The organism is Faecalibacterium sp. 3, assembly GCF_048323735.1.
Taxonomy (GTDB): domain Bacteria; phylum Bacillota; class Clostridia; order Oscillospirales; family Ruminococcaceae; genus Faecalibacterium; species Faecalibacterium wellingii.
This window is the reverse complement of record NZ_JBLWFN010000001.1, coordinates 1,673,932-1,730,824: the sequence shown is the minus strand read 5'-3', so window position 1 is coordinate 1,730,824 and position 56,893 is coordinate 1,673,932. Positions and strand designations below refer to the sequence as shown.

The window sequence follows — 56,893 nt, the reverse complement described above, 5'->3', positions numbered from 1 at the left end:
TCGCGGTCAGATTGTTCTGATGTGCCACCCATGCCATCTGTTCGGTTTCCTTGTTCGGAGCCGGATACTTCTCGTTCAGGCTCTCGATCAGTTCTTCCATCCGGTTCTCCGCCTGCTCGTCGATCTGCGCCAGATGCTGATTCAGCCTGCCGCTCATCAGCATACTCTGATACCAGTTCTTCTTGTTTTCCCTCAGATAAGTCCTGCGCAGCATCCCGTACTTCCCAATGCTCATCGGCTCGTCCTGTACGGTCAGGTTCGGAAACAGGTAGTCCCCCTTGCGGTGATAAGTCAGTTCCATACGGTTTTCCTCCTTCAGTGATGTTCGTTTCAGTTTCACGCTTTAATGTGCTAAAGTCCGTACTGGTATTATACAATCTGTCGGCAGTTTTTGCAAGATGTTCTGTGACTTCTTTTCGGTAAATTTTCTGCATTTCCCGTCCGATGTCACGGAGAACCGCTTCACATTGTTCCGAAACGGCATTGCCCAGGAAGGTCAAGACCGGAAGTTGGTTGAAATCCACAATACGGATAAAATCCTCATCGTCCAGCACTTCCAGCGGTTCCTGTTCGCAGCGTCGGGAAAGGGTATAGAAAATACTGTTGGTCATTAACTCCCGGAAACGGACACGGAGGTTATCTTCATCCAGTCCTTCCAGAAAAGTGTCTGCCACCTCATATTCCAGACCATCCATCGCTTCTTCCAGATTTTCAGCGGTCAACTGCTGTGCCAGTTCCATCAGCGCAGCATTCATGCTGTCCGTCTGCGTCAGAGCATAAGTATCTGCCAGATGGTCGAGGATCATCTGCTGGTGTTCCGAATCATCAATGCGCCAGAGGATCGGCGTTCTGCCGCCCTGCACCAGATGCGTGTCCGCAATGTCAAACACATAGCGCAGCTTTGCCCGTGGGCTGGCATCGTCCAAAAGTGCAATGCCTTTTGCGCCACGGTTTACCCAGCGGTTCATTTTCTTGTTCCAGACTTCCAGCTCTGCACAGGCGGTCGCATCAGGGCGCTGGGCATGGATCAGCAGAGTATCTTTGAACGAATAGCGGTACAGCCGTGCCGCCACATCCAGATAGTTCATCCAGTCTTTCGGAGAATTGCTTACCCACCGTGCGTTCTGCTGGGCAAGTTCCCGAATATCGTTAAATTTCGCCAATCGTTCCCTCCTTACTTCTTAGCTGGTGTTTTCGGAAATTCAAGACTGTACTGCGCCCTGCCATTTTCTATTGCCATAACAAGGTCTGCGGCAAAGGTCTTGTCCTTTTTGGCAGAGTAGAAGTCTTTTGCACAGGTACGTCCTTTCTTCAAAAGGTCAGTTGCCATCTTCTTTGTGAGCGTCTTTTTCATGCCGGAAAGGTATTTACTTTCTTTCCAGAGGGCAAATTTACAGTCCCGGTCAGAGCAATAGAAATTCAGCTTGCCTTCACAGACGGGCTTTCCACATACCGGACAGTTCCCGATAGATACCTTATTATAAATAGGTGATTCCTGTACGGTCGGAATTTGCCGGAGGTCTGCCAGCATTCGTTCCAGCAATCCACCGATGCCCTGCATGAAGTCGGCGGGCTTTGTTTCGCCCCGTTCCATCCGCAGCAGTTCATTTTCCCACTCAGCGGTCATGCTTGCCGATTTCAGGTAATCCGGGATATTTGCGATTGCCGTAACCCCCTCTGCACTGGGAAGAATCTGCTTGCCTTTGCGTTCCACATAGCCGGAAGATACCAGCTTTTCCAGAATCGCTGCACGGGTCGCAGGTGTTCCCAGTCCTTTCTTTTCCGTGTCTTTTTCAAACTCCTTGTTGCCTGCGCTTTCCATTGCAGAAAGCAGGGTGTCTTCGGTAAATGCTTTCGGCGGAGATGTAAAGCCCTGCTTTTTCTCCGCGCTCACCACAGGAATCACCTCGCCCTGTTCCAGTTTCTTGGGGAATGCCATATCCTTGCTTTTTTCCTGTTCTGCAAACGGAACAGGCATTGCGGTATGTCCCGCCTGCAAGACATTTTTGTATTTTGCAGTGAATTTCCTGTCCTGACAGCATACTGTTACCAGAACATCTTCATAGATGTATGGCGGCTGTACTGCCTGTTGCATCTTCCAGACGATGAGAGCAAAGACCTTTTCCTTATCCCCGGACAGGCTGTTTGACCCACGCTTGCAGCTTTCCAGTGTCGGCAGAATCGCATGGTGGTCAGTGACCTTTTTGTTATTGACCACCTGCTTTACTCCATCTGCTTCGCCGCCATAGTGTTTGAGCAAATCTGCCATGGTCTGCTGCATATCTTCCGTGATGTACTGGCTGTCCGTTCGCGGGTATGTCACCAGCTTTTCTTCGTACAATTCCTGTACGATCTTCAAAGTCTGACTGGCGGTAAAACCATAATAGCGGTTAGCTTCTCGCTGCAAGGTCGTTAAGTCATACAGCTTCGGCGCAGACTGTTCTTTCCGTTTGCGCTCAATGCTGCCAACTACGGCACACTGTCCATCACAAGCTGCCTGCATGGTATCCGCATCCTGCTCCTGTGCCATCCGTTCCGATTCTGCCACGATGCCATTTCCTGTGATTTCTACTTTGTAATACGGCTCTTTCACAAAGTTCTGGATTTTGTCCTGCCGTTCCGTCAGCATTGCCAGTGTCGGAGTCTGCACCCGTCCAATGGTCTGCCGCCTGCCGTATTTTTTGGTAAAAGCCCGTGTGCCGTTCATACCAATCAGCCAGTCTGCCTTTGCCCTGCACTCCGAAGCGGCAAACAGGTTGTCATACTCTGCGCCATCCTTTAAGGAATCAAAGCCCTGCTGGATAGCGGAATCTTCCATGCTGCTAATCCACAGCCGTTTGACCGGGAGTTTGCTGTCTGCCAGACCGTACACACGGCGAAAGATTGCTTCGCCCTCACGCCCTGCGTCGCAGGCATTTACCACATAATCAAAATCTTTGCTTCGGAGGAGCTTTCGCAGGATATTGAAATGCGCTTTCTTATCTTCCGAAACCAACAATTTCCATTCTTCCGGGAGAATCGGAAGATCATCAAACCGCCAGCTTTTATAGCGTTCATCGTAATACTCCGGGGCTGCATACTCTGCCAGATGCCCCAGACACCAGCTCACCACGCAATCCCCACCCTCCAGATACCCGTCCTCATGTTTGTATGCACCGATCACTTTCGAGATGGAACGTGCCACACTCGGCTTTTCTGCTATCACAAGATATTTCATGTATCCTCCTGCTTGTTTGAAAAAAGCAGGGACAGTCCGAATCAGACCATCCCTGCACCACTAGATTATACGGTTTTTCTATTATTCTTCGGTTTCTGCGTCTTGCCCTGCTTCCTCATCCTCATTCTTTGTCGGCAGAGCTTCATATTCCAGATTTTCTTTCGATACTTCCGGCTCACTCTGCTTCGGCTTATAAATGTAGAAATAGAAGAATGCGCCTGCACCGCCCACACCCAGGACAAATACGATTGCCAGAATCTTAGTCAGCTTTCCATCGTCCTGCTCCGGCTCTTCGATCTCAACCTCCGGTTCCGGCTCAGGTTTGGTTTCCGGCAGCACAACTGCCGGCTTCTCTTCCTCCTTGCCGTTGCGTTCCTCATCGGTCAAGAACTCCTGCAAATCGTACTCGTCGATCATGGAAAGCATATACACATTCTCATTGTTCCTTGCCCGGTCGATCACTAGAAAGAAAGTATTGCCGCCCTTGGTCTTGACCGTAAAGAACTCCTTACTTGAATCGTCTGTGATGTTATCCTCCACCTCGCCATTGCCCGCAATGGTGAACGGAAACTTTTCCTCTTCAGTAGGCTCTTCTTCCTCAATGACCTGCACAGGTTCCTCTTTGACTTCCGGCTCCACATAGGCAAATGCCGGAGTGGAAAAGCCCACTGCCATCAGCAGGGTCAGCACTGCACTGGGAATCACAATACCCAGCTTTTTAAGCATCTTTCGCAATCACATCCTCCATTTCTGCTTCTTCCGAAGTCTTATTCTCGTTATTCACGGTTGTCTGGAACGTCACATTCCCCGCCTGGATATTTTCCAGCAGCGCCAACAGGTCACGCCCGCCCAGCTTTGTGCTGCGGATAGCCCGAACGATCTCATTGTCCTCTTCCTTTTTCTGTGCAGCCCGGACATTTCTCAGGTACTCTTCCAGTTCCGCGATCTTGCTTTCGGTTTTCTCTGCATCATTCAAAAACTTCTTCAGCTTTTTGCTCATCTAGCTTCTCTCCTTTCCTCTACTTGATTCTGCCAAAACCAAGGAAGTGGTTCTGCCAGTAGGTCGAATTGATGCTGGTATAAGAAATCGGGTCGCCGCAGTGAATCATCATGCCGTTGCCAACATAGATGCCAACGTGCGACGCGCCGACGGTATTATAGGTTTTTTCAAAGAAGATCAAGTCACCCGGCTGTGCATTTGCAGGAGAAACGTAGCTGCACTTGCCGCGCAGTCCGTTTGCTGTCGTGCGTCCGACATTCCAGCCATTGCCGCAGTTATTGATGACCCAGCAGACAAAGCCAGAGCAGTCAAAACTGGTGCTGGGCGAACTTCCGCCCCACACATACGGCATACCCAGATACTTTTCGGCTTCTGCAATCATCCTTGCAAACTTTTCATCCGACAGGGCTTCTTCTGGAATATCATATCGGAAACCACCGCCGGAACTGCCGCCTGTTCCACCCGAACCGCCAGAGCCAATGCTTCCTGTTGTGCCGCCGCTGTATGTAGGTGAGCCTGCGCCAAACAGTTCCGGGCGATTGCCATAGGTCAGATTGTAGGCATCATACCGCCCAGTCTGCTTCCGATCCATGTTCTTTCTGGCAATGGTATCAAAGCCCTTGTTCTTCAGCAGGACGTTGAGGATTTTGTACTCATACTCCACTTCTTCCTGATAGGTATAGGTTTCCATGCTGACGTTTCCAAAAGCGTCAATCGTTGGCCGAATCCCTACTCTGGTTTCCATGCGTGTGCGAATCTCTATCGTTTCCCAGACTTTCAGGAGATACTGCTGCTCAAACAGCGACTTGATGACGGTTTTCACCTGTCCTCTGGTGAACTGCTCATATACGGCAGTCAGATGAGATATCAGCTGATACGGGTCATGCCCGATCTCATCCAACTGGTAACGGTATTCGTCATAGCCGGGATGCGTGGACTCCATCTGCCGTATCTGCTCATCCAGCTTTCGCTCCAGTTCCAGATAATCTTCTTCTGCACCTTTCATGTCAGCATCCTTACTAGGATACGTCGTTCCGATAAAGGTGCTGCCCGTTCCCTGGATCGCTGCGGAACAGCTTGAAAATGCGCCCATAATCAGCATGAGCACCAGTGCTGCGATGCCAAGTCCCGCCCACAGGGTCTTGTTCTGCACAACGATTTCCTGCACCGCCGCTTTTGCTTTTTCGGCAAGCGTGTTCGCCGCCGTTGCCGCCTGCTTGCTGGCAGCGTTTCCAGCTTTCCGACCTCGCTTGGCTGCTGCATAGGCATCCTTATACTGCTTTTTCTGATAGAATTTTGAACCGACTGTCTTTGTTGCTTCACCTCCTGCGGCAGTCGGTGGTGGCAGGTGCGGTTTCTTTTTCAGTGACGTTTCTGCCACTTCTTCGGCCATGCCGCCCTCACTCTCCGAAAATTTCAGACGGCTGGATTTCTTTTCCGCAGTGACCTTTTTCTCAGCTCTTGCGGATTTCTCTCTGGTCTTTTTCCTGCCTTTGGAGAATCGGTACAATCCTTCCAGCGTTTCTTCGCTCTTGTGCGCCGACTCCACGCCGGAGTTTTCCTTTTCGACCTGATGCACCTTGTTATGGGCAAAACCAGTGGCGGTATCCACTCCTTTCTTCGCCACCTTCTTAATGCCCAGCCCTGCGCCCCGGACAATGCCGCCCTGCTGCTCATCATCAAACGATAAGCGGCCCTTTTTCTTCGGCGCAGGCTCTGCATCTTCGTCCACTGGCGAAGCATCTTTTTCTTTCGCTTTGCCATCCTCCTGATGGGCTTTATAATATTCTGTACTCTGCTTGGCGGTGCTGCGCCGGGGCTTTTCCTCCTCTCCATCCTCGGCATCCATGCACACATCTTCTTTCACAACAGGGGTTTCTTCTGCACTTTCCGCAGCGTCTTTTTCCGAATCTTCCTTCTTCGGTGGTTCTTCTTCAACTGCGGACTTGGTTTCCCCGGTGCGGAGATTCTCTTCCACCAGACCGTCTTTGGTCATTTTCTGGACGATTTTATCTCTGCCCCGGAATCGCTTGTCTGCCATCGGATTCACCTCCCGTCCGGCAGGAAACTCATGCAATCAGGACTGCATGAGTCTCCCATTTATCGAGAATCCGCTCCAGCTCCCTGGCAAAAGCGATCAGCCGGGAATTGACCTCCGTGCGGTCGATGTAGCCCCGCTCTTCCATGTGGAATCCGTGGGTCAGTTCATCTGCCAGTGCGCCGACTGCGTAAAAGTCCTCCAGCACCGTATGCACCACCGATTCCTCATCGTGGAAGTTCAGCATTTTCACTTCCTGATAAGGCGGGCTAGAATCGCCATCGTATTTTGCTGCCTCAGCACGGTCATGCAGCTTCAGGATCATCTGGCTCAGTTTTTTCTCTTTCATCATGCGTCTTTCCTCTCCCTGTATTTTGCAATTTCATTCGGTTTCGTGGTCATAAGACCATAGAGTTTCAGCGAAGTATCAAACTTGTCCTTGAACGGGATAATGGTGTTGCCGTAGAACAGTAGTCCCTCGCCCTCGTTGCTGTTCGTCACATAGGAAAGCTGGAACGGCGAAATGTTGAGCTGCTTTGCAAGAATCTGCCTATCGCCGGATGCCTGATTCAGCATATAGATGAAATCGCTATTTTCAAAGATGTTCTCGATCTCCCGGCTTGCCAGCAGGTCTTTAATGTTCTGCGTAATACCCGTGGGGATGCCGCCCCATTTTCGGAAACGCTTCCAGATTTCAACACTGTATGCAGCAGTCTGCTCTTCCTTTAAGAGCAAGTGGAACTCATCAATGTAGTATCGTGTGTTTTTCTTTGCATTGCGGTTGATGGTGACACGATTCCACACCTGATCCTGCACGATGAGCATACCCAGCTTTTTGAGCTGCTTTCCCAATTCTTTGATGTCAAAGCAGATAAGGCGGTTATCCAGCTCCACATTCGTCTGGTGGTTGAACACCCGCAGAGAACCATTGACGTAGATTTCCAGTGCCGTGGCGATGCGCTGTGCCTGCCGTTCTTTCTGCTCCCGCAGGCAGTCGTACAGATCGCCGAGAATCGGCATATTCTCCGGCTTCGGATCATTCAGATATTTCTGATAGACCAGCGGCAGGCATCGGTCAATGACGGATTTTTCTTCCGGCTCCATGCCATCCCGTGCGCCCATGATAAGTTCACACAGGGAAAGTATGAAATCCGATTTCATGCCCAACGGGTTATCATCGTCCGCATAGTTCAGGTTAATGTCCATCGGATTGATGTAGTCCCGGCTGGTGGATGAGATATGAATGACCTGCCCGCCCAGGGCTTCGACCAGCGGATAATAATCGGCTGGGTCAGCGGTGTTACCACCGCCTTCCCGCCTAAGAACCGTACGTGACAGTTTCCCGTCATACGGCTCAAGCATTTCATCACTTTTTCAAGCGGTTCTCAGCATAAATTCTCTGACAGGCGCAATGAACGTAGCGCATATTACGAACATCTTCCACGCCAGTCTTTGCTTTTGGTGCAAGGTAGAAGATTTCTCTTTCTTCCGTTACATCCATCGGCATTCCGCAGTGGTAGCACAGCCCGTTCTGGTTTTTCCAAATCGTCTTGAATTTTCCAGTCAGCCGGTGCATTCCTTTATCGAATTTCCTTTTTTGAAAATACGCCTCATCGAGGAACGGATTTGCAGTAGCTTTTATCTTGGTATGTCGCACAATGGCTGTGCTGTCTACCCGTATCAGCTCCTTGTTTTCCGTAGAGAACACCCAGTTCCGATTACCGACACGATGCCAGTATCTCATGGAAATCCACCACTTGTTCTTCTTTGGGTGCCGTCTTTTAGCCCATCGCCACAGCAGTTCGTACAGGACATAATCCAGATGCGCGAACGCATCACTTGCGCATACGGACTGGTGGTAATTAGTCCAACCTCGAATTTGTTCATTCAACTTCATAATCAGAACATCTTGCTGCCACGCTTTTCCTCTGCGGAGAATCGTGTCAGAGATATTGGAAACGATAGCCTTGACCGCCTTTTTGGAAGGCTTGATAATCAGCTTTTCGTTATACTTTCTGAAGTTCCAGCCGAGGAAGTCGAAACCATCGTCAATGTTGGTGACAACGGTCTTTTCATCAGAAAGTTCCAATCCGCGTTCAGCGAGAAACTCTCGAATCAGCTCCTTTGCTTCAAGAGCCAGTTCAGGTGTTGCCGCTGTGACCACAAATCGTCTGCATAGCGGACGAAGTTTACTTTGTGGGCATTCTTAAATCTTGAATCGACCTTACCGAGCGCGTTCGTGTGAAAGCGTTCGACCAGCTTCTTCTCGATACCATCCAGCGTCATGTTCGCCAGAATGGGGGAGATAATACCACCTTGCGGAGTTCCTTCCTCGGTAGGAAAGAGTTCGCGCTGATAGATAAATCCCGCCTTTAAGAACTGCTTCAAAATGTTCTTGTCCATGGGGATGTTCGCCAGAAGCCAATCATGGCTGATATGGTCGAAGCAACCTTTGATGTCACCCTCCAAAACCCACTTCGGAGAAATGTGCTTGCGCGACAGTGCATTGAACAGATATTCGCAGGCATCCTGTGCGCATCTTCCTTTTCGGAAACCAAAGGATTTCCCATCTGCTGTTGTTTCCGCCACCGGTTCCAGTGCCAAAGCATAAAGAGCCTGCATTGCGCGGTCATACATCGTGGGAATCCCCAACGGACGTTTTTTCTTCTTGTCCTTCTTTTCGATATACACTCTACGGAGAGGACGCGCACGATACCCTTTATCTGTCAGCGATAGAACCGCTTTCATTTTCTTCGCCGGGGTGTTCCAGAGAACACCATCCACACCGGGAGTCTTGCGCCCATCGTTGGTAACGACACGCTTGACAGCCAGTGCTTTGGCGTAAAAGGAATGTGTCAGAAGATACTGAAGTCGTTTTACTGCGTTGTAGTCTTTTTGCTGAGTTGCCTTGACAATCCTGATTTGTAGCCTGTTGACTTCCCGCTCTGCCTTATGCCAGTCAATGTTTTTCCATTGGGCACTCAACATAGCTTCGTCCGACAGCTTCTCAGAAGTTTTACCTTCCGTCGTTGAATACTTATCGTTCACAGGAATACCTCCAATCTTGCCATGAAATACCCGGAATAAGTCAGCACCCTTTCAGGTCAGGGCAAATTTTGAACCCCTATGCTCACCGTTACAGTGAACCTTTCGCTTTTTATTCCATCTCATACCCTCTGCGCCATTTCTTCCTCTTGCGAGGTCGATACCTTTGTTCAAGGAACGCATAGGGTTTTCCACGTTCCACGTAATGCATAATTCTCGAATGCCTTAGCCGCCATCTTTGAACCGGGAGGATTTGTGTCCATTTGCTTCGGGGTAGCGAAAGGCCCCTCGGTCACCTCCAACACCTTTTGGTGTAGGTGTATCAGCCTTATTTCACCTATTCCCTGTAACGATCCTTACGATGATTCACATTACGTTCGACATAGCATTCTTTACCCTAACAGTACATCCGCTTTAGGCTGGCAGATTTCCCATATTGTCCTGTGAGCTTCCCAACGCCGGCTTTTGACCAGTGCAGGTCACAGTAGGGTTACTCCAAATGGATAGAGTAGCGTTTACACGCAATACATTACGCGACTTCGTGTCGCACCTCGCCTTCCGGGTCTGCGATGATAATATCGTCCGTTGTCGTGAAGAACACGTTTGTCATTTCACGCTTTGCGCTGAACGACTTACCACTGCCCGGTGTTCCAAGAATCAGACCGTTCGGGTTTTTGAGCTGTTTTCGGTCTGCCATAATCATGTTGTTGGACACGGCATTCAGACCGTAGTAGAGGGAATCACCCTCCATGAAAAGTTCCTGCGTGGTGAACGGCACGAAGATGGCAGTGGAAGTTGTAGTCAATGCCCGCTTGATGGGAACCAGATTATTGGCCAGCGGCAGACTGCTCATAAGCCCCTGCTCCTGCATATAGTCCAGTCGATTCAATGTGCAGTTGAACTTCTGAGCGATACCAGCCGTCTGAAACACTGCACTATCCAGCTCCTGTTTGGTTTTCGCAGCATTGAGGAACAGCACCGTAATAAGGAACATACGCTCATTGCGGCTCTGCAAATCATCCAGAATCTTCTTGGCTTCACCACCATAAGTTGCAAGGTCACTCGGAATAATTTCCATATCATAGCCGGAACGCACCGCCTTTTTCTGGTGGAGTAGGGAGCTGCCGCCTTACTATCTTGCAATAGCAGGTTTGCATCACCCTCTCCGGGAACCGTACTTACCTCTCTCGAAGTATACGGCTCTGTCATTGTTCGGTCAGAAAAACTCATTGATTGTGAATTAGATGGTGGCAATGCTCACACACTACAAGTGTCTTTCGCCGTTTTGCTAACATTGCGATTTCCCACGGTTCTTTTCCTTTAAGGTTTTTCAGTTTATTGATATGGTGGATTTCGTAACGTTCGCTTTCCGTTGTGCCACAGAGTTCACAAATTCTTGCTTTCAAACGCTTCTCAAGCGGTGTTACCGACTGACCATAAATAATTGCGGCATTGCTAATGCAGTCTGTTGAAATTTTCGCATCTTTACAGTCCATATAGTTGGCGAAATAGCGGCGCTTGGCTTTCTTTTTCGTTTCATAGGGGATACCCCATTCGCCAGTTCCGTCTTTATACATAGCAACAACTTTTGAGATTTTGCTTTTGTGTTTTGCTGCAAGCGTTTTTAGGCAGCTGTATTCCATAAGGTAAGACAGATATTTCAGTTTACAGAAGTTGCTGGCTATTCCGTAATAATTACAAATACCTCTCAACTCATCGTTGTAAACTGTGACTATCTCAAGGTCTGTCAGCCGTAGCAGGGAATTTCTGTGAACGGGAAATAGCTTTCCGTCCTTTTTCTGTATCGCTATACCCTTTGAGAAAATAAAGTTGTGGATTTTGTCATCGAATGGCACTAGCAGTTCAACATGGTTGTTGAGAGTTCTCGCTTTTGTGCCTTTCTTGTTCCGCTTTACTTTCTCACATCTTCTGACACGAACATCAAAACCTAAGAACCGGGCACATTCACTGCTGTGGGTAATAAGTGTCTTTTCTTCGCTGAGTTCCATCTTGAGTGTTTGCCCAATAAACTCAGAGAGTTTGCTCTTAATCCACTGGCAATCCTCTTTACTGCCCTTTACACCAATAATAAAATCATCTGCATAGCGGATATATTTGAGCTTTTTATCCGTCTGTGCTGTGCAAGGAGTTTTCAAAAGTTGTTTGCGGAGTGTTTTACACTCTGCAATCATGCTTTCTCTTTCTACTCCATTCTTTCTGTCGATGTGGTAGCAAAGATTTTTGATTCTATTGTGCAGTTCACGGTATTCCGGGGTGATTTTCCCTTTTTCAGGAGTGTCAAATTCGTCTTTTAGCTGCATGACGAATTTATCAAGTTCGTGCAGATAGATGTTTGCCAGCAACGGTGAAAGAATACCGCCTTGCGGTGTGCCGCTGTAGGTTTTGTGGTAAACCCAATCTTCCAAATATCCTGCTTTTAGAAATTTGTAGACCAGTTTTACGATGCGTGCATCTTTGACCTTGCTGCCGATAAATCCAACCAGTGCATCGTGATTTATATTGTCAAAGCACCCTTTAATATCCCCCTCAACAAACCAACGCACACCACCAAATTGGTACTTCAATTTGTCTAATGCGGTGTGACAGCTTCTTTTCGGGCGGAATCCATGCGAGCAGTCCAGAAAGAGCGGTTCATAAATTGCTTCCAATATCATACGGAGTGCTTCTTGAACCAATTTGTCCGTAAAGGTCGGAATACCTAATGGACGCTTCTTCTTCGGATTGCTTTTCTTTGCAATATAAGTTCGTCGTACTGGCGTGGGCTGATAGGTTTCATCTGCCAAGGACTGAATGATTTTTTCAATCTTAGCTTCGCTGAAACCGTCTGCTGTGTCTTGATTGATACCTTTTGTCGATGCACCCTTGTTCGTGTACAGACGCTGGTATGCCTGATAGTAAATATCTGGGCGCAGCAGATAGCGATACAATCTAGTAAATACTTCTTCCTTATGGGTTAATGAGTCTTTGCTGATTCTTTCTAAAATTTCGGTTGTTGGTTGCAATGAGGTTTTCCTCCCTAATCAACGTTCTATCTTAGTACACAATAACTACGCTCCTTCGCCATGTAAGGGTCATTATCCCTCTCGGACTACTATGAGCGTTCCGTACCCATGCAGGATTTTCAGGCTCTACAGCCATAGCCTTTTCAGGCGTTCCTGTGTAGGGTATCCCCAGTTAACATTGTGTGTAGGGAAATGCGGATTGTCGGTATGCGCTTTCGTTTCCTTGCCATAGGTTCTCCTACAGATTCCATGAACATTGAGATAACCGATGGATGGAAGAGCATCATCCATCGCGTTCATGACAGAGGTTTCAGACATTTTCCTCCGCCTGAAAATAACAGAAATTAGAAACTTGCGTATCAGTAAACCCAACTTCATCCTCGTATCCGCTTAACATGGCGGTTCAGTCGCACAATACTGTCTTTCAGTGACTTACCGCTTTCCTGCCGTGCTCTGTTCCCGTTTCAGCTTTCGCCTTTCGGTTAGGCAGGTTGTTTCCCGCGTTATCCTACGGGGTAGTCCCTTACGCTACACTACACAATGCCCTATCTGGGCGCACTTCCTCAATCTTCATGCGGTCAAGGTCTGTGATCTTGCCCTTGATGAGTTTGATTGCCTTGAGCTGGTCTACCGACTGCACATGGATGCTGACCACCAGATTCTTGTCCATGTCCAGAAACTCTGCCAGAACCTTATCCGTCAGTTCCGGGGCAAGGATGTTCAGATAGGATACTGCGCCGATAGTATCTCCCATCTGGAAGTCCTTGCCGCTCTTGAACAGAAAACTGGTCGGAGCAATGAAGTCCTTGGTAGTCATGCCGCTTTGCAGGATGCGGTCATAGCTGAACTCAAACTTCCGTTCTTCCTCCTGATGGAACATCTCGTACATGATCTGTAATCGTTCCACACCATTCAGAGGATATGCTTTTACGCCCAGCACCTTGAAATTGTTGAGAATATCGGTTTCGATACGCTCCAGCCGGGGCTTTGCTTCTTTCACGCTTTTGGCTTCAATGCTGAACGTGATGTACTTCGTCCGAACCAGACCGTTGTTGCCCTTGGCAAGCTGCTGTTTCAACATCTGCGCATATTCCATGCGTACATCATCGAACTGGTCATGCTGCGGCTCAATCTGAATGACCTTGTTGTATTCGCTCATATCACTTTTGTGGTTAATGAACGAAAGCTGAAAGCGGATGCTGGAATCAAAGTAGTTGAGGAAGTCACACCAGCTTTCAAAAATGGTGTTCTTATCTTCGTTTTGCGCGAGCTGATAGTTGATGTCATAGAAGCGGACGGTTTTGGAATACAGATGTTCCTCCACCCGGCAGATGCCGTCCCGTCCCATTTCCAGATACGGAATCGACCGCTGCACGGTCAAGTGATGCTCTTTCTTCTTTTTTGCTTCTGCCTTTGCAGACGGCTTGAAGAATTTCTGGAAGATGCCGCCGAACAGCGGCTTCTTATCCTTTTCTTTTCCCAATAATGCCTCCCTTCTTCACTTTTGGTGTTACAGGTTTCTCCGGCTCATATTCGTACAGATTTTCGATCTCGTAGCGGCGAACCGCCGGACGTTTGAAACGGACATTGATGAAGTTCGTCAGAATGGTTTCAAGGTGCATCCCGTTTTTCTCGAACAGCGCAAAGAAAAATTCCGGGAGCATCAGCAGCACCATGCCCGCCGCCGCGTTGCTTGTGCCAAGTGTTCCCCGTGTGAGAAAGTAGAACGGAACACCAATGGATGCCGCAAAGCCCATACAGATGAGCTGCCGCTTTGTCAGGTTGAGAAAGACCTTGTTTTTGACTTTGGACAGGTCTTTCGGGATCGTTACATAAGCCATTCTTCACCATGACAGCCAGACACGCCGCCGGGATACGGCTTTTATCTGCTGTCTTTCCTTTCCTCGGATTTTCCCGGTTTTAGTGACTGCCGAAGATCTGTTTGGACAGACTTCCCGTTTTCATCAGGCTGAAGCACAGAATCACGGTATACGCTGCAACGCCGATCAGTGCGGAGTGCATATTGCTGGAAATCCGCACCGAAGAGATCAATGCTGCGTAAATCGCCACACAGACCATCATCAGAAATGCCTGAAATGCAAGGGCGAACAGTCCTCTGAAATAGTTGGTTCCTACATGACCCCATTCACGGTTGCTCATCGTTGCGAACGGGATCGGGGCAAGCGATGTATAGAGATAAATCTCTATCATGCGCCCATAGACAATGACAGTTATCACCACCGACATAATTTTCATGCAGAAGCTGACAAGGAAGGTTTCAAGAGCCATCACTACCAGTTCACCGATCTCCATGGTTGCCATCGCCGCCTGCATCTGCATGGACAGCGAACTAACATCAATGGCAGTCTCGCCGTTGATGATACCGGAAGCCGAATTAACTACCGATTGTCCAACGTCAAAGACTGCCATTGTAATTGTGAACGTATTGCTGACCAGATAGATTGCGACCCATGCCTTGACAAAATACTTGAAGAACATCCATGTATCTACATCATGCAGGTTGTTTCGCTCGGTCAGCATCGAGATCAGCTCATAGCAGAGTACCAGAGTGATGATGATTCCGGCAATCGGAACTACCACCGACTCTGATAAGTTCTGAATCATACTGAAAACGCTGCTGTTCCAGTTTTGTGGAGTGCGTCCAACCTGAGCCGCGATCTCACTTGTCTTTTCATTGACATCCGTGAACATCGTACTCATGTTGGACTCCACCATTCCTGTCAGAAGTTCCCGCATCCATTTTTCGATGGCTGCAAAGATATTATCGAACAATGGCGGGAGTACCTCCTATCGCGGGTGCTTAGCCGAACAGACCAGAGAGCAGAGGGATCAGCTGCGTACCGATGAGAATGACGCCGCCACCGCTCATGAGCTGCTTCATGCCCTGGGACTTTGCACCCGGATTGTCGTTGCCATATCCTTCCATCAGATTGACAACACCCCAAACGCCAAGACCTGCGCCAATAGCCACAACGAGAGTCTGCAGAACGGTAATAGACTGATTAAAGAATTCCATATATTATTTTCGCCAGACCGCAGATTTGATGAATATTTGCGATTCCAAAAGGAAAGCGGGCTGGCACATCTTCGGTGCTGCCCGCTTCCTGCGATTCTGGCTTCTCCTTTCATTTTCAATAAAGTCAGCCTTTTGGAATCACATGATAGATGGTGGTTATTTCGTGTCGGTCATACGGATCACCTGTTCAGGGTCTGCCCGAACGGGTGGGAGGGTGTATCGCTTGCTGTTGATAAAAGCCTCCTTCCTTATTCTTGTGCCTGTTCGGTCACATCCACTTCATAAAGGTCAAATTCTTCCGTGGTGAGCAGCAGCAGTTCGTGTTTCAGGTAGCGTTCTACGTCGAACTCGTTTTTCTTGTCGAAATCCGAAAGTTCCTTGTACCGCTTATGTTTGGTAATATCAAACTTATCGCTCAGGAATGGTCTGACACCTCTTAACTGTAAGATGCACTTGCTGCCGTCCATGACTGCAAGCTCATCCCGGCTCATCAGTTCTTTTCCGGTCTTTTGGTAGTTTGTGCCAAAAGAGGGGCTGTTGCCGCGGGTATCCGATGTGTTGTAAAGGTCGATGGTTTCCTTGCCCAGGGTTTCAGAAATCTCCTTGAGGGTGGAGCTTTCCTTGCCGCCAAGGAACAGCATCGTGTCGCAGTTGCCAATGATGGTTTCTGCGGCATCCTTGTAAATGGTCTTTAGCTGGCTTTGCGATTGGAGAATAATCGAAGCAGAAATCTCACGGCTGCGGATGGTAGCGATCAGTTTATCGAACTTTGGAATCTGGCCGATGTTTGCAAACTCGTCCAGGAGCAGCCGCACATGGTACGGAAGTCTGCCACCGTGTTCATCGTCCGCCTTATCACAAAGCAAATTGAATAGCTGTGTGTACAGGATCGACACCACAAAATTGAAGGTATCATCTGTATCGGAGATAATAACGAACATTGCCGTGCGCTGATCTCCCAGCATATCCAGCTCCATCTCGTCGTATACCATCAGGTCACGCAGTTCCTTAATGTCAAATGGAGCCAGTCTCGCACCGCAGGAAATCAGAATGGACTTCGCCGTTTTACCTGCCGCCAGCTTGTACTTTTTGTACTGCCGCACGGCAAAGTGTTCTGGTTTAGCCTTTTCCAAATCCTCAAATAGTTCATCGACCGGATTCTTGAACTCTTCATCATCCTCGCGGGCTTCGCTGGCATTGATAAATTCCAGCAGCGTGGAGAAGTTCTGTTCTTCTTCCGGGGCTTCATAGTAGATATAACCGATGAGTGCGCAGTAGAGCAGGCGTTCTGCCTTGACCCAGAAATCTTCGCCGGACTTCTCGCCGTCTCCTTTCGTGTTGGCGATAATCGTATTGACCAGTTTCAGAATATCTTTCTCACTGCGGATATAGTGGAACGGGTTATAGTGCATCGACTTCTTGAAATTGATCGTGTTCAGGACTTTGATTTTGTACCCGGCATCCGAGAGCATCTTTCCGCATTCAATGATGATCGTACCTTTCGGGTCAGTACAGACATAGCTGACCTTTTCGGGCATCTGCATCAGATTGGGCTTTACGAAAAACCGTGTCTTGCCACTGCCAGAGCCGCCGATCACAATGACATTCTTGTTTCTGGCATACTTCGGATGCTTTGGTCTGCCGCTCATCATCAACCGTTCCGTCTGGGTGAGCAGCACATTATTCTCGAATACCGGGTCAATAAAAGGTTCAATGTCCTTGGCATTGCCCCACCGGGCAGAGCCGTATTCCTCTCCCTGACGATACTTCTTTGCGTTCTTCCCCTTAAAGTAGATCACGGCTTTCAGTGCTGCTGCACCGATCAGACCCACCAGCAAGTCGAACGGATGGACACTTGGCAGATAACTCTTGTAGGCCAGACCGAAGTTCATAAAAAGAACCATCAGCCTGTCCACGATGGTATCGCCATTACAGTGTCGGTACAGCCATGCGGCTTTCTCCACCATGTAAAAGGCGATAATGTAAGGAAAATTCAGCAGGATCAGCTTTTTCATATCTGCCGACTGCATCTTTCCACTGATTGCCGCCGCTACTTTCTTGCCCCATGCCGTTCCGCCTGTCTGGTTGGAGGGGGCTTTGCGCGGTCGTTTGCTCTGTGCGGTCGTTTTCTTTTTCTGGCTCATCGCACCTGCCCTCTGTCTTTCGTCTTTTCCTTGGTGATTTCCCGGTGCTTGGCAACACGCTCCTTTGCCTGCTCCAGTTTCTTACGGATGGACTGCCGCTGCTCCTTTTTCAGCGAAACTCCGGTGTATTCCTTGAACGCTGCCGTCATAACGTCTACATCTTTCGCCTTGAAAAAGACCAGATAGTCGGTTTTACCCTCTTTTTCTGCCTTTTTCAGACTATAATCAATGCCGTACTTCCGGGCTACCCGGTCAAACGACTTGATGTTATTGTCCGTGACAACGATATTGGTAAGCTGTGCGCCGCTCTGTTGCAGGCTCTTGATGCTCTGCTTTCCTCTCTTACATCGGTTCTGCCCTCCCATCTTCTTCGACTGCTGTTTTTTCTTCTCGATCTCTGAAAGCAGCTTTGTCAGTGCTGCTTTCAGAAGCTGCGCCGAGATTTTTCCGCCTTTGATGCACAATGCCATCGTTTTTTCGTTTACTTCATCCTGCACCTGCGCCCTCCTTTCCGGTTTATAGTTTTATCCAAACGGCATCAGACACTGACTGTGCCTGATACCGGGGGAGCCGTATCGCCAAAGACCGAACGAAATTTCTTTCTGCACTGGTGCATCATGTAGCCGCACTCCCTGCGGTGTCGGCAGGAAATGCAGGGATGGTCACTGTCCGTTCCCGGACGCTGGCGCATCATACGTTCAAACGGGCTATTCGTAAAGTTCATAGGCTCACCCCTCCTGTTCTGCCATCGGAAGAATCCCACGCCGTTTCAGTTCGTGGTACAGAAACTTCCTGCCTTTGTGCGTCCATGCCGTATGCAGCTTTTCCACTGCACTGCCATCACTCCGATGGAGCCGGAAAACAAGGTTTGCAGTATATCCCTTATCCTGATGCTTTGCATACAGCACCCACTGGTTATTGGTCCGGTACTGGATACCGTGCAGATGGAGCAGACGATTGAACACCTTTGCACCGCAGCCGTACTCTTTTGCGATCTGTGTCGTTGTCACCAGCGAATCGGGCGGCTGTGATTCGTAAAGACGCTTCGGCGGCGCGTGGCTTTTGCACTTGTGCTGATGCAGCAGTTCAATAACTGCCTGCATCCAGTGATCAGTTCCCATGCAGTGTTGTCCTTCGCAGCTGCGGAAACAGTCGTTTTTGTGGAAGTGATGGAGCTTGTACAACTGCTTTGCCATCTCCAGCGTGATCCGATAGTCTTTCACATACCGCTGCACCGTGCGCCCGCCCTCATCCTGCGGGCGGACACGGGGAACGAACTCATAGTCCCGGCCCTCCACAAATCCATACTGACACATCCGGGGGAACCACTTGCGGAAGTCACTCCGAATCTGCATCTGGTCGTACAAGTCTCTCGCCCAGATCACCGATGGAGCCATATCAAAATTCATAAAAAACACGCTCATTGCATCGTCCTCCTTAATTGCCTCTGCCGCCCCATCCAAAATCATGTCTGACCTGTGCAGCGTAATAGCTGTCAATCGTGGTCGGAGCATTATACAGTGTGGCAAGCAGATATTGTTTAATGTTTCGTACCTGTGTGGTATTGCTTTTCAGACATTCCATCACATACTGGATGTGCATGGAATCCAGCTTCATCAGGCGGCTTTTGACCACCTCTTTCGGCTTTTCTTCTCCGCAAATACGCAAGAACTTTTTTCTGCTGGTCACGGTTTCCACAAGCAGTTCCAGAATCTCCATCAGGATTTCCCGGTCATGCGGGAAGTTCTTCTCTAAGATCGGGATTTCCAGCTTGTCTTGAAAATAGAGGCGATACCTCTCATCTTCCCGCATCTCCCCGGATATGTTTTCACCAGATTGTGCAGAATAGATTTGATCAGTCTCACTACTATCAGTATTATTATTTATATCAGTCTTACTTCCGTTTGATTTCCATACTCCCGGAAGTTCGCTTTTCAAACCACCAGAAGTTTGATTTTCATACTTCCAGTAGTTCGATTGTGAAAGTCCCGCATAGAGGTCTTTTACATAGAGCAGGTTCGGCTTTCCCAAGCCCTGCCTGCGCCGCTCAATAAGCTGATATTCGTGTTCCAGCTCGTCCAGCAGTTTGACCGCTTTTTGTCTGGCACATCGAATCGAATCCATGATTTCATCTATCGTACAGATGATGTAGGCATTTCCATTCTCGTCCTGCCAGCCATTTTTAAGCGAGAGATTCATCCGATCCAGCAAGACTGCATAAAGCAGCTTTGCATCGCCAGACATCTTTTCAAACAGGTCTACCTTGATGAGTGCTTTCGGCACACGGTAGAAACTGTATCGGTCTGCTTCCAGACCTCTGAAATACGGGTACTTCATGTAGATTCATCACCTCCCCTCCTGCTGGATTTGCACTATTATAAATAACAGTACATTCCTACGACGGAGCATCTTTCGACACTCCGCCGCAGTGTATCTGCTGTTATTTGAGCTTTGCCATTCTGCCCCAGCCCGTTCCTGCCCCATATTTCAGCGGCGTTTTCTCTGACAAGACACGCAGGATGCACATTCAGTATCAGAAGTATCTCTCTGGGATGGCTTATTCAATTTTCAAGGTTCCGGTGAGAGGTTTTGTATTGTCCTCTCATCCTTAGAATCGGAGAAAGGTCATTTTGCAAGGTGTTTTCAAAAAAAGTTTTTGAACTTTCTATGAACTTTCCGATTGGGATGGAGATTTTTTGTGTCCTCTCACTCCTAGAATCGGAGAAGGGCTATTTCGCAAGGTGTTTTTGAAAAAAATTCAAAAAAATTTTGAGCCGCCCAATTCAGAGTGCTTTCTGCGATTGGACGGCGCATTTTTCGATTATGTATATGTTAGCAGCTGCACAATGCCCGGAAGTGCTTTTTCTGTATCTTGTAAATTGCTGCGTTATAAATTCCGGTAAGATTCTGGCGGGTCATGCCAAGGTGTTTTGCCGCCTCTGTGAAAGACAGACCATGGAACAGGTGGATGTGAACGACCTTTCTCTGCAAATCAGTCAAAGTAGAGAGCAATTCTTCCACTCTTTCCTCACTTATCATTCTTTCCAGTGTGCTGACTGCTTCATCGACTCCCTCCAGGATTTCTTCCTTATACTCCCTGTCCTCACGGGATGGCATCCATTTTCCCTGAATGATCTCGTAGTTCATGAAAATACGATCCTCTCCTTCCAGAACCAGACGGATGTGCCACTCGTATTCATCAAATTCCTCTTCCTCAATGTGATGCCCCGCACCCTCCAGTGCATCATATTTATAATGTACGCAGTTGCGAAGCGAGAAAACGGTCACTCTTTTATGCGCCCGGTAAATCACATAACCATTTTGGTAGACACTGATGCTTCCATGATTTTCCAGAATCTTCTCAGCTACCACTGGCACACCAGATACCTCAAGTGCCTTCACGGTTGGAACACGCTGTTCCTTGTACGAAGGGAGTTCAACAAGCTTTTTCAGATCCTTGAATGTCATCATAATGTCCACCTTTCTGCCTTTTGGCTGCGGGCGGTCTGAAACAAAAAATGCAGCAAAAGTTGTCCCAGACTTACCCGTTTTTTTTGAACGGGAAGTCTAAGACTTCTCCTACTGCATCGCTATTTCATGATTCACTTTTAAGGTGTGATGTTTAGTCTCTCATATATAGAATTGCTGGAAGGGCATTTCGCAAGGTGTTTTTGAAAAAAAATTAAAAAAGCCGGAACAGGATGAACTACTTGCAGGCGCACTACTGCACTGCATTCGCTCATTCTGTTCCGGCCTATATCACATATTGCTACGGTATCGCTCTAACAAACAGATATTATATTGTAGACCCAAAAGAACGTCTGATGGAGCTGGTCGGCTAACCAGGTGCCGCCTAAGATTCCACCTCTGCGCTTTCAGTGTCGATGAAGCACTCTGCTTCAGGCTTCTTTCCGTTGGTTCTCTGCTGTGAAAAATTCGATACTCTTCACGGGAAGGCCGTGAATGCTCTCCACCAGAGATTCAGCAGAAATATAATCTTCACAGCCACCACGCTTGATCTGAAGCATATTCTTTCCATCAACGACACTGCGATTCCCGATCCGCAGCCCTTTTGGGGTGCGGATTTCATGTTCTCCGTTGCTCATCTTCTCACGGCCTCCTTTGTGTTGGTTTAAGTTTCTTCTTCTATTCAATTTCACCTTTTGAACTTCCGCTCTTTTTTCACCTTTTTCGACTTGCATATTTACGTTTTTTACGGTATAATAATCCAAAAGATGATAGAATATAGCATATATTATAAGCAAGTCGTGTCGCCGTGTCAAGATGTAAATGTGAAAATTTGTTGCATCTTCCAGATTGAATATTTACAAATCCCGTTGCACATTGTTACAGCACGATAACTACGCCATAGAAAGGTTGCAAACATGAAATTTGGAGAGAAAGTTCGCGATCTACGAAAGAAACATTCTTTAACACAGGACGAATTGGCACAATGTCTGGGTATCAACAAACGAACGATCATCGGATGGGAGCGTGATGGCCGCTACCCTCGCAGTATTGAAATGCTTGAAAAGATGGCCGATATATTCCATGTACCTTTGACCTATTTGCAACCGGATCAGTCTTTATTTATCGAACGTGCTGCCGAAGCCTACGGAAAAAAGGGCAAAATAGAAGCCCAGCATCTCGCATTTGAGCTTACTGAGCTATTTGCCAGCGGAGAGCTGACCCCGCAGGATATGGACGGCATCATGTATGAAATGCACAAAGCCTATTTTAAGTACCGAGAACAAAAACGAGAAAAGGAACGAATAATGAACCTGTAAACCACTGTTCTATTCACTATGCCATCCCCGGAAGGAGATTACATTATGGATTCAGCGTTTATTCACCAAGCTGCCAACGAACTTGTCCAAAATGCCGGAACTCGCAACATCAAACAGATCGCGCGTAGTTGCAGTCTGGACATCAGTGAAACATCTCGCATTAAAGATATGTTGGGTTTGCTTTCACTCTATTTTGATAAGCCACTGATCCTTATCAATCGCCAGCTGGACAAACAGACAAAGCAGATGGTGTGCGGTTATGCGCTCGGACATTATCTGGAGCATCAGCTTCTTATGGACTTGCATACTCTGAACAAATTTCTGACCATTAAGGATAAGCACATCCTTCTTTATGAGCATAACGCTTTCACATCCCACCTGATGCTGGACAGTGATGAAGTCTATCAAATGACGAAACGTGGGCTGGACGCTGCGCAAATTGCTGTAGCTAAGCGGATTCACCTCAATCTGGTGATGGTGAAACTTCTTGAGTTGCATCATCTGGGATACGATCTAAGGCACTATCACGCCCAGCACCACGCGTTTATCAAACAGTTCAACCTTCCTGCACATTTTCAGTTTGATGTTGCCGCCGGATGAACTTATGTTCTTATAACCCTAAAACCCGTAATGAACGGCGCGTTACGCCTGTCCATCACGGGTTTTTCGTGTTATTTCAGTTTTTCGAGGATTTCATCAGCACTCATGCCTTCAGCAAGCAGCTTTTTCAGAACAGATTCTGCCTCTGCTTTCTTTGCTTCCTCTGCAGCCTTAGCATCTGCCTTTGCTTTCTTTTCTTCCAGAGTGGCCACTTCTTTTTCGGCCTTCCTCAAAGCAGCCTTTTTTGCTTTCAAATCAGCCTTCAAAGTGTCAATGTTGGCGGTGATGGATGCAATCTCGGCTGTGAGTGCTTCCTTCGCGGACTGCTTTTCCACAATCTGCGTTGCAAAATCAGCAGTCACAGTTTTGGGCTTATTCTTGCTACCTTTGGTTCTGGGCATAGGTGATAACCTCTTTCCTGTTATGATGGTTTAATTATATCACTGTGGGATAATAAATGAAATATATAATATCGTCCATAATGATAGCACCTATTTGTTTTTCTACATTTATTCGTTATCACATCTCTGCCGATCACGGATCGTTGCCTGCTGCTCACCACGAAGAGGTGTATGATTATCCGAGCAGCATCGGGAGCCACCGCTCCCAATATTCCACATAATTCTATTCTTTTACAGATGCTTTTTTGCCTTCGTAATTTCGTAGTACATTAAACCGCCAATCATTCCACCAACTGTGTTATAGAACAAATCAGACAGTTGGAATGTACCGAGCCTTAAAAACAGCTGTAGCATCTCAATGCTTATCGAAAAAATGAGCGCTATCTTTCCGCTATACCACAGTATCTTCTTCCAGCTACTGCCCACTTTCTCTTGAAATGTCCATATAACCATGCTGGTGAACGGCACCATCATAATCACGTTCTCGATGCACTCGGTGGTCAGCTTCTGTTCACCGTTCACTGTCTCCCAGATGCCCCAGCCACCCATGACATCGGACAAAGGATTTAGCCATAGATTACGGTTTAGTAACGTTCTAAACAAAATCATTGATGTCACAAAGGCCAGTAAGAACAACTTCCGAAAGAACACGCTTTCTTTGAACTTCTGATACCAGGTCACTATGGCACTCTTCCATCCTTTGCCCGCATGTATTGGCTCATACGCATACAGGTAGAAAAACATGGCGAGGAAAGAAAGAAGGAGTGAGAATCCAAACGGCTCATAGAGAGCAGTCAGGATGTTTGTGATAATCTTCCCGAGTAAATCAATCGTTTCTTTCATCGCTGTTTACAGATCACTGAACAGGTCAGCCTTGTACACACCGTTCTCCAACATCTTCTTGAAGCTGTCCTTTACAGCTGCGACATCCTCATGGTAGGTCATGCCGTACCAGGTGTCGTTGGTCTTCAGAACCTTCACTGACATCTTTCCCCGCTCCAGCAGTTCACCGATGAAGATAGGGATCAGATACTCTGCTTTCAGCGGATTGCCCGGAACTTCTTTCTCAAAAAACTCTTTGAAGCCTTCCTCCAGAACATCCAGAAAATCAGGAGTCAAGCCCCACATATTCATGGATACCAGAGAATTCACATCAACAACCACACCGTCTGCCTCTGCTCCATCTGCAGTCTTGACGATGTTCTTGGTTTCCACAACCTCAGTCAGATTGTTCTGGTCGTCCATCTTGCAGATGCCACGGGTCACACCGCCATTATCAGACAGCGTGTTCTTCAGCACAAATCCTGCCATGCAGGACTTGCCACCATTCATCAGATACTCATGTACGGCTTTGAAACCTTCCTTGCCATAGTAATCGTCTGCATTGATGACGATAAACGGAGTCTTGATGACCTTCTTCGCTGCAAGCACAGCCTGACCGGTTCCCCACGGCTTTGTCCGGCCTTCTGGCAGAGTTCCCGGAATGTCGTTGATATCCTGGAAAGCGTAGTCTACAGTTACGTTGTGAGAGGAGCAAATGGAGGCAATGCGATCACCAATGACCTCTTTGAACTCCTTCTCGATATCCTTGCGGATGATAAATACCACATGATTGAAGCCAGCCTCGATTGCATCATGAATCGAGTAATCCATGATAATATGGTTAGAAGCATCTACCGGCTCCAACTGCTTGATTCCTGTTCCGAAGCGGCTACCGATACCGGCCGCCATGATAAGCAATGTTGTTTTCATAACTCTCTCCTTACTGTGCTCGTGCTGCTTTTATCGGACATACTTTAATACATTGGTAGCACCGCACGCATTTACTTTCATCAATTTGTGGATATTCAAAGCCTTCTTCGTCCTCGACCATAGAAATAGCCTCTTTCGGACAGATGGCATAACAAGCCGTACATCCACAGCATTCTTCTTTTCTTTTATATAATATTGGAATCTCTCTTTCCACCTTTTACCACCAACTTTTTAATTTTTCTCTTAATCTTTCTCAAAAGCAACTTAGCATCATTTTTTAGTCCGATGCCACCGTATTTCTTGGCAACATACTCAAACGATTTATTTTCAAAGTCACTCCAGAACTGCTCTCTATTATCTGGTTTTGGAAATGGAGCTTTAAGAGGCGGCTGCATACTGTCCTCTAGCTTTGTCTGTTTCCAAATCAGTCTCTTTTTTACTTTTTCAAAGTTTTTTTCTCCAGCCTCATTATTTACTAGCACCAATGAAACGCCCTTGTTATCATCAAACTCTGGTGCGGCTTTCTCGATCCCCCAGTAATCTGCAATCGTAATGTCCCCCGGATGCATGACCGATTTATATTGGCACTCATAACAACTTGGTCGCAGAACTGTATGCCCATAAAAAAGATTTCTGAAAACATAGCTATTTGATGATTTTCCATTTTTAAAATAGAGTGTTTCCACATGGTCGTGCCATCCAAAATCTCTTTTATTGCGAAAATCAACTTTCACAACTTTTGAATGGTTTTTCTCTTCTTGCCAACGTAGATATGCATTCCATACCTTTTTACTTGGCACACCGTGACATACAATGTCCACACAGAACAGGTTATTATACTCTTTCCCAAGGTATCTTTTCAGACCAGCTACCTGACAGGAAGTTCCTGAGAATAACACTCTTTTCCCCGTGTCGAGATCCAATTTAACATTCTTAAATGTATTTCCCAGCTTACTCTGGATATATTTTGATTCTCGCATTCGATTGCGTTCTTCCGTATTTTCAGCGCGAATATGTATAGCACTAAAATCATCTGTCAAAATACATCCGTAGACAACTCCACCATCAGATAGAACCCGATCTGACAGAGCTGTAAAAATGCCACCAGACCTGGAAGCTGCTCTTGTTGCTTCATCCTTATGTTTTACTGCGTATACTTTAGGCTGCTTCCAGTTCATTATGCCGCCCTCCTTTCGGAGCAATCAGCATAACAGGTACTACTTTCTGTGTACCCCCCCCCCTGAAAATCTTGAGGATTTTATTCTTTATTTTTGTTTGCACTGGAACTGTTCCATATTTCTTCATCACGAAATCAATTCCTTTCTTTTTGTAATCGCTCCAGAATTCTTCTCTTTGTTCAGATTTTTGGGTCGGAGCTTCAAGATTTGCTTGCCAGCATTGTGTTGTATTACTTAATCTATAATCCAAATCACTACAAATTTTTTCAAACAGTTCTTCTCCACGGTTCGTATGAATCAAGAACAACGAATTACCATTAGGGTCATAGAAATCCGGAATAGTCTCCTCGATATGCCAGAAGTCGCCTATAGTCAAATCTGTTTTTCTTTCTGTGGTCGCATAAAGACATTCATAGCAAGACGGCCGCAACGCGCACCTATTATAAAACACCTTAACATAGTCTTTAATCGACTTCTCTCCCCCATTGATCTTTACATAAGCTGTTGGAGATTTCCAACCTTTTCGCTTATCTTTAAATGTGAGATATGTTATTTTTCCAGCGCTCTTCTGGATGGACTCTGCATATTCTCTCCACAGTTTTGGACTTGGAGAACCATGACAGATAATATCTACTACATACACTCGCTCCCGGATTCTTTTCATTTCACTGAACTTTCGAAATCCATCTGATTGACATCCCATACCAACAAAGAGTAGTTCTTTCTTCGGATTTTCCATTAGCCAGTGATAGGCTTCCCGGTAAATATCACCAGGTTTGCTCTGCATATATTTTGAACCTTTTGCTCTTTCACGCTGCTTTTCATCTAGAATCATCTGAAATTCTGCAGTATGAGTTGCATAATTATAGACTACTGCCACCACTGCATTTCCATTTTTCAGAAAAAAATCCGAAAGTGCTGTAAATGCTCCACCAGAGGAACTATTATTTAGGTCTTTCTTATCTTTTAACCGCCCAGCATATACCTCTGTATTAATCAACTCAATATCTGTTTGCATGATGTTCCCCCTTTATATAAAAACGTGTAAAACACATACAAGTTTCAATACTATTCAAATTCCAAAAATTGATTTTTTGCTTGAATAACATCAATCTTAATTATTTTTATGAGCAATTTCATTAACAAAATAATTATCTCGAACTATTCTTTTTTCTTTTTGAAATCGAATTAATTCCTAGTCTCCACAATTCATCGTTGCTAATTCGCAAATACGCTATTGTCGCTATACAAAAAAAGAATCCTCCAGCAAGAATTTGAAGCGCAAGGGTTGAAATACTTACACCTAATTTAACTCCAATCCTATCCACTAATACTGCCATGATGAATCCTATAACCAGTATGGGAGAATATGACATAATATACTTGCGCATTGGTAGTTCATTTTTTACTGCAATCACCTGTACCAACATTACAGAGAATTCCGCAACAATTGTACCAAAAGCCGCTCCATTCGCTTGATATTTAGGGATTAGCATCCAGTTAATAATAAGGTTCAATATCGCCCCTACCATAGTTGACGTCAAATAAATGCTGTCTCTTTTATTGGGTATTAAATACTGCGTTCGTATCACATTTGCCCAAGCAATAAAGAAAACTGTAACGGATAATAACCTCATTATATCTCCACAAGCAATGAATTCATCACCAAAAAAAACAGGTGCCAAAACGCTACTAACTCCCATCAATCCAAAAGCAATTGCCGATGATAATAGTGTTACGAGTTTAGCAGATATTCTGATGTAATCATCTACCCTTTTTTTATCTCCGTTTGCTACAATATTAGACATTCTAGGTAACATAACAGTGCCTAATGCAGTAATTATTCCCATCGGAATATTAATAATTTTTTCTGCGTTATTATAAAAGCCCACCTGATCATAACTTGACATATTACCTAGCATAATTTTATCCATAACCTTATAGATACTGTATGCTAAAACCGGAACGAATAGAATCAAGACTGGTTTAATATTACAAGCGATTTCTTTAACACTACACCTCTTAAATGAAACAAATTTCTTGACATAAAACCACAAGTATGCTTGACTGAACAGTGTTCCAGCAGACATAATTAATGTATATTTCCACAAGTCGCTAGGCTTATGAACAAAAACAAACATAAAAACAACCGTGGAAATTTTAATTAAAGTATTTCTTGCAACCGTCAATTTAAACTGTTCCAATCCAAAAAACAGCCAACCAATATCAAACAATCCCGATGTAACATAGATTAACTGGAGAAGCACAATCAGTTTATTATCTTTAACAAACAAAAAAAGATAAATTGCATATGCAATTATTGCTATCGAAAATGTTATAACTTGCAAAGAATAAATACTACTAAAAGTCTTATTTAATTTTTCTTTATTATCTCTTACAGCAGCCACACTTCGATTGCCATGGTTTCCAATTCCAAGCATTGCAAAAAGCAGAAAGTAGTATGCAACCGAATAAGTATAAGAGTATACACCTACAGCCGTTGCGCCTAATGTTCGTGAAATATACGGTGCTGTAACTAGCGGTAGTATTACAAGCAATATTTGATACAATACATTATATAAAAAATTTTTCTTAAGGGTTCCCATTTCTCTACAAGAGCCTATGCTCTTTTCTCCCTTCTACTAGATTCATTACTTTAGGTATAACCGTTATCCCCCTGCTTCATCTATTAATAAATATTGCCAGTAGCTTTAATATTCTATCAAAAAAAATCGTGCAGGTTCTTTAAGTTCTTAATAAAAATCTTCCTTCGATTACCTAAGTTCTTTAATGCATCTACAATTGGCTTATTCATGTTTATTTTTTTGTCCGAACATTGCATTAAAGTATCTCTCTACATTTTCTCGTTTTCCGCGAAGAATTCTTTCCACATTGTCCCAATCGATTTCAGTAGCGCTCTGTGCTTCTGATATACTTCTTGTTGGAATTTCCAACTGCGTCAGCAAACTTTCCACACGAATATTTCTCTGTTTTCTATTATCCAATTCAACGTAAAATTCTTTCTGAAAGATAATTGAAAAAACTGTTCCATGGAAAGAGTTAGTAACAATTGCACTTGCATTTGCAAATAAACTCAAAAACTCATCAGGTGATGGTGCTTCAATGTAGGTAATGTCGGGGTCTTTTCTGATAGTTCTGTCATTCAAATAGACAACCTTCATATTTTTTTCAGTAGCCAATTTCTTTGCATATGTAATGTCATGAATAGGCTTTTCAACATTAAAAACAAGAACATATTTTTCTTTCACCACAGGATCGCTAGCAATCTTCAACCACTGCTCCCGAGGAATCAATAATGTCGGATCTGGATGCACATAAATTTCTCTATTGGTATCCGCATCCATAAGAAGTTTTTTTGCAGATTCCTCCCTAACTGATAAAACTTGAAAACCATTCAGTCGGCTAAACAGCTCCTTCTTGATATCCGTATTCAATTCCGTCGAACCGATACTTGCAGCGTAGGAAAGTTTCTGTTCGTCTCTCGCAAAAGGCAAAAAGTATACCGGATCGAATCCTGCACTAATTGGGCTCCATACCTGATCACTTCCGGAAATATAAAAACTGTATTCATCTCTATCGGCTTTTATCTCATCTGATGTGAAATAGGGTTTACTACAGCATAAATATTTATTTGTGAATTCCGCAAAACCTTTTTTGCGTTTTCTAATATTTTTTCCAAAACAAATGCCACGTACTATGGCATTGAACACTTTGCCGTCTGCAATAAAAAAAGGACGATAACATTTTTGAATAAAATCACTTCTGTAATCTATCACTGTGTTCTCTATGCCAATGCTATTTAAAAATGTTTGTAATGCATATGTTTGCATAATAGCACCATAATTAAGTGCTGTATGAAAGGTTACGATTCCAACTTTCTTCACTTCTCTACCTCCGCTATAAAGCCACGCTTATATGCATAGGCTAGTAGGCCAAGTCCCCATAAATAGACCATTATTTGGTTTGTATAATAAATAATATTGCCCGTAAGTCCATAAACAAGTACAAAGACTACAATATTAATTCCGATGAACAGATATCCACATCCTCTTCTGCTTAGCCTGTTTCTCCTTTTATATAAATAAATTGCCATTGCTATTGCAGTCAGATTAAGGATGATAAACACACTCAAACCTATAATCCCTATCTCCCCCAACATTTGATAATAAATGCTGTGAGCATGAGATTCCCAAACTCTACTTTTCGTAAGAATGACGCCTTGGTTAGATGCATATTTATTGTAGCTTCCGTAGCCATATCCTAAAAACGGTCGTTCTCTAAACATGCGTAATGCATGAGCCCAGAGATAAACACGACCATTGGCAGTATCATCACCTTCGAATGATGTGAATCGATTCAACAATGTATTAAGCGATGGAATTACCATCATACTGATAAAACCAAGAATACCCAATATACCAAAAGATCCCAACGCAATTACTTTTTTTGATCCTTTTGTCCAAAAAACGATATAAAGCATAATTAGAAGAATTCCAACTGCAAATAACATTCTTTTCGCAGGTAAAATCAAGGCAACTAAATAAATAATCAACCATTTAAAATCTTTTTTTTCGATTTTCTTAGTATATGTGCATCTCGACAGAAGTAAAACAATTGCCAAGACCATTAAAAAGGCAGCTTCTCCTTTTTCTCCGACAATGCCCGAATATATATGCTGCGACAATTCATTATTTAATCTTGAAACAGCACCTGCTCCGCCTCTTATCAAAAAATTCAAGTGATCTCGATAAATAGTAGGAAAGACTATCTGTATACAAATAGAAATAGCCACACATCTGCATCCTATTTCCGTATATTCCACACTATAAGAATAAAAGTTATCACTATTTCTTAAAAACACCATACATGCTCCAGCAAAAAATGTTATGGCATATTTTAAAGTTTCACCTCTATCATATGAATTAACCGCTCCAGCTAAAATAACACATATAAATGCAAGCAACGCATACATCAGCGGTTGCCTTGCCAGGTGCATATTTGATCCTTCCAGGTTTTGGAAAATTGTAAAGCCTAAAAACAAGCAAATCAGATATATTCTGAGTGGCATTAAAAAAGAAAAGCCACTACAACAGATTATTGCTAAAAGAAACGCCTGAAATCTTGCTGGTGAAATACGTATCATATCTTCCCTCCTACGGGATCTCATAATAAAACAGCTGCGGTCGGGTAAAAGAATTTTTCCTCACTTAGCGCAGTTTAAAAATAATCAATGTATAAACAGCCTTCCTCACTTTTCTAAACATTTAGAGGGAGGAAATCTCTCACCGACAGCTCTAATTGTTTTATCAGAGTTTCCCTATATTTTCATTACTTTGCATACTAATATATAAGCCTTCGGAGATAACTTCATCAACAAAAATCCAACGAACTGCTTCCGAGACAAATTATTATAGGCCTGCCTCAGCCGATAATGTTTTATTTTACAATATAAGTCATCAATTTGTTCTTTATAAGCAGCATAATCTCTGCTCTTCAGCGCACGCTCTACTGTTTTATAGGCCACATGAATGTAATGAGCTTCTGCCAATTCCATATATTCCAAATGATTTTTTTTCGCCCATAACATAATACGTTCCGCTACTATGATTGCATCAAAATTTTTTTCCGCAAATTGTGATTTCATAGCGGATCCTTCTCTCTGGACATAATAATATCCCGGTTTATAAACCCCATAGCATTTTTCAATCTTCTGTAAGTATTGAAAAATAAAATATAGGTCTTCACCAATTCTGATACTAGGATCAAAGGCAATTTGCTTTACGATTCGGGTCACATACAGCTTATCAAATAGATTAATACCAATTGCTCCACCTTTTAAAAATTCTCGCATGGCACCGTCCGATGTAAAATAATTTTCTTGAATTTCACCTCTGTATGCCTTTTTAGAATCTCCGTTGTAAACAACATAGTAGTCAAATATAACTAAATCAGACTGACTATATATAATTGCATCCAACATTTCCTGAAAAAAATCAGTAGCAACATAGTCATCACCATCAACAAAGGCAATATATTGTCCGTGCGCAGCAGAAATTCCAGCATTTCTAGCAGATGAAACACCACCATTATCCTTGTTAATAACCACAATATTGCTATATTTCTTAGCGTATTCCTGACATTTATCTGGACTTTTATCAGTACTTCCATCGTTCACAAGTATAACTTCCAGTTGCTCAAAGCAGGATTGACTGATGATAGAGGAAACGCATCTATCCAAATACTGATCTATATTATAGACAGGTACAATAACAGATATTTTACACATAACAATCACTCATTCAAGAAGCGTTCAATATAAGAATACGCTTCTTCTCTCATTTTCTGTAAATTTATATCCACCTGTGTATAATCAACCGGCTCTAACAAATTCTGAGTAAGCAAATCCGTATATCGGATTGCTCTTTTCTCTAAACCTGTTTGTCGCAGAATCACTTTTGCACGATCATCATTCTTGTTTTTTATAACAGTATTTCTCAAAGACCAGAATGTTTTATGAAAAAGCGCCGAAAAAACAATTCCATGAAAAGATTGAACAAGCACCATTTTCGCATTGCGCATTAATGTCAAGAAACCAATAGGTCCGCTCTTCTCCCACAGCCGTATGCCATACTGATCTAATTTATTTATCGTCCACTGCTTACCATCAATAATATAAATGGGCATATTGTATTTTTCACTTACTTCTTTGAGAATTTTATTATTCTCCTCGTTAGAATAATAGAATGCATAATATAAGATAAAATCCCCATCTACTTCAGGAATATTCAGTTTTTCACACCATTCGTTACCCGTCAATAGCACTGTCGGGTCTGCCACAATCGGTACCTCAATACCGGTAAGTTCCTTCAACCATTTCTGCCCATTATCTTCTCTCACAGATAAATAATCAAAGTCTTTCACCAATTTTGCGTATTTTCCCGGGTTTATGCACTCTGTATTAATATTTCTTGCGCCCAGACTAGGAGAATAGGCCACTTTTTTTGCATTCTTTACAAATGACAAAAAATAAGCGTCATCTGCATCTCTACATCTGACATTCCACACCTGGTCGCCACCTGCAACCACGATATCATAATTCTTGTCAATTCCGTTTAACTCATGTTTATATTTCATCAGCTTAGGTGTCAGATTTAAATACTGATTCTCAAATTCAAGGTAATCAGTTCTCATTTTCTCAATTGCATCGTAATGAAAAAGCGCTTTAATGTTGTTCCTTAGGACTGCTGGGCGAAGAAACCAGTCCCAGTTGGCATAATAATTTCTCTGTCCCCAGTTAGAATAGTTAATAATTTCCACTTCAGCACCGTATTTCTCGGCAAGAACATTTTGTAGTGCAAATGCTTGAAGCATGGAGCCACAATTCAAAGAGGCATGAAATGTAATAATTCCGATTCTCATATTATTCTCCTTTTTCCATCAATCTCCTATAGATTGATTCAATAATGATGTTATCTACGTTTTCGTCAAATTTTCTTGCAAAAATATATCCAGAAGACATTAGCATTTCTAGGTCTTCCATATGGAACGTATATGGATTACCCCGTTTCCAATCCGTCAAACGCATATTTTCATAAATTATGTTCTTCGTTTTTGGAAAAAGACTGTCCCTAAAATTTGAATTGTATACTATAGTTTGCAAGAAAACTTCATCACAGCATTTTGTGTATTTAAAATGATCTTCTATCCACTTTGCTTTTGAAGCAACATACTTTGCACAATTACCAGTAATGCTGAACCAATTGGCTCCTTTACGCAAAACTAAATCGCTGTTTCGAAGTCGATCTACTCTTAAAACTTTCTGAGTTAGCAGTAGGCCTTTTTCCATACCGCACAAAATACGTTGGGAACGATCAATATGATCTCTCAATAGATGGTACTGCGCCAGTCTATTACGTATTTGTCTTTCATCCTGAATCATATCAAAATGAATAAACTCTGTTGTTCCATGCATATCAAAAAACGCATGTAATTGTTTTTCTGTTACAAGGGGCATATCTGCACCAGATAGCATATGGAATCTGACATATTCTCCATTTGCTAAAGCTGCTTCAAGAAGTGCCATTTCCACTTGAATTTGGCTATATCCGCCCCAGTGCACTCGAATACGAGGGATAAAGTAGATTTTAGAGTGTACTGCTTCATATGATTCTATACCATCTAGTGCATGGGACTTTGCGTCAATGTGTATATATATATCGTTATCTGGATAATCTAAATAATCTAATAGTTTAATAAGCTGACTTTTGTTATTGTGAACTTGCAAAAGAAACGCATGTTTCTTCATACACAACCTCCAATCTATGTTCTTCCGCCTGTCAAAAATGCATATCCCTTAGGCCATACTTTACAAAAGGTTAAGGCAACACACATCAATATGAGCATTAAAATAAATGGTATTCCCACATTGGAAACAATTGCACTTATAGCCGATTTTCCAAATATCACTAGATAAATCTTTTGTGCAACAATTGAGAAGATCATTTGTGTACAGTAATAGAAAAATGATTGCTTCATCACCCACAATGGATGGCGCAAATTTTGGAATATATCTGCTATGACCCAGTAAAAAATCGGAGATATCATTCTGCAAACAAACAAGCCATAGTTATTGTTCATGGCCCAGATAAACAAAACAATCTGCAATGCTACTGCTGCAGCAATGTTCATGTACTTTATTTTTGTTTCTTTGACATCGAATACCCTATCATGGTGCCAATATCCTATATATGCGCCAAGCATATATACCGGTAGCCAATATCTGCAAGTCGCATATCCCGCTTTTGGACCTATATAAATATTAATAAAGAAAATTACAACAATCAAAAAAGGGTATATCTTCTTTTTGTTCAGTAAACACACATTTACTGGATAAAACAGAAAATAGATAAATAAAACTCTTATAAACCATAATACCGGATCATAAGAAGAACTCAGAATATTCCATATAATTTCTGGTACAGATGCAATAGTCCCCCCCCCCCGAATACATTTTTCATTTCCTTCAGTGGAAAACAAATTATATTCCAACATAGATATGGTATTAGCAAACTTCGTGTTTTAGCAATGATTACCTCTTTATATCGTTTTCTTTTGCATGAACGATAAAACAGCATAGCAGAAACAAAGAAAAATGTAGGAACTGCCATGTTGCACACAATGCGAACAAACTGGTTTATTACCAAAACCGTATTATTTGTATCAAATAGTTCCATATAAGCAGAGTGCAGATTTAATATAAGAAAAGCAAGTATAAAATTCAAATACACAATCTTGTTAGAGACTTTCTTGTTCATTACCCAATCCTCCTACTTAAACAGTTCCTCTACTATTTTTTCAAGCCCCTCATTGAACTTTGCATTATTGCTACTCAATCCATGATTCATACCAGCAACTATCTGATCATAATTCTTTATTATATCCCCTAAAGTTTCTATATCTTCCACAAGAATAATCGTTCCCATTCTTTGTGCCACATTTCTTGAAAAATCGACCTGATGATCGTTTACATGCTCGTCAAACTGATGCTGACGCGGCACAACAATAGGAGTCTTTCCAATCTGTAAAGGCATTACAAAACTTGCCGGTCCACCGTGTGTAATTACAATACGAGCATCGGCGACATTTTTCACCATCTGCTGATATGGAATCAACTTACTCCACTGACAGTATTTCGGCTCGTATGTACTAAAGCCAGTCTGGATAATTACATCTTCGTTTATAATGCCGTCTTTCTTTAATTCATCTATTTTCTGAATCAGCCGATTAAATGGCTGCTCATGTGTTCCTACCGTCACAAAAATCATTTTCTCGTCCCCTACTTAGAATATACTTCCCAGATTAACCGCTTTCGGATAAACCTTTTTCTGCTCTTCCCACTGCACAACAAACTTGTCCACAATGGGGTAAACCATCTTTCCTGTCATTGTCGGTTTATCAATTCGATCAAAAACCTCGATGTAAACCAACTTTGCGCCCATCATTTTACCAATATAAAAAAACGGGACCGCAACTGCTGCACCGCAGGAAATAATCAAGTCTGGCTTTTCCTTATGTAACACATTCCATGCAATCTTGGTATTCTTAATAAGAGCCTTTAGACTCCGGTTTGTCGGATAATAACAGGGATACATTTTTTCACCTTCAAGTAGGCTCCTTGCATCCTCTTTATCAAAAGTAACCCAAAAATGATCCTTGTTTTTCCAAAACGGCTTTAACATGTACAAATGTGTCAGGTGTCCTCCTGACGAACCAACCAAACATACTTTCATATTCTCTAAACTCCTTCATCCACAGATTTTTCCAATGTACACATCCCGAAAGATGGTATCTCTTTTTTATAACCTATTATTTCTTGGTTTTATCATACATTCGCTTAAGATGTGCTTCTTGCCATCATATTCTTTTACTCCTCAACTTCCTTCATAGCACAACAACAAGCCTGTATACAGATTGCAGTGACAATCTATACGCAGGCTTGTCCTCGTACCTCCTTATTTTGTTTTCTGCTCTATCAGCTTTCGCTGTGGTGGGTTAAGTACAGAGCGCAACCAGAAGCCATTAACCCCTGAAAACACGCTGGCCCTAACGCACCATGACAAGCAGAAACAAGTTGAGGTGAAAAGGTCAAGCCGCGCAAACCCGCATGAAATCAGGCTTTTCTCTGGTTGTCCATCATATCCACTTTCGCTTGCACAATGTCAACAGCCATCACTTGGTTATGCTGTGCTAACAGAACGCTAAGGGAGAGGCCGACATATCCAGTGCCAGCCACGGCGATTTTATAATTTTTCATATTTTCATTCTCCTCACTTTTCTCTTTATAAAACAGCAATAAGCCCACGGCGGGTCGCACAAAGGCAATCCACCGTAGGCCTGAACTCTCCTTCAATCTTTATTTGCTGCTCCTTTTGTGGGTCAAAACAGAGCTTCCAAAAGCCTCCTACATATAACCCCCAGGATTTTCCGCTTCTTGCAGCTTTTCAACAAATAAAACATTTGAAGGACAACTCAAGCCGTCAAAACCCTTTAGTTATCGTAGGTTTTCTTGGTTGACCCTATTATATCTCTAGCCCCACGCCGCTCAATGGTCGGAACTGACTTTTGACGGATTCCCTCGTACTCCGTTTTACCAGCATCGTCATATTCTGCACCACTCACATGATGGCCTGCTCTGTTGTAGCAGGTCACTTCACAACCATTCTGTGCCATTCGGGTGCAGAGCTCTTTGACAACGATTTCTACTCCGCCTTCTCTCGATAATCGCTTCTGTCCGAACATCGCAATCGCAAGTTTCTTACTCATAAATCTTTCCCACAATCCCACTCAATTTCTTCATCTATATTTCAGCCAACACAAAGAGCGGATAGGCTCGCTTGCCTGTCCGCTGGCTGTCACCCCACCCTCATGGTCGAGATTTCTTTCTGGATGGCATTGCTGCCACCCAAAAAGATCATTCGTTCATTCTTCGGGTAAGAAAATATGAACTTCAGGTTACGGAGCCTTTCATTCTCTGCCGTACCCTTGTCCCTATTATGACAGCCGCGTATTGTTTCACAGGTTCCATACGGGTTCTGTATTCTCCGCAATTGGATCCGTTTCACCCGCTTTGTCCTCTGGATTTCCAAATTTGATTTTATGTTGTTTTTGTACCACAATAACCCCGGACGATCTTTCGCCCAGGGTATCTCATCCACGTGATTTAATTCTGCGCAGTTTCTCTGCTCGAAAGTACAGATGTTTTTCTGTTCTCCCACTCACCAAAAGCATACTTATTTCCCCCAACCGCAACTCAGGAGATTTCGTTCTTTGAGTAACCTTTCGATACCAACTTTCCACCAATTTCAGCCTGTTGTTATCAGTATTATTTTAGCATGTTTTCTTCTTGCATACAATACTTCGTTGCACTATCGTTGCCCATTTTACGGATAAGATTTCAGTCTATTTTACGCATTTTCTTGCTAAACCCCCAATTCGTCAAGAAATTTCCTTTTTCATCTATTGCCTGTTCCAATTTTTCAATAGAACCTCTTTCCCTTTGACTGAAAAATAACGTTATCACTCATTTTTTCATTCTTTATGTATTTGCCTTTTCACCGTCATTACTACGCGAATTTATCCATCCAGCCTGAAAAAATGCATATTTTCTCGCATAAACAAATCAACCATTGTCCAGACAAAAACGCAGCAATCCAGAATTCCGCAAGCAAAAAAACACCCTTCCTCTCACGGAAACCCGCAAAAGGAAGGGTGTTGAACTCAATATCCTGTTGTCGTACCAATCACAGCATGTTCGTACCAACAAAGCTGGTACTAGCTGTCATTCAGCACGACACCTCAAGCACTTTTGAGCGTAGAGCTGTGATTAGCAGTTCTCAGCGAAGTACTTAATGGTACGGACCATCTGAGAGGTGTAGGAGTTCTCGTTGTCGTACCAAGACACGACCTGAACCTGATAGGTATCGTCGTCGATCTTAGCGACCATAGTCTGGGTAGCATCGAACAGAGAGCCATAACGCATGCCGATGACATCAGAAGAAACGATCTGATCCTCGTTGTAGCCGAAGGACTCAGAGGTAGCAGCCTTCATAGCAGCATTGATGGACTCCTTGGTGACGTCCTTGCCCTTGACGACAGCAACCAGAATGGTGGTAGAGCCGGTAGGAACAGGCACACGCTGAGCAGAGCCGATCAGCTTGCCGTTCAGCTCGGGGATGACCAGGCCGATAGCCTTAGCAGCACCGGTGGTGTTGGGAACGATGTTCTGTGCGCCAGCACGAGCACGGCGCAGATCGCCCTTGCGCTGAGGACCATCCAGGATCATCTGGTCGCCGGTGTAAGCATGAACAGTGGTCATGATACCGGAGACGATGGGGTAGGTCTTGTTCAGGGTGTTAGCCATGGGAGCCAGGCAGTTGGTGGTGCAGGAAGCAGCAGAAATGACCTGATCCTCAGCGGTCAGGGTCTTCTCGTTGACGGAGAAGACAATAGTCTTCAGATCGTTGCCTGCGGGAGCAGAAATAACGACCTTCTTTGCGCCAGCCTGGATGTGAGCCATGCTCTTCTCCTTGCTGGTGTAGAAGCCGGTGCACTCCAGAACGACGTCAACGTTCAGTTCGCCCCAGGGAGCATCCTTTGCATCCTTAACAGCGTAGATCTTGATCTCCTTGCCGTCAACAATGATGGAGTCCTCGGTAGCCTCGACAGTGTGCTTGCCTTCGCCGATCTTGCCGCAGAAAGAACCCTGAGCAGTATCGTACTTCAGCAGGTGAGCCAGCATCTTGGGGCTGGTCAGGTCGTTGATTGCGACGACCTCGTAACCCTCAGCATCAAACATCTGACGGAAAGCCAGACGACCAATACGACCGAAACCATTGATAGCAACTCTAACAGCCATGTTAATAGTACCTCCTAATTATTTTACCCATAATCGGATAAATCACGGTATCTTTATTTTAGACCAAAACGCAGAAAGTTTCAAGTGTCTGCCAAAAAATTAACAAGACATTTCCATCATTTTTTGCTTTTGTACGATTTTGCTTCCTTTCACTCGCCGGTTTTAGGCAATTGCGCCAACAGCATGCCAGCACTTTTGTCAGCTCTGTCTGTTCAGGCAGGCTGCAGCGCACACTCCTCCAATGCTGCCCACACAGCAAAGGCCCAGCCCTGCAAAAAAGTCAGGCATCACAGCAAGGCCCATGCCATTGCCTGCCAGCAGCGCAAAGCACTGGGGCAGCTGCCAGCACAGACCCAGCGCAAAGGCGGCAAGCCCGGCTGCGCACAGTGTTTTGCCATTGTCCGGCTGCGGGATATGCAGTGCCCGAGCCAGCGCCGCCAGAAACACCAGCACTGCCAGCATCTGCCACACTGCAGCTGTCGGCTGCACCCGGTGCCAGCTGGAGCTGTTCTCCATAAAGCGCATCAGTACGTTCCAATAGAACAGCAGGCTTCCTGCAACGGCAAGGTACAGCCCGCCAAAGGGCTTCTTCCACGCATCAGGGCTCAGCCAGCAGCGGCCCATCGTGCTGAGCCACACAGAGCACACGCATTCCAGAATACACCGCACAAAGCCGCCCAGACCGGAAGCTGCACCCAGCGCGATCTGTGCACCCGCTGCGGCCAGAAAACATACTGCACCGGCAAACGCCAGCACACCGGCCAGTGGCCTGCGGCTGCGCACTGCCTCCGAGCGGGAAGGCTGTGTACGGCCCACGAGCACTGCAGCCAGCACCACAATGCCCAGCGCCAGATAGCGCCACCACACCGAGCCCACCAGACACAGGCCGGTAACGGCGTCGGTGCCAAAGGCCAGATCTGCCGCGCGCAGCACGCCCAGCAGAGCACTCAGGATAAAAACGAACAAAACAGAAGGATTCATCAGCGTTCCTCGATCGGCTTATATTTCTGGCGCACGCCCAGATACTTGTAAGCGGGGCGAATGATGCGGTTGGCGAATACCACCTCTTCCACGCGGTGTGCACACCAGCCGGGCACACGGGCAATGGCAAACAGCGGGGTGTAGATATCCTCGGAAATGCCCAGCATGTTGTAGATCAGGCCGCTGAACAGGTCCACGTTGGCGCACACCGGCTTGGTGCTGCCCTTTTCCTCGGCAAAGATGCCGGGGGCCAGCCGCTCGATGCTGCACAGCATGTTGTACTCTTCCTCAAAGCCCTTCTCGTAAGCCAGATGGCGGGCACGCTGCTTCAGGACCACCTCACGGGGGTCGCTGATGGTATACACCGCGTGGCCCATGCCGTAGATCAGGCCGGAGCCATCGCCCGCCTGCTTGCGCAGGATGCGGCGCAGATACTCGCGAACTTCATCGTCGTCCTCGGGGTTTTCCACATGCTTGAGGATATCCTTCAGCTGACGGTTCACCATCAGGTTGGCACCGCCGTGCTTGGGGCCCTTCAGTGCGCCGATGGCCGCCGCGATCGCAGAGTAGGTATCCGTGCCGGAGGAGGACAGCACACGGGTGGTAAAGGTGGAACAGTTGCCGCCGCCGTGGTCGGCGTGCACCAGCAGGCACATATCCAGCAGCTTTGCTTCCTCGTGGGTGAACTTCTGATCCGGACGGTAGGTGCTCAGGATGTGCTCCGCCGTGCTCTGGCCGGGCTTGGGCAGATGGAAGAACATGCTCTGCTTATCGTAGTAGCGGCGCTTCATCTGGTATGCGTTCACCATCATGGTGGGCATGCTGGCGATCAAATTGATGCTCTGGTTCAGGATATTCTCCAGGCTCAGATCCTCGGCGTGCTCATCATAAGAGTAAAGGCCCAGCACGCAGCGCTGCAGCTTATTCATGATATTGGGCGAGGGGGCGTTCATGGTGTCCATGAAGCCTTCCGGCAGGGCGCGGTGCTCTGCCAGGATCTCACAGAATTCGTCCAGCTGCTCCTGGTTGGGCAGGCTGCCGAACAGCAGCAGCCAGATCACCTCTTCAAACACAAAGCGGTCGTTGCGGTAGGCCTCGTCCACGATCTCGTTGATGTTGACACCGCGGTAGATCAGCTTGCCGGGAGTGGGGATCACATGGCCTTCCTGATCCTTCTTATAGCCCACAACGTCGCAGACATTGGTCAGGCCAGCCAGAACGCCGGTGCCGTCCGGGTTGCGCAGGCCGCGCTTGACGCCCAGCCGCTCACTCGTCTCCGGGTCGATGTAGTTATTGGCCACATATTCCTCACACAACGTCCGCATCGTGTTCTGGTCCAGTGCAGCCACTTCTGAATGTGCAAAATTCATAAGGGGGATTCTCCTTTCATCCTATTTCTTATACTTTCCCGCCCATCCTCTGTGATGGGTATAATTCTATGATATCGCTTTTGAAGAGTAAATTCAAGCATCAAGTGCATCATCTGGCACATAAACTGCCCGCTCATCACCTTTTTTGGCTTGCACTGCAAAAGACGTTCTCCCTGTTTCGCATCTTTTTTCAGGGTGTATCCGGTATTCTGATTTAAAAAACACCGCTGTCGGAGGGGCTTGGACTATGAAAAAGTTATTTCTGCTGATTTTTGCAGTCCTGCTGGTTCTGGGCAGTGCTCTGCCTCTGGCCGCCTACCGGGTCACGCGGGCTGTGCTGGGCCATACAACACCTCTGCCCGCAGCATCTTCTGTGCCTGAGCTACCCACATCGCAGCCAAAAGACCCTTCTTCCGCAGACGCCGAGACCTTTCCGGTGGAGGATCAGTCCGCCGGAAAGGTAGTGCAGCTCTCCCGCCGGGAATACGTTCTGGGGGCTGTCGCCGCCGAAATGCCGGTCAGCTGGCCGGACGAAGCACTCAAGGCACAGGCTGTTGCCGCCCACACCTACGCGCTCTACTGCCGGGATCATGCCGCCCTGCAAAGCGGTGCATGGCTCACCGTTGATCCTGCCCGGCGTCAGGGCTGTCTGACCGAACCGGTGCTGCGCAGTTACTGGGGCACCGCCTACGAGCAGAACTATGCCCGGCTCTCGGCCCTTGTGGACGAGGTCCTGAACGATCTTCTTTTTTACGATAACGCCCCCGCCTGCACCAGCTACTTTGCCATTTCCAACGGCCGGACGGAGGCCAGCGAAAATGTGTGGGGCACCGCCCTGCCCTATCTGATCCCGGTGGACAGCGGCACCGACCTTTCCGCCGATAATTATCAGTATACTGCTGTATTTTCTGCCGTGCAGGTGCAGCAGGCTTTTTCCGGCCTTGGCATCACGGCCGATCTCGCCGCACCGGAAAGCTGGTTCGGCCCGGTCGAACAGACCTCCTCCGGTTACACAAAATCGCTCACCGTCTGCGGACAGACCGTTTCCGGCACAGCCCTGCGTCAGGCACTGGGTCTGCGCAGCACCTGCTTTACCGTGCAGTACCAGAGCGGAAACTTCAGCTTTACCACCCGGGGTTACGGCCACGGCGTGGGCCTGAGCCAGTGGGGTGCAAAGGCCATGGCAGAACAGGGCGCGGACTATGCGGATATTTTAGCTCATTACTACCCCGGAACACAGCTGCACAGGATGGGGTCGTAACGGGAAGCTCAATTTCATAAAGCAGATGCCGCTTTCCGTTCCGACCCTTCCCGTGAAAAAGTAAATCGGCAAAGCCCGCAGGCTTTGCCGATTTACAAGTACAAAAATTTTTCCGCTGATATGCTCAGAGCAAAGAGCATTTTAAATGGTTCTACTCAAACCCGCACCATATCCGGTGTGATCTCCGCCAGAGAATGTGCACCGCACATCTGCATGGTGTCAGCCAGCTCACCGGCCAGCTTGTCGATGTAGCACTTCACGCCCTCTTCGCCGCCGCCATACACAGCCGTGACGAACGGCCGGCAGATCAGCACGCCGTCTGCGCCCAGCGCCAGTGCCTTGAACACATCCACACCGGTGCGGATGCCGCCGTCCACCAGCACCTTCACGCCGGTGCCCTTGAGGGCTGCTGCGATCTCGGGCAGCACCTCGGCCGTGGCAGGGCACTGGTCCAGCACACGGCCGCCGTGGTTGGATACCACGATGGCAGCAGCACCGGCTTCCTTTGCCTTTTGTGCGCCTTTGACCGTCATAACGCCCTTGACGATAAAGGGCCGCTCGGCCAGCTTGACGATCTCGGCAAGCTCTTCCACGCTCTTGCTGCCTGCCGGAGGAGTCATGTTCTTCAGGAAGGGCAGACCGGCGGCGTCCACATCCATGGCCACGGCAAAGCAGCCGCTGGCCTTGGCCTGCGCCATCTTTTCCTTGATGGTGTCGATGTTCCAGGGCTTGATGGTGGGCACACCGCAGCCGCCTGCCGCGCCGATGGCCTTGGTGGCCATTTCCATCACGGTGGGGTTGGTGCCGTCACCGGTAAAGGCCGCGATGCCATTTTCTGCACAGGCGCGCACCAGAACATCGTTATAGGTCATATCGGTGTAGGCTTCGGAGTAGTGCAGGTTCACCGCACCCACCGGGCCTGCAAAGAAGGGGTACTTGAAGCCTTTGCCAAACAGCTCCACGTGGGTGTCCGGCGTGCCGCCCTCACACAGGGTGTCCATGTTCACACGGATCTCGGCCCATTTATTATAATTGCGGATGGCGGTATCGCCCACGCCCTTGGCACCGGGGCCCGGGATCTGGTTTTTGCAGGCCACGCCGTTGCACACCGGGCAGGCCTTGCAGTATTTGCCAATGCACTCACGGGCATTGGCCAGCACTTCAGGATAAGTCATAAGAAAGCATCCTCCTTTTTTATTCCACTCTGCGGCCGCAAAGATTTCCCGCCGCAGTACTCTCCTGCTTCATCATAGTCCGGTTCAACCGCTTCGTCAAGGGCTTTTGCCGCATCCCTGAATTTTTTGCCGTTTTTTGCCTGCACAGAGATGTCGTTTTGAAAAAAACATTTTTTTCAAAAAATCCTTGACAAAAGCGGTTCTTTCAGGTATTATAGTGTGGCGCTGCGGCGCACAACCGAATATGGAAAGATGGCTGAGTTGGTCTAAGGCGCACGACTGGAAATCGTGTAACGTGTCAAAAGCGTTCTGGGGTTCGAATCCCCATCTTTCCGCCAGAAATCCGGAACCTTTGGGTCCCGGATTTTTTGTTTTATCTTCTCATTTTTCATTTTAAAAAAAGTGCTTGACAAATGCGCACCTTTCAGGTATTATAGTAGAGCGCTGTGACGCACAACTGAATATGGAAAGATGGCTGAGTTGGTCTAAGGCGCACGACTGGAAATCGTGTAACGTGTCAAAAGCGTTCTGGGGTTCGAATCCCCATCTTTCCGCCAGAAGTCCGGAACCTTTGGGTTCCGGACTTTTTGTTTTATCCGGCTTCGCTTGACTTTTGCCTGCCGTTCCGCTATGCTGAATAAAATATCTTCTCACCAAAGGAGGATTTCTTATGGCATCTTCCCGCAAAAAAAAGCGCGGTGTCGGCCGCGTGGTGCTGATCCTGATCCTGTGCCTTGCCCTGATCGCAGTGATCGCCGTTATGGTCGGCTACAGTCTGGTGGCCCGCCGCGTGAAGGCCCTGCAGGCCGGCGCGGCATTCACCTTTGATTACGAGGCGACATCCACCGCCGATTCCCCCGCCCTGTACACCATCCTGCAAAAAACCGGCTCCACAAAGGGCACAGTCAGCGGCCTGTACGCGCCGGACGCTCTGCAGCTGAGCATCACGGCCCCGGGCGCGGTCATTCCCGCCGACCCACTCACCCGCGTGTACGTCAGCGGCAGCGAGACGTTATACGATGTGGGGCAGCTGTACAAGAACATCCGCTCCTCCATCACCGGCAGCTACCCGCTGGCAAGCTTTCTGATGCCGGACTGGACCCTTGGCAATTATGTCTCGCAGGCCCAGCTGGCCAGCCTTCTGGGCGTTGGCACCGAGGCCACCAGCCTGCAGGACATGACCGAATTTGAATTGCCGCAGAAAAAGCCGCAGCGCGTGCAGCCGGAAGGTGCGCTGGACGGCTACCTTTACTATCAACTGGACACCGGCGACACCAGTGCTTCTGCCCCGGTGCTGGTCATCGGCTTTGAAAAGAGCAAATTCTTTGAGGATTCCCTTCCTGTACACATCCTGCTGACCATCCCGGAGCATCAGGTCCGCATCCAGCTCACCGGCACCGTAAGTGCCCAGACTGTGGTGCTCACCGCGCCCACCTCCCGCATGAAGGATGAGGACATTCAGACTCTGGTGCAGATCCGTGATACCATCCAGAGCGTGCTGCAGTTTGTGCAGAGCACTGCCGACAGCATGCAAAAGGCAGGCTGACCATAGATCAGTACACATAACCCGGAACCTTTTCAGAACCACTTCCGGAATAAAAGCAACAGCGCCCGCCGGGCTTGAACCTCCCGGCGGGCGCTGCTTTTATAGTTTTTGCCGTCCGCGATCAGACGGTCTCTTTTTTCTTGCGGGGTGCGCACTTGCGCTTGGGCTTCTCCGCAGCAGGCTTTTCCTCTGCAGCGGTCTCTGCCTTTGCAGGCCCAGCCTTTTCCGCTGCCTTGGCAGCAGTCTTTTTGGCTGCGGTCCTGCGGGCAGGCTTTTCTGCGGGTGCAGCGTCTGCCTTCACCGTTTCTTCTGCTTCGGCGGTCTTAGGCTCCTCTGCCTTGGCGGCAGCCGCCTTTTTGGTGGTCCGGGGCTTGCGGGCTGCAGGCTTCTTGGCCGGTGCCTTTTCCTCTGCCGGAGCTGCTGCAGCTTCCGCAGCGGGCTCTTCAGCCTTCTTGACGGCACGCTTTGCGCGTTCCTTTACCTCGGCAATGGTCCACAGCTGATCGTCTGCACCGGGCACCTCCTGCCAGATCTGCAGCACCGTGCCCACATCAGCGCCCATGCCGACCGTATCCACGCACTTGCCGCCTGCCCAGGAAGAGCGCAGGCGCACCTTTCCTTCCGGGGTGGGCTGGACCGTCCACATCTGGGAGGTGCCGCCCACATCCTCCCACAGATGCAGCCATGTGCCGTTGGCAGTACCGGTCATGGTCAGGTCCAGCAGCTTGCCGGAAGCACGGTTGCGGATGCGGTAAACGCCGTCTCCCACACGGATGAAGCTCCACTCCTGCTCGGGCTTGTGCTCGTACTTGCCCAGGCGGACGGTGCCGGCTCCCTTGACGCCTTCCACAGCCTGAATGACATTGCCGGTGTGTGCGGCAATGGTATAGAAGTGATCCGCTCCGATCACAGTCTGTGCAACAGTTTTCATGATTTTTCCCTCCTATTGGAATTGCAGCAGCCGGGTCCTGCCTGCAGCCGCCTTTTGTTTACGCGCAGCCCGCATAAAATGCAGGCTTTTTTGTTCTCCTTATGGTAAATGATACCACATATCGTGATTTTCCACAAGCAAATCGACCATCCTTTAGCAAAACAGACAAAAAGAGACACTCTTTCCGCCTGTTTTTCTCCTGCTCGACCGTCTCTATGCGGCTCCTTTTGCGGTGCCGCACCTCTCGACTTTTTGTCGTACATGCGCTATACTATGTGCCAGCATCCCTTGCGCATCCGCCAAAGCTATCCGCCGCTCTGCTGCAGGGGCGTTTTTTTTCACCTTATACAGAGGGAGGCCCTTCCATGGCATCGAACGAGCTCAATATCCAGCAATACAAAAAAATGACCGAGACCCCCATCCCCAAGCTGATCCTGGGGCTTGCCGCTCCCACGATCTTAAGCATGCTGATCACCAGCATCTACAATCTGGCCGACACCTTTTTTGTGGGCCAGATCTCCACCAGCGCTTCCGGCGCGGTAGGCGTCGTTTCCAGCCTGATGGCCATTATTCAGGCTCTGGGCTTTACGCTGGGCCACGGCTCCGGCACCATCATCAGCCGCAGTCTGGGCAGCAGGAACACCAAAGCAGCCACCCGGTTCGCTTCCACCAGCTTTTTCACGGCGCTGGCCGTCGGTGTGGTGCTGGCCCTCATCGGCCTTGCCACGCTGCCCGGCTTCATGCTGCTGCTGGGCAGCACCGAGACCATCCTGCCCCACGCCTGCGCCTATGCGCGGCCCATCCTCATCGCGGCCCCGCTGATGATCTCCAGCCTCGTGATGAACAACATCCTGCGCTACGAGGGCAAGGCCAATTTTGCCATGATCGGCCTTGTGACCGGCGGCGTGCTGAACATCCTGCTGGACCCCGTTTTCATGTTCGCGCTGGGCCTTGGCACCGCCGGTGCAGGCATCGCCACGGCTCTCAGCCAGACGATCAGCTTTTTCATCCTGCTGTCCATGTTCCTGCGGGGCAAAACGGTCAGCCAGTTCCGCCTCCATTCCGTCACCCACGAAGCACGGGAGTTTGGCATGATCCTGATCGGCGGTGCTCCCAGCTTTGGCCGTCAGGGTCTGAACAGCATTGGCGGCATGCTGCTGAACATCGCCGCCCGCAGCTATGGCGATGCCGCCGTGGCCGGTATGAGCATCGTTTCCCGCATCTTCATGTTCATCATTTCGGTCGTCATCGGCGTAGGACAGGGCCTGCAGCCGGTAGCCGCATTCAACTATGGTGCACGCAAGTTCCGCCGGGTGCGGCAGGCGGCCATCTTCACCATGGGTGCCGCCTTCTGTATGCTGGTGGTTCTGGTCGCCCTGTGCTGGGTGGACAGCGATGCCCTCATCCGCCTGTTCCGCGACGACCCGGATGTGACCGCCGTGGCCCTGCCTGCCTTCCGCTTCCAGTGTCTGGCCATTCTGCTGCAGCCGGTGATCGTAGTGGCAAACATGACTTTCCAGAGCGTAGGCAAGGCCGGACGCGCCACCTTTCTGGCCTGCTGCCGTCAGGGCGTGTTCTTTATCCCGCTCATCCTTATCCTGCCCCGCACACTGGGGCTCGTGGGCGTGGAGACCTGCCAGCCCATTGCGGATGTGTTCACCTTTATCGTCTCCCTGCCCTTTCTGCTGGCGTTCCTGAACCAGCTGAGCCGGATGGACGACGCCGAAAAAGCCAGATCGGCTTCCTGAACCGCTGTCATAAAACTGTAACCAGCAGCCGTGTTTTCCTGCAATGGAAAGCACGGCTGTTTCGTATTATAATTGAACTGGGAAATCAAGGAAGTCCCTGCTTTCTTCTCTGTGTACTGTTTCAGGCCTTTCAAAGGAGTGATCTTTATGAAGTGTACCGTTTCCCGCATCGGCTGCGCTGCCGCCTGCATGGCGCTGTGCCTTGCCCTCGGCTGCAGCTGCAGCGTGCTGCCGCCCGCTTCCGGCAAGCCTGCGGCGGCGGCATCCTCTGTACCCACCGACAAAAATGGAAATCTGCTTTACGACAGTTCCCGCCTGGATGACGGCCGGCTGCGGATGCTTTACGGCTACGACAGTTCCGGCAACAGCTGCACGGTGCTCTGCGGCGGAAAAGTCCTGTACCAGTCCCTCCGCAGCGAAAATGTGAGCCTTTTGCAGGATACCGTGACCGGTGAAACAGACTACTGGTTCCGCACCTGGGCCGACCCGGACGCTTATTGCGGACGGCGCAGCGGCCTGTTTGACAAAGACGGCAATGAAGTCATGACCTTTGAGGGGGAGCAGAACGCCTCCATGCAGAACAGTCTGCTGGTGCTGCAGGAAGTCCACGCCGTGAACGGCAGCTACGAAAACGGCTACGACGATTACGGCACCTGTCAGGTGATTGACCTTTCCACCGGCGAACGTCTGCCCGTGCCGGAAGGCGCTTACAGCTGCATCGTCTGCGGGGACTATCTGGTGTTCAACTGCTACGCCCGCCCGGCAGACCTTGCCGAGGACGCATGGGACGATGAACCCGCCCTGCACAGCTGGGTCATTATACAGACGAAGGACGGTACACAGACTTACGGCGCAGATGCCACTACTGCCCTGAGCCTTTCCTATGCGCCGGACGTTCTGAACGACTGGGTAGAGCTGGACACCTGCCATGCCAGCGGCGAACCAACGGACGAAACGCTCTATAACCCCGCCACCGGCGAAAGCTTCACCGGCTTCCGACAGGTATGCGGCAGCGGCACCGCCTGCTTCGAGACCAGCGATGGCCGCTACGAGCTGCGGGATCTCGCCACCGTGGACCGCACCCTCATTGGCACCTTCGACGACCAGCCCAGCAGCTATTTCCCGGGCTATGTGGTCACATGGCGCACGAGCGGCGACTTCGGCTATGATCTGCACGACCTTGTTACCGGTGAGGTGACACCGCTGTACGCTTCCAGCGTCATGAGCGACACCATTGCCCTTTACTATGAGGACGGACGGTTGAAGGTGTTCAACACCGAAACCGGCGATTTGATCACTGATACCACCGTGGAGCCAGTGGAGGGCCAGCAAAGCGTGATGATGGATAACAAGGGTGACGGCTACGTCTGGCTGGAGCTGCGGGATAACGATAACTTTGAGACCACCGCCACCCGCGTGTACGGCCCCGAGGGCCTTGTCTCCGACCTGACCCATCTGCAGGACAAGTATTATGCCCTGAACTATCTCATCACCACACCGGAGGGCAGGCCGCTGTACTGTGGCAACGCCAATGCGCCCAGCAGCAACGGCTCAATGTGTGACGTGCTGGATGAAAACGGCAACATTGTGTTCTATGGCCTTGGCAGCTGCTACAGCTACTACGACAACAGCCTGAACCAGCTGCCAGAACACGTGTTCGTTGCAAAACGCGGCTTTTACTACGGCTGGATGGATACCGACGGCAAATGGCTTTACTGCCGCAGCATTTTCTCTTCCATCAATGCCGACGACGAAATGGGCTACTGACCCAATAGGAGGAACGCCTTATGAAAAATGCTAAAATTTCCCGCCGAAGCTTTCTGCTGGGCCTTGCCGCCTGCTCTGCCGCAGGCATCCTGACCGCCTGCAAGGGGGCTGACACCCCCGCCAGCAGCGCTTCCACCTCGCCGGAAGCCCCCGCTTCTTCCGTGAGCGAGCTTGAACCCATCGGGCTGTTCTCGCCGGAAGAGTTTCCCAAGCTGGACGGCAGCACGGCCTGCATCCCACTGATGGCACAGATGATGGCCGACACCACCGGCATCGATCTGGAAGTAGCCCAGAGCGGCATTTCGGTCAGCACCACGGCCTATGCGTGGGAAAACTTCGGCCTGTATCCGGATGAGGATTACACCGCCCGGATGCTGGTGGTGTACGAAGCACCGGACTACGTGAAAGAAGAGCTGCAGGAGGCCGGTGCCCAGCTGGAACAAAAGCCCATTGGCCGGGACGCACTGGTGTTCATTGTGAATGAGAACAATCCGGTCCAGAGCCTGACCCGGCAGCAGCTGAAAGACATCTACGCCGGTAAGATCACCAACTGGAAGGATGTGGGCGGTGACGACCTTGCCATCGTGCCCTTCCAGCGAGGCGAGGACTCCGGCAGCCAGACTCTGTTCCGCAAGCTGCTCATTCAGGGCGGCGAACTGATGGACCCGCCCACCGAGCTGGCTCCCGCTGCCATGGGTGAGCTGGTGGACAGCATCGCCGCCTACAACAACAGCGCCAACGCCATCGGCTTCTCGGTCTACTACTACATCGACCAGATGTACTCCCAGCCCGGCCTGCGTCTGCTGGCCGTGGACGGTGTCACCCCTTCCAACGACACCATCGCCAGCGAAAGCTACCCGCTGTGCAACGAGTTCTATGCCGTTCTCCATGCGGACGCTGCCGCCGACAGCCCGGAACGTCAGCTCTACGATTGGCTGGATACCGCCGCCGGGCAGGACTGCATCAAAAAATCCGGTTATGTAGCGGTGGCACCCACCACTGCAGCGAACAGTGTCGTCTGATCTTCCAGCAATTGACAGCCTTCTGCATTTCTGTTACAATATTACACATAAATGTTGAAACTTTTTTTGCAAAGGAAGGCTCAATATGGACAATCCCTCCTCCCATGTGGAAAGCCGCTGGCGCACCCAGCTGCGCAACCGCATCATTCAGGCGTCCAGTCTGCTGGAAATTTTGCTCTCCGGCCTTGTGCTCATCGGTCTGCTGCTCAGCGCTGTGCCTCTCATCAAGTGGATGCCCGGCCTGCTGTTTGACGGCAACGAAGTGGAGATCCGCATTTTTCTGGAGCGGAGCCTTGACATCGTGATCGGCATCGAGTTCATCAAGATGCTGGCCAAGCACAGCCCCGGCAGCAGTCTGGAAGTGCTGCTCTACGCCATTGCCCGCCATCTGGTGGTGGGCCATGACTCGGCAGTAGAAAACCTGCTCAGTGTGGGAGCCATCGCACTGATCTTCATTGTACGCAAGTTCTTCTTTGTCCCGGCTTTCGGTGCCCACCTGCCGGACGGCCACCCGGCACCGGATCTTTCGCCCCGCCAGAGCGGCATTCCCGCCGATGAGGTTTTCTCCCGCCTGAAGGAGCGCGTCAGAACGGAGGTCTCCGAGGCCATTCCCGTCGAAGAAGAGACTTTTGACGAGTACGATTTTGAGCAGGCCGACCCGGAGCCGAAATAACATAAGCAAAAATGCCCCGCAGCACTGCCGGAAAACCAGCAGGCTGCGGGGCATTTTATGATGCTTTATTTTTTATTGTGCTTTCCGAAGCGGTACTCTTTACCCTCGCGGATGCGCTGGATATTGGCGCGGTGCATATAGATCACCATACCGGACATAAAACCGGAGCCAATGGCGCACACCAGCATATCACCGGCGGCATAGCCCTGCAGGGAGCCGTAAATGATCGTCAGCACCGGGTAGAGTGCTGCCATGGTCACGCTGCCCAGCGACACCATACCGGTGGGGATCAGGCACACCAGAAAGATGATGGCCAGAAAAGGCAGCAGCACCGGCTGGATGGCCAGAATGGCACCCGCTGCCACCAGTACGCCCTTGCCGCCTTTGAAGCCAAAGTACAGCGGGTACAGATGGCCCAGCACTGCAAAGATAGCGGCCAGATAGACGCCCAGATACGGCGACACACCGGCGTCGGCAGACAGAAGCTGGAACAGCCACCGGCCGATGCATACGGCCAGCACGCCCTTGAGCACATCGCCTGTCGCGGTCATGGCGGCAGCCTTCTTGCCAAAGGTGCGCAGCATGTTGGTCATGCCGGCCGCACCGCTGCCATGATTGCGCACGTCGTCATGATATACGAACTTGCTGACGAGGATACCGGTATCCACACTGCCCAGCAGGTACGCCTGCAGGATGGTGGCTGCGGCAATCAGGATCGTTTTCATCATTAAGACAGATGCCTCCTTTGCGGGCGCTTACACGTCCTTTGCGCCCACTTCGCCGGAGCCGCGCTCGCGCACGACCAGACGGATGGGAGTGTGCTCCAGACCAAAGTTCTCGCGGATCTGGTTGATGATATACCGCTGATAGCTGAAGTGGAACAGCTGTTTCGAGTTCACAAAAGCCACGAACGTCGGCGGGCGGGTGGATGCCTGCGTCAGGTAGAAGATCTTCAGGCGGCGGCCCTTGTCGCTGGGCGGCTGCATCCGGGCAGTTGCACGGGCCAGCATCTCGTTCAGCACACCGGTGGGCACGCGGGCACCGTTCTGGCTGTCCACATCCCGGATGAGCTGCATGAGCTTGTTCACGTTGTAGCCGGTCTGAGCGGAAATGAAGATGATGGGTGCATAGCCCATAAAGCTGAAGCACTCGGCATAGCCGCGGCGCTGCAGCTCCATGGTATTGGTCTCCTTGCCTTCCACGGCATCCCACTTGTTCACAACGATGATGCATGCCTTGCCCTGATCGTGGGCGTAACCGGCCACCTTGCTGTCCTGCTCGGTAAAACCGACGGTGGCATCCACCAGGATCAGCGCCACGCGGCTGCGCTCCACGGCAGCCAGTGCGCGCACCACCATATAGCGCTCCAGTCCATCGGTGATATTGCTGCGCTTGCGCAGACCGGCAGTATCGGTAAAGATGAACTTGCCGTAAGCGTTATCCACCGGGGTATCGATCGCGTCCCGGGTGGTGCCCGCCTCGTTTGCCACGATCATGCGGTTCTCGCCCAGAATGCGGTTGGTCAGGCTGGACTTGCCCACGTTGGGACGGCCGATGATGGCCACCGGGATGCGGTCCTCTTCCACCACGGTCTCACTGAAATCGAGGTGGGCACACACGGCATCCAGCAGGTCGCCGGTGCCGTGGCCGTGCACGGACGAAATGGGCATTACCTCATCAAAGCCGAGGTTGTAGAACTCGTACATCTCCATGGGGGCCTCGCCCACCTTATCGCACTTGTTCACGGCCAGAATGATGGGCTTGTGGCTGCGGCGCAGCATGTGGGCCACATCCTCGTCGGCTGCGGTCAGGCCGTCGCGCACATCCACTACCATAATGATGCAGTCTGCGGTGTCAATGGCGATCTCGGCCTGCTCCCGCATGTGGGCCAGAATGCCCTCGGTGGCCTTGGGCTCGATGCCGCCGGTATCCACCAGCAGAAATTCGTGGCCGTTCCACTCGCAGTTGGCAAAAATGCGGTCGCGGGTAATGCCCGGCGTGTCCTCCACGATGGCAAGGCGCTGGCCGCACAATTTATTGAACAGGGTGGACTTGCCCACGTTGGGGCGGCCCACCACCGCTACGATCGGTTTGCTCATAGGGGTTCCTCCTTTCTTACAACCCTCTCAGGCACGGCTTACGCCGCGCCAGCTCCCCTGAAAGGGGGAGCTTTTATCACTCCTGCCGAAAGATGCATAAAACCTCGCCCTTCGGGAGAGGTGGCATCGCACAGCGATGACGGAGAGGGTTTTCTTTTATGTTCTTCTTCTCCTTGCAATGTGCAGGCCGCTGCGCAGCAGGGCACGGGCTTCCTCGCCGCCGGCTGTAGGCAGCACCTCCACCTTCACGCCAAGGCGCTGGGCCAGCTGGTCGGTGGTGATGTCGTCCAGAAAGGTGTCTTTTTCCTCCCGCAGCATCACGGCGGGTACGCCCAGCGTACCGCTGGTCAGCCTGCCCTCGCACTGGGCAATGATATCGGTCGCCGTCACAAGACCGGCCACCCCCACATTGCCGCCGAAGAATTTGTTCTTGATGGTGTGCACCGTCACCTCCACCATGGGGTACTGTCGGTGCAGCTCGGCCATCATCTGGTGGATGAGCGGCGACGCCATTTCGCCCGTGACCACGTCCATCTTTTTGGTGCCGTAGATGCGGTGGGGCTTTTCCAGTTCCGCCAGAAATTCCGAAGCGTACAGGCGCATCATTCCCACGCCGTTTTCCAGCTGGTCAAAGTCCTCGTAGAACTCCTCCGGCGGGATGGGCCTGCCTGCCTTGAGATACCATTCATCGCTGGGATAGATGATGCGCTTGCCGTGGCGGCGCTTGCACTCATCGCCGAATTCTTCCATGATGTCGATGACCTCGGCACTGGTGGCTGCGTCGTAGGGCGTCTGCCGGAACAGCTTCTCGCGGTAGTCCGTCACGCCGCAGGGCACCGCAGCGATGCTCTGCACCATGGGGGTCAGCTCCAACAGGTCGCTCAGGGTACGGCGCAGCTCGTCGCCGTCGTTGATGCCGCGGCAGAGCACCAGCTGACAGTTAACGGCGATGCCGCCCTCCACCAGACGGGGCAGGTACTTGAGCACCTCGCCGCCGCGCTTGTTGGCCAGCATCCGCACACGGAGCTGCGGGTTCGTGGTGTGCACCGAAATGTTGATGGGCGAGATGTGCATCTTGATGATGCGGTCGATCTCGTGGTCCTGCATGTTCGTCATGGTGATATAGTTGCCGAACAAAAAGGAAAGCCGCTCGTCGTCGTCCTTGAAATAAAGGCTCTCGCGCATTCCGGGAGGCAGCTGGTCGATGAAGCAGAACATGCAGTGGTTGGAGCAGGAGTGCTTCTGGTCGCCCAGATAGGTCTGGAAATCGCAGCCAAAGGGGCCGCGCTCCGTGCGCTGCACATCCCACTCGCGGATGCCGTCTGCCACCCTTGCTTTCAGGTGGAAGCTTTTGCTGTCGGTGTAGAAATCGTAGTCCAGACTGTCGTTCAGCTCGTTCTCATCCACGCTCAGAAGTTCATCGCCTGCAGCAAGGCCCAGCGCTTCCGCTTCGCTGCCGGGGTCCACCCGTGCGATCTTCATTGCCACCGCATCCACCTCCTTTTCCTTTATAAAAGGTCTCTTTTCCGCACAAACGGCCGAGCGTTCGTTCTTTTTACAGAACAAGAAGGGGAAGGCATGCGCCCTCCCCTTCTGTACATAACACCATTATGCCACCAATTACGCGCAAATTAGGCCTTCTTGATGACTTCCTCGCCCTTGTAGTAACCGCAGTTGCCACATGCCTGGTGGGGGAGCTTCAGAGAGCCACAGTTGCTGCACTTGACCAGTGCGGGGGCCTCCAGCTTCCAAACATTGCTGCGACGCTTGTCGCGGCGGGCCTTGGAAAGATGTCTCTTAGGTACTGCCATATTTTTGCACCTCCTTGATGGGTTTATCAGTTCAGCAGTGATTTAAGGATTGCGAGCCTTGTGTCTACGGGAGCTTCGGCCTGCTCTGTCAGCTGACAGGTGCATTCCGCCTTCTTTTTGCCGCACACGGGGCAAAGCCCGGCGCAGTCGGCACTGCAAAGCAGCACCGTGGGGATCTGAAACATAAATTCCTGGCTGAGCCATTCATCCACATCCAGATGGCCTTTTTCGTCCAGCGGAAGATCGAAATCCGGATCATCCAGATCCCGTTCCTTGACTGTCCACTCCGTATCGACCGTCTCTTCCCGAACGACCGGGTCGAGGCAGCGGGCGCACTCTCCGTGCACCGATGCGTTTGCCCGCAGCGTCATCCGGATCTCTTCGCCATCCGTCTCTGCGTCGAACACGGCAGTGACAGGCTCAGGGATCCTTGCCCCGGCATAATCATGAGCAGATAAATCACACTGAAACTCTGCATGATAGGGTTGTCTGCCGGTGGCGATAAACTTTCTCAGGTCAAATTGCATAGTACACCTCTAAAAGGCTGCTTTGTTAGTATAGCGCCAAAGCACCCCTTTGTCAACACCAAAACAGGCAGAAAACCGAAAAAATTTATTTTTTCTTCGGTCTTCTGCCTGTTGCATAGAGTTCAGATTCCGAAATTCAACAGATCACTGGTATTTCTTCACGTTGTGGGGCAGAGCAGCCTCGTCAGCGCTGACCGTCACAGTCACCTTGACGCTGTCGCCTGCAATGGCAGCGATCTCGTCCAGCACGACGCCCAGACGGTTCAGATCGTGATCCAGCACCTTCAGGATGCCGTCGATGTACAGGTCGGTGATATCGTAGTTG

General features: G+C 48.6%; 56 protein-coding genes, 2 tRNA genes and 3 pseudogenes (2 of these 61 running past the window's edge). 10 read left to right on the top strand and 51 right to left on the bottom strand.

What is annotated here, in order from left to right; all coding sequences use genetic code 11:
* The 22 genes and pseudogenes from ACNSPV_RS08210 to ACNSPV_RS08105 all read right to left on the bottom strand — a co-directional run.
* A protein-coding gene (locus tag ACNSPV_RS08210) for a TnpV protein (RefSeq protein WP_418268302.1) crosses the window boundary here: on the bottom strand, positions 1-235 show its 5' portion. It extends 41 nt beyond the left edge of the window; only the first 235 of its 276 coding nucleotides appear in the window; it begins with the start codon at positions 233-235; the stop codon falls past the left edge of the window.
* Positions 236-1,174: 939 nt separating this feature from the next.
* Positions 1,175-3,217, bottom strand: coding sequence for a DNA topoisomerase 3 (locus tag ACNSPV_RS08205; RefSeq protein WP_348583745.1), 2,043 nt, complete (start codon positions 3,215-3,217; stop codon positions 1,175-1,177).
* Between the two features lie 81 nt (positions 3,218-3,298).
* A complete protein-coding gene (locus ACNSPV_RS08200; protein WP_186854998.1) occupies positions 3,299-3,943 on the bottom strand; it encodes a CD1107 family mobile element protein in 645 nt (214 codons plus the stop codon).
* Positions 3,936-4,217, bottom strand: coding sequence for a DUF4315 family protein (locus ACNSPV_RS08195; RefSeq protein WP_097776613.1), 282 nt, complete (start codon positions 4,215-4,217; stop codon positions 3,936-3,938). Before ACNSPV_RS08195 ends, ACNSPV_RS08200 begins: the two co-directional genes overlap by 8 nt.
* Before the next feature lie 19 nt (positions 4,218-4,236).
* The gene (locus ACNSPV_RS08190) at positions 4,237-6,258 is read right to left on the bottom strand and encodes a CD1108 family mobile element protein (RefSeq protein ID WP_348583746.1); all 2,022 of its coding nucleotides are present in this window, start codon (positions 6,256-6,258) and stop codon (positions 4,237-4,239) included.
* A gap of 28 nt (positions 6,259-6,286) precedes the next feature.
* Positions 6,287-6,607: a hypothetical protein gene (locus ACNSPV_RS08185; protein WP_118538981.1), complete on the bottom strand. Its 321-nt coding sequence runs from the start codon at positions 6,605-6,607 to the stop codon at positions 6,287-6,289.
* A pseudogene (locus tag ACNSPV_RS08180) lies at positions 6,604-7,548 on the bottom strand (VirB4-like conjugal transfer ATPase, CD1110 family); the annotation flags it as partial. The gene ACNSPV_RS08185 and the pseudogene ACNSPV_RS08180, both read right to left, overlap by 4 nt.
* A gap of 73 nt (positions 7,549-7,621) precedes the next feature.
* Complete coding sequence (locus ACNSPV_RS08175) at positions 7,622-8,419, bottom strand: group II intron maturase-specific domain-containing protein (RefSeq protein ID WP_418268270.1); 798 nt, start codon at positions 8,417-8,419, stop codon at positions 7,622-7,624.
* The gene (locus ACNSPV_RS08170) at positions 8,371-9,303 is read right to left on the bottom strand and encodes a reverse transcriptase N-terminal domain-containing protein (RefSeq protein ID WP_418268269.1); all 933 of its coding nucleotides are present in this window, start codon (positions 9,301-9,303) and stop codon (positions 8,371-8,373) included. The genes ACNSPV_RS08175 and ACNSPV_RS08170 overlap by 49 nt, the downstream gene beginning before the upstream one ends.
* 547 nt (positions 9,304-9,850) lie before the next feature.
* Positions 9,851-10,408: pseudogene (locus ACNSPV_RS08165) on the bottom strand (VirB4-like conjugal transfer ATPase); the annotation flags it as partial.
* 118 nt (positions 10,409-10,526) lie between these two features.
* Positions 10,527-12,323, bottom strand: a complete 1,797-nt coding sequence (locus ACNSPV_RS08160; RefSeq protein WP_154255324.1) for a reverse transcriptase domain-containing protein — start codon at positions 12,321-12,323, stop codon at positions 10,527-10,529.
* A gap of 523 nt (positions 12,324-12,846) precedes the next feature.
* Positions 12,847-13,806 carry a hypothetical protein gene (locus tag ACNSPV_RS08155; protein WP_418268268.1) on the bottom strand — a complete coding sequence of 320 codons (960 nt, stop codon included), beginning with the start codon at positions 13,804-13,806 and terminating at the stop codon, positions 12,847-12,849.
* On the bottom strand, positions 13,787-14,164 hold the full coding sequence (locus ACNSPV_RS08150) for a PrgI family protein (RefSeq protein ID WP_097776609.1): 378 nt from the start codon (positions 14,162-14,164) through the stop codon (positions 13,787-13,789). Before ACNSPV_RS08150 ends, ACNSPV_RS08155 begins: the two co-directional genes overlap by 20 nt.
* A 79-nt stretch (positions 14,165-14,243) precedes the next feature.
* On the bottom strand, positions 14,244-15,080 hold the full coding sequence (locus ACNSPV_RS08145) for a VirB6/TrbL-like conjugal transfer protein, CD1112 family (RefSeq protein WP_348585197.1): 837 nt from the start codon (positions 15,078-15,080) through the stop codon (positions 14,244-14,246).
* A 64-nt stretch (positions 15,081-15,144) separates the two neighbouring features.
* Positions 15,145-15,360, bottom strand: a complete 216-nt coding sequence (locus ACNSPV_RS08140) for a Maff2 family protein (protein ID WP_097776607.1) — start codon at positions 15,358-15,360, stop codon at positions 15,145-15,147.
* A gap of 248 nt (positions 15,361-15,608) precedes the next feature.
* Positions 15,609-17,228: pseudogene (locus ACNSPV_RS08135) on the bottom strand (VirD4-like conjugal transfer protein, CD1115 family); the annotation flags it as partial.
* Positions 17,229-17,500: 272 nt separating this feature from the next.
* Positions 17,501-18,001, bottom strand: a complete 501-nt coding sequence (locus ACNSPV_RS08130; RefSeq protein ID WP_348583748.1) for a PcfB family protein — start codon at positions 17,999-18,001, stop codon at positions 17,501-17,503.
* Between the two features lie 41 nt (positions 18,002-18,042).
* On the bottom strand, positions 18,043-18,228 hold the full coding sequence (locus tag ACNSPV_RS08125; RefSeq protein ID WP_118539045.1) for a hypothetical protein: 186 nt from the start codon (positions 18,226-18,228) through the stop codon (positions 18,043-18,045).
* A gap of 4 nt (positions 18,229-18,232) precedes the next feature.
* Positions 18,233-18,928: a phage antirepressor KilAC domain-containing protein gene (locus ACNSPV_RS08120; RefSeq protein ID WP_348583749.1), complete on the bottom strand. Its 696-nt coding sequence runs from the start codon at positions 18,926-18,928 to the stop codon at positions 18,233-18,235.
* Between the two features lie 13 nt (positions 18,929-18,941).
* Entirely contained in the window at positions 18,942-19,841 is a 900-nt protein-coding gene (locus ACNSPV_RS08115; protein ID WP_348583750.1) for a DUF6017 domain-containing protein, read from the bottom strand.
* Positions 19,842-20,336: 495 nt separating this feature from the next.
* Entirely contained in the window at positions 20,337-20,975 is a 639-nt protein-coding gene (locus tag ACNSPV_RS08110; protein ID WP_348583751.1) for a hypothetical protein, read from the bottom strand.
* A 428-nt stretch (positions 20,976-21,403) separates the two neighbouring features.
* Positions 21,404-21,610 (bottom strand): hypothetical protein, encoded by a 207-nt coding sequence (locus ACNSPV_RS08105; protein WP_148871829.1) that lies wholly within the window; start codon positions 21,608-21,610, stop codon positions 21,404-21,406.
* Positions 21,611-21,889: 279 nt separating this feature from the next.
* Between ACNSPV_RS08105 and ACNSPV_RS08100 the strand changes: the two genes are divergently transcribed.
* Both ACNSPV_RS08100 and ACNSPV_RS08095 read left to right on the top strand, forming a co-directional pair.
* Positions 21,890-22,291: a helix-turn-helix transcriptional regulator gene (locus ACNSPV_RS08100; RefSeq protein WP_055185268.1), complete on the top strand. Its 402-nt coding sequence runs from the start codon at positions 21,890-21,892 to the stop codon at positions 22,289-22,291.
* Between the two features lie 45 nt (positions 22,292-22,336).
* Positions 22,337-22,891, top strand: a complete 555-nt coding sequence (locus ACNSPV_RS08095; RefSeq protein ID WP_348583752.1) for an ImmA/IrrE family metallo-endopeptidase — start codon at positions 22,337-22,339, stop codon at positions 22,889-22,891.
* A 71-nt stretch (positions 22,892-22,962) separates the two neighbouring features.
* On the opposite strand, the gene ACNSPV_RS08090 is transcribed toward ACNSPV_RS08095, so the two are convergent.
* The 21 genes from ACNSPV_RS08090 to ACNSPV_RS07990 form a co-directional block, all read right to left on the bottom strand.
* A complete protein-coding gene (locus ACNSPV_RS08090; RefSeq protein ID WP_418268267.1) occupies positions 22,963-23,145 on the bottom strand; it encodes a hypothetical protein in 183 nt (60 codons plus the stop codon).
* 378 nt (positions 23,146-23,523) lie between these two features.
* On the bottom strand, positions 23,524-24,135 hold the full coding sequence (locus ACNSPV_RS08085) for a VanZ family protein (RefSeq protein WP_348583754.1): 612 nt from the start codon (positions 24,133-24,135) through the stop codon (positions 23,524-23,526).
* 6 nt (positions 24,136-24,141) lie between these two features.
* Positions 24,142-25,044, bottom strand: a complete 903-nt coding sequence (locus tag ACNSPV_RS08080) for a sugar phosphate nucleotidyltransferase (protein ID WP_348583755.1) — start codon at positions 25,042-25,044, stop codon at positions 24,142-24,144.
* Between the two features lie 10 nt (positions 25,045-25,054).
* Positions 25,055-25,258 carry a 4Fe-4S binding protein gene (locus ACNSPV_RS08075; protein ID WP_195434435.1) on the bottom strand — a complete coding sequence of 68 codons (204 nt, stop codon included), beginning with the start codon at positions 25,256-25,258 and terminating at the stop codon, positions 25,055-25,057.
* The gene (locus ACNSPV_RS08070; protein WP_348583756.1) at positions 25,230-26,222 is read right to left on the bottom strand and encodes a Coenzyme F420 hydrogenase/dehydrogenase, beta subunit C-terminal domain; all 993 of its coding nucleotides are present in this window, start codon (positions 26,220-26,222) and stop codon (positions 25,230-25,232) included. Before ACNSPV_RS08070 ends, ACNSPV_RS08075 begins: the two co-directional genes overlap by 29 nt.
* Entirely contained in the window at positions 26,203-27,240 is a 1,038-nt protein-coding gene (locus tag ACNSPV_RS08065; RefSeq protein ID WP_348583757.1) for a Coenzyme F420 hydrogenase/dehydrogenase, beta subunit C-terminal domain, read from the bottom strand. The genes ACNSPV_RS08070 and ACNSPV_RS08065 overlap by 20 nt, the downstream gene beginning before the upstream one ends.
* A 133-nt stretch (positions 27,241-27,373) precedes the next feature.
* Positions 27,374-28,828, bottom strand: a complete 1,455-nt coding sequence (locus ACNSPV_RS08060) for a flippase (RefSeq protein ID WP_348583758.1) — start codon at positions 28,826-28,828, stop codon at positions 27,374-27,376.
* Positions 28,829-29,029: 201 nt separating this feature from the next.
* Positions 29,030-30,127 carry a polysaccharide pyruvyl transferase family protein gene (locus ACNSPV_RS08055; protein WP_348583759.1) on the bottom strand — a complete coding sequence of 366 codons (1,098 nt, stop codon included), beginning with the start codon at positions 30,125-30,127 and terminating at the stop codon, positions 29,030-29,032.
* Positions 30,124-31,386, bottom strand: coding sequence for an O-antigen ligase family protein (locus tag ACNSPV_RS08050; RefSeq protein ID WP_348583761.1), 1,263 nt, complete (start codon positions 31,384-31,386; stop codon positions 30,124-30,126). The genes ACNSPV_RS08055 and ACNSPV_RS08050 overlap by 4 nt, the downstream gene beginning before the upstream one ends.
* A 174-nt stretch (positions 31,387-31,560) precedes the next feature.
* On the bottom strand, positions 31,561-32,529 hold the full coding sequence (locus tag ACNSPV_RS08045; RefSeq protein WP_117497565.1) for a glycosyltransferase family 2 protein: 969 nt from the start codon (positions 32,527-32,529) through the stop codon (positions 31,561-31,563).
* Between the two features lie 5 nt (positions 32,530-32,534).
* Positions 32,535-33,662, bottom strand: coding sequence for a polysaccharide pyruvyl transferase family protein (locus ACNSPV_RS08040; protein ID WP_348583762.1), 1,128 nt, complete (start codon positions 33,660-33,662; stop codon positions 32,535-32,537).
* A gap of 1 nt (position 33,663) precedes the next feature.
* Positions 33,664-34,548, bottom strand: a complete 885-nt coding sequence (locus ACNSPV_RS08035; protein ID WP_348583764.1) for a beta-1,6-N-acetylglucosaminyltransferase — start codon at positions 34,546-34,548, stop codon at positions 33,664-33,666.
* A gap of 14 nt (positions 34,549-34,562) precedes the next feature.
* Entirely contained in the window at positions 34,563-35,279 is a 717-nt protein-coding gene (locus ACNSPV_RS08030) for an acyltransferase family protein (RefSeq protein WP_418268266.1), read from the bottom strand.
* A complete protein-coding gene (locus tag ACNSPV_RS08025) occupies positions 35,195-35,476 on the bottom strand; it encodes an acyltransferase family protein (protein WP_418268301.1) in 282 nt (93 codons plus the stop codon). The genes ACNSPV_RS08030 and ACNSPV_RS08025 overlap by 85 nt, the downstream gene beginning before the upstream one ends.
* A 93-nt stretch (positions 35,477-35,569) precedes the next feature.
* Positions 35,570-36,067, bottom strand: a complete 498-nt coding sequence (locus ACNSPV_RS08020) for a glycosyltransferase (RefSeq protein ID WP_348583766.1) — start codon at positions 36,065-36,067, stop codon at positions 35,570-35,572.
* Positions 36,068-36,082: 15 nt separating this feature from the next.
* Entirely contained in the window at positions 36,083-36,532 is a 450-nt protein-coding gene (gene pssD / locus ACNSPV_RS08015; RefSeq protein WP_177296702.1) for a PssD/Cps14F family polysaccharide biosynthesis glycosyltransferase, read from the bottom strand.
* Positions 36,533-36,912: 380 nt separating this feature from the next.
* Positions 36,913-37,056 (bottom strand): hypothetical protein, encoded by a 144-nt coding sequence (locus ACNSPV_RS08010; protein WP_418268265.1) that lies wholly within the window; start codon positions 37,054-37,056, stop codon positions 36,913-36,915.
* 233 nt (positions 37,057-37,289) lie between these two features.
* Positions 37,290-37,565 carry a hypothetical protein gene (locus ACNSPV_RS08005; RefSeq protein WP_348583768.1) on the bottom strand — a complete coding sequence of 92 codons (276 nt, stop codon included), beginning with the start codon at positions 37,563-37,565 and terminating at the stop codon, positions 37,290-37,292.
* A gap of 1,060 nt (positions 37,566-38,625) precedes the next feature.
* Positions 38,626-39,657, bottom strand: a complete 1,032-nt coding sequence (gap, locus tag ACNSPV_RS08000; RefSeq protein WP_005945602.1) for a type I glyceraldehyde-3-phosphate dehydrogenase — start codon at positions 39,655-39,657, stop codon at positions 38,626-38,628.
* A gap of 198 nt (positions 39,658-39,855) precedes the next feature.
* Positions 39,856-40,638 (bottom strand): hypothetical protein, encoded by a 783-nt coding sequence (locus ACNSPV_RS07995; protein ID WP_348583769.1) that lies wholly within the window; start codon positions 40,636-40,638, stop codon positions 39,856-39,858.
* Entirely contained in the window at positions 40,638-42,008 is a 1,371-nt protein-coding gene (locus ACNSPV_RS07990; RefSeq protein WP_348583771.1) for a citrate synthase, read from the bottom strand. The genes ACNSPV_RS07995 and ACNSPV_RS07990 overlap by 1 nt, the downstream gene beginning before the upstream one ends.
* 247 nt (positions 42,009-42,255) lie before the next feature.
* Between ACNSPV_RS07990 and spoIID the strand changes: the two genes are divergently transcribed.
* Positions 42,256-43,269 (top strand): stage II sporulation protein D, encoded by a 1,014-nt coding sequence (spoIID, locus tag ACNSPV_RS07985; protein ID WP_348583772.1) that lies wholly within the window; start codon positions 42,256-42,258, stop codon positions 43,267-43,269.
* Between the two features lie 155 nt (positions 43,270-43,424).
* Here the strand turns inward: spoIID and ACNSPV_RS07980 are convergent, their stop codons facing one another.
* Complete coding sequence (locus ACNSPV_RS07980; protein WP_348583773.1) at positions 43,425-44,444, bottom strand: alpha-hydroxy-acid oxidizing protein; 1,020 nt, start codon at positions 44,442-44,444, stop codon at positions 43,425-43,427.
* Positions 44,445-44,690: 246 nt separating this feature from the next.
* Here ACNSPV_RS07980 and ACNSPV_RS07975 point away from each other — a divergent pair.
* From ACNSPV_RS07975 to ACNSPV_RS07965, 3 genes are all read left to right on the top strand, one after another.
* A tRNA-Ser gene (locus ACNSPV_RS07975) sits at positions 44,691-44,782 on the top strand.
* Positions 44,783-44,909: 127 nt separating this feature from the next.
* Positions 44,910-45,001, top strand: a tRNA-Ser gene (locus ACNSPV_RS07970).
* Between the two features lie 113 nt (positions 45,002-45,114).
* Positions 45,115-45,990, top strand: coding sequence for a hypothetical protein (locus ACNSPV_RS07965; RefSeq protein WP_348583774.1), 876 nt, complete (start codon positions 45,115-45,117; stop codon positions 45,988-45,990).
* Positions 45,991-46,111: 121 nt separating this feature from the next.
* On the opposite strand, the gene ACNSPV_RS07960 is transcribed toward ACNSPV_RS07965, so the two are convergent.
* Positions 46,112-46,921 carry an RICIN domain-containing protein gene (locus ACNSPV_RS07960; RefSeq protein WP_348583776.1) on the bottom strand — a complete coding sequence of 270 codons (810 nt, stop codon included), beginning with the start codon at positions 46,919-46,921 and terminating at the stop codon, positions 46,112-46,114.
* 365 nt (positions 46,922-47,286) lie between these two features.
* On the opposite strand from ACNSPV_RS07960, the gene ACNSPV_RS07955 reads away from it, so the two are divergent.
* The 4 genes from ACNSPV_RS07955 (at position 47,287) to ACNSPV_RS07940 (ending at position 52,131) form a co-directional block, all read left to right on the top strand.
* The gene (locus ACNSPV_RS07955) at positions 47,287-48,669 is read left to right on the top strand and encodes an MATE family efflux transporter (RefSeq protein ID WP_348583777.1); all 1,383 of its coding nucleotides are present in this window, start codon (positions 47,287-47,289) and stop codon (positions 48,667-48,669) included.
* 147 nt (positions 48,670-48,816) lie between these two features.
* Entirely contained in the window at positions 48,817-50,436 is a 1,620-nt protein-coding gene (locus tag ACNSPV_RS07950; protein ID WP_348583778.1) for a DUF5046 domain-containing protein, read from the top strand.
* 20 nt (positions 50,437-50,456) lie between these two features.
* Positions 50,457-51,458 carry a substrate-binding domain-containing protein gene (locus ACNSPV_RS07945; protein WP_348583779.1) on the top strand — a complete coding sequence of 334 codons (1,002 nt, stop codon included), beginning with the start codon at positions 50,457-50,459 and terminating at the stop codon, positions 51,456-51,458.
* A gap of 85 nt (positions 51,459-51,543) precedes the next feature.
* Positions 51,544-52,131: a transporter gene (locus ACNSPV_RS07940; RefSeq protein ID WP_348583780.1), complete on the top strand. Its 588-nt coding sequence runs from the start codon at positions 51,544-51,546 to the stop codon at positions 52,129-52,131.
* Positions 52,132-52,196: 65 nt separating this feature from the next.
* On the opposite strand, the gene plsY is transcribed toward ACNSPV_RS07940, so the two are convergent.
* From plsY to ACNSPV_RS07910, 6 genes are all read right to left on the bottom strand, one after another.
* Positions 52,197-52,859, bottom strand: coding sequence for a glycerol-3-phosphate 1-O-acyltransferase PlsY (gene plsY, locus ACNSPV_RS07935; protein WP_348583781.1), 663 nt, complete (start codon positions 52,857-52,859; stop codon positions 52,197-52,199).
* Positions 52,860-52,886: 27 nt separating this feature from the next.
* Entirely contained in the window at positions 52,887-54,230 is a 1,344-nt protein-coding gene (gene der / locus ACNSPV_RS07930; protein ID WP_249238377.1) for a ribosome biogenesis GTPase Der, read from the bottom strand.
* Positions 54,231-54,386: 156 nt separating this feature from the next.
* Complete coding sequence (locus tag ACNSPV_RS07925; protein ID WP_418268300.1) at positions 54,387-55,712, bottom strand: DUF512 domain-containing protein; 1,326 nt, start codon at positions 55,710-55,712, stop codon at positions 54,387-54,389.
* A gap of 149 nt (positions 55,713-55,861) precedes the next feature.
* The gene (rpmF, locus tag ACNSPV_RS07920) at positions 55,862-56,041 is read right to left on the bottom strand and encodes a 50S ribosomal protein L32 (protein WP_005920250.1); all 180 of its coding nucleotides are present in this window, start codon (positions 56,039-56,041) and stop codon (positions 55,862-55,864) included.
* Between the two features lie 26 nt (positions 56,042-56,067).
* Positions 56,068-56,568, bottom strand: coding sequence for a YceD family protein (locus ACNSPV_RS07915; protein ID WP_348583785.1), 501 nt, complete (start codon positions 56,566-56,568; stop codon positions 56,068-56,070).
* Positions 56,569-56,712: 144 nt separating this feature from the next.
* Positions 56,713-56,893, bottom strand: partial view of an ATP-binding protein gene (locus tag ACNSPV_RS07910; RefSeq protein ID WP_249238374.1) — the 3' portion only. Its footprint extends 224 nt past the window's final position; 181 of the gene's 405 nt are visible here — the last part of the coding sequence; its start codon lies off the right edge, out of view; it ends in the stop codon at positions 56,713-56,715.

What these genes read in the sequence shown, in the direction of transcription:
- ACNSPV_RS08185 (WP_118538981.1), bottom strand. Translation starts at nt 6,607, where the DNA reads ATGATGAAAGAGAAAAAACTGAGCCAGATGATCCTGAAGCTGCATGAC.
- rpmF (WP_005920250.1), bottom strand. Translation starts at nt 56,041, where the DNA reads ATGGCAGTACCTAAGAGACATCTTTCCAAGGCCCGCCGCGACAAGCGT.
- ACNSPV_RS08005 (WP_348583768.1), bottom strand. Translation starts at nt 37,565, where the DNA reads ATGAGTAAGAAACTTGCGATTGCGATGTTCGGACAGAAGCGATTATCG.
- ACNSPV_RS07955 (WP_348583777.1), top strand. Translation starts at nt 47,287, where the DNA reads ATGGCATCGAACGAGCTCAATATCCAGCAATACAAAAAAATGACCGAG.
- ACNSPV_RS08140 (WP_097776607.1), bottom strand. Translation starts at nt 15,360, where the DNA reads ATGGAATTCTTTAATCAGTCTATTACCGTTCTGCAGACTCTCGTTGTG.
- ACNSPV_RS08095 (WP_348583752.1), top strand. Translation starts at nt 22,337, where the DNA reads ATGGATTCAGCGTTTATTCACCAAGCTGCCAACGAACTTGTCCAAAAT.
- ACNSPV_RS08085 (WP_348583754.1), bottom strand. Translation starts at nt 24,135, where the DNA reads ATGAAAGAAACGATTGATTTACTCGGGAAGATTATCACAAACATCCTG.
- ACNSPV_RS08045 (WP_117497565.1), bottom strand. Translation starts at nt 32,529, where the DNA reads ATGTGTAAAATATCTGTTATTGTACCTGTCTATAATATAGATCAGTAT.
- ACNSPV_RS08195 (WP_097776613.1), bottom strand. Translation starts at nt 4,217, where the DNA reads ATGAGCAAAAAGCTGAAGAAGTTTTTGAATGATGCAGAGAAAACCGAA.
- ACNSPV_RS08205 (WP_348583745.1), bottom strand. Translation starts at nt 3,217, where the DNA reads ATGAAATATCTTGTGATAGCAGAAAAGCCGAGTGTGGCACGTTCCATC.
- ACNSPV_RS07925 (WP_418268300.1), bottom strand. Translation starts at nt 55,712, where the DNA reads ATGAAGATCGCACGGGTGGACCCCGGCAGCGAAGCGGAAGCGCTGGGC.
- ACNSPV_RS07940 (WP_348583780.1), top strand. Translation starts at nt 51,544, where the DNA reads ATGGACAATCCCTCCTCCCATGTGGAAAGCCGCTGGCGCACCCAGCTG.
- ACNSPV_RS08200 (WP_186854998.1), bottom strand. Translation starts at nt 3,943, where the DNA reads ATGCTTAAAAAGCTGGGTATTGTGATTCCCAGTGCAGTGCTGACCCTG.
- ACNSPV_RS08145 (WP_348585197.1), bottom strand. Translation starts at nt 15,080, where the DNA reads ATGCGGGAACTTCTGACAGGAATGGTGGAGTCCAACATGAGTACGATG.
- ACNSPV_RS08065 (WP_348583757.1), bottom strand. Translation starts at nt 27,240, where the DNA reads ATGCAAACAGATATTGAGTTGATTAATACAGAGGTATATGCTGGGCGG.
- ACNSPV_RS08105 (WP_148871829.1), bottom strand. Translation starts at nt 21,610, where the DNA reads ATGAGCAACGGAGAACATGAAATCCGCACCCCAAAAGGGCTGCGGATC.
- ACNSPV_RS07950 (WP_348583778.1), top strand. Translation starts at nt 48,817, where the DNA reads ATGAAGTGTACCGTTTCCCGCATCGGCTGCGCTGCCGCCTGCATGGCG.
- ACNSPV_RS08080 (WP_348583755.1), bottom strand. Translation starts at nt 25,044, where the DNA reads ATGAAAACAACATTGCTTATCATGGCGGCCGGTATCGGTAGCCGCTTC.
- ACNSPV_RS08100 (WP_055185268.1), top strand. Translation starts at nt 21,890, where the DNA reads ATGAAATTTGGAGAGAAAGTTCGCGATCTACGAAAGAAACATTCTTTA.
- pssD (WP_177296702.1), bottom strand. Translation starts at nt 36,532, where the DNA reads ATGAAAGTATGTTTGGTTGGTTCGTCAGGAGGACACCTGACACATTTG.
- plsY (WP_348583781.1), bottom strand. Translation starts at nt 52,859, where the DNA reads ATGATGAAAACGATCCTGATTGCCGCAGCCACCATCCTGCAGGCGTAC.
- ACNSPV_RS08035 (WP_348583764.1), bottom strand. Translation starts at nt 34,548, where the DNA reads ATGAAGAAACATGCGTTTCTTTTGCAAGTTCACAATAACAAAAGTCAG.
- ACNSPV_RS07995 (WP_348583769.1), bottom strand. Translation starts at nt 40,638, where the DNA reads ATGAATCCTTCTGTTTTGTTCGTTTTTATCCTGAGTGCTCTGCTGGGC.
- ACNSPV_RS08110 (WP_348583751.1), bottom strand. Translation starts at nt 20,975, where the DNA reads ATGATGACATTCAAGGATCTGAAAAAGCTTGTTGAACTCCCTTCGTAC.
- ACNSPV_RS08070 (WP_348583756.1), bottom strand. Translation starts at nt 26,222, where the DNA reads ATGAACTGGAAGCAGCCTAAAGTATACGCAGTAAAACATAAGGATGAA.
- ACNSPV_RS08025 (WP_418268301.1), bottom strand. Translation starts at nt 35,476, where the DNA reads ATGGAACTATTTGATACAAATAATACGGTTTTGGTAATAAACCAGTTT.
- ACNSPV_RS07945 (WP_348583779.1), top strand. Translation starts at nt 50,457, where the DNA reads ATGAAAAATGCTAAAATTTCCCGCCGAAGCTTTCTGCTGGGCCTTGCC.
- ACNSPV_RS07980 (WP_348583773.1), bottom strand. Translation starts at nt 44,444, where the DNA reads ATGACTTATCCTGAAGTGCTGGCCAATGCCCGTGAGTGCATTGGCAAA.
- ACNSPV_RS07965 (WP_348583774.1), top strand. Translation starts at nt 45,115, where the DNA reads ATGGCATCTTCCCGCAAAAAAAAGCGCGGTGTCGGCCGCGTGGTGCTG.
- ACNSPV_RS08115 (WP_348583750.1), bottom strand. Translation starts at nt 19,841, where the DNA reads ATGAAGTACCCGTATTTCAGAGGTCTGGAAGCAGACCGATACAGTTTC.
- ACNSPV_RS08150 (WP_097776609.1), bottom strand. Translation starts at nt 14,164, where the DNA reads ATGGCTTATGTAACGATCCCGAAAGACCTGTCCAAAGTCAAAAACAAG.
- ACNSPV_RS08050 (WP_348583761.1), bottom strand. Translation starts at nt 31,386, where the DNA reads ATGATACGTATTTCACCAGCAAGATTTCAGGCGTTTCTTTTAGCAATA.
- gap (WP_005945602.1), bottom strand. Translation starts at nt 39,657, where the DNA reads ATGGCTGTTAGAGTTGCTATCAATGGTTTCGGTCGTATTGGTCGTCTG.
- ACNSPV_RS08190 (WP_348583746.1), bottom strand. Translation starts at nt 6,258, where the DNA reads ATGGCAGACAAGCGATTCCGGGGCAGAGATAAAATCGTCCAGAAAATG.
- ACNSPV_RS07960 (WP_348583776.1), bottom strand. Translation starts at nt 46,921, where the DNA reads ATGAAAACTGTTGCACAGACTGTGATCGGAGCGGATCACTTCTATACC.
- spoIID (WP_348583772.1), top strand. Translation starts at nt 42,256, where the DNA reads ATGAAAAAGTTATTTCTGCTGATTTTTGCAGTCCTGCTGGTTCTGGGC.
- ACNSPV_RS08060 (WP_348583758.1), bottom strand. Translation starts at nt 28,828, where the DNA reads ATGGGAACCCTTAAGAAAAATTTTTTATATAATGTATTGTATCAAATA.
- ACNSPV_RS08010 (WP_418268265.1), bottom strand. Translation starts at nt 37,056, where the DNA reads ATGAAAAATTATAAAATCGCCGTGGCTGGCACTGGATATGTCGGCCTC.
- ACNSPV_RS08125 (WP_118539045.1), bottom strand. Translation starts at nt 18,228, where the DNA reads ATGAACTTTACGAATAGCCCGTTTGAACGTATGATGCGCCAGCGTCCG.
- ACNSPV_RS07915 (WP_348583785.1), bottom strand. Translation starts at nt 56,568, where the DNA reads ATGCAATTTGACCTGAGAAAGTTTATCGCCACCGGCAGACAACCCTAT.
- ACNSPV_RS08020 (WP_348583766.1), bottom strand. Translation starts at nt 36,067, where the DNA reads ATGATTTTTGTGACGGTAGGAACACATGAGCAGCCATTTAATCGGCTG.
- ACNSPV_RS08040 (WP_348583762.1), bottom strand. Translation starts at nt 33,662, where the DNA reads ATGAGAATCGGAATTATTACATTTCATGCCTCTTTGAATTGTGGCTCC.
- der (WP_249238377.1), bottom strand. Translation starts at nt 54,230, where the DNA reads ATGAGCAAACCGATCGTAGCGGTGGTGGGCCGCCCCAACGTGGGCAAG.
- ACNSPV_RS07990 (WP_348583771.1), bottom strand. Translation starts at nt 42,008, where the DNA reads ATGAATTTTGCACATTCAGAAGTGGCTGCACTGGACCAGAACACGATG.
- ACNSPV_RS08120 (WP_348583749.1), bottom strand. Translation starts at nt 18,928, where the DNA reads ATGAGCGTGTTTTTTATGAATTTTGATATGGCTCCATCGGTGATCTGG.